The organism is Mesorhizobium sp. WSM4312, assembly GCF_002294875.1.
Classification (GTDB): Bacteria; Pseudomonadota; Alphaproteobacteria; order Rhizobiales; family Rhizobiaceae; genus Mesorhizobium.
The window spans coordinates 1-50,987 of record NZ_NSFU01000033.1 but is presented as its reverse complement, the minus strand read 5'-3'; the positions used below and the strand labels follow the sequence as shown (position 1 = coordinate 50,987).

The following is a 50,987-nucleotide window of genomic DNA, read 5'->3' as shown; positions in this document are numbered from 1 at the left end:
AGATGTGTATAAGAGACAGAGGCATGGGAGCGCAACTCTCGCAAGAAAGCACCTTACGGCGCCTCCCTCAGAGGGGGGCGTGAAGGAACTCGAACTATCCATGAGTCCGATCTCTCTTCACACCTTGACCAGTTGCTCCACCCGGTCCTTCTCGCCGAAAATCCTGAGATACCGCTGAATTTCTTTCTCGTCTCCCGTCGCCTTGGCCGGGTTGTCGGACAGCTTCACCGCCGGCCTGCCATTGGCTTCCGTTACCTTGCAGACCAGCGATATGGCGTCGAGGCTGTTGGTTTCCGTCGGCGCGCAGCCTTCGAAATCATTGGTCAAATTGGTGCCCCAGCCGAACGACATGCGCACCTTGCCCCTGAAATGGCGGTAGGTCTCCTCGATGGTTTCGACCTCGAGCCCGTCGGAGAAGATCAGCAGCTTCTGCTTCGGGTCCTTGCCCTTCTCGCGCCACCAGGACAGGATTTTCTCGCCGCCCTCGACCGGCGGCGCGCTGTCGGGGCGAAAGCCGGTCCAGTCGGCCACCCAGTCCGGCGCGTCGCGCAGGAAGGAGGCCGTGCCGAAAGCGTCGGGCAGTACGATCAAAAGGTTGCCGCCATAGTAGCGCTGCCAGTCCTGCAGCACCTTGTAGGGGGTCTGTTTCAGCTCCTTTTCCGAATTGGCAAGGGCTGCAAACACCATCGGCAGTTCGTGCGCATTGGTGCCGAGCGCTTCGAGGTCGTTGTCCATGGCCAAAAGCACGTTGGAGGTGCCGGTGAAGGCCTCGCCAATGCCTTCCTTCAGCGCCTCGACGCACCAGCGCTGCCACAGGAAGGAATGCCGCCGGCGTGTGCCGAAGTCGGAAATGCGGATGCCGGGAAGCGCCTTCAGCCGCTCGGTCTTGGCCCACATCTTGGCCTTGGCGCGGGCATAGAGCACATCGAGCGCAAACGGGCCGAAGGCCCGCATGGCCGCGCGGGAACGGAGCTCGTTGATGATCGCCAGCGCCGGGATTTCCCACAGCGTGGTGTACATCCACGGGCCGCCGAAGGAGAGCTCGTACTGGCCGTCGCGTTTGGACAGCTCGTAGTCCGGCAGCCTGAAGCCTTCCAGCCAGGCCAGGAACTCCGGTTCGAAGATCTGCTTGCGGCCATAGAAATTGTTGCCGCCGAGCCAGATCATCTCTTTCTTGGAGAAGCGCAAGGTGCGGGCATGGTCGAGCTGTTCGCGCAATTCGCCTTCATCGATCTCGTCGGCCAGCCGCACCGAAGTGGTGCGGTTGATCAGCGAGAAGGTGGTGTCGACCTTGGGGTACATGCCCCAGATCATCTGCAGCATCAAAAGCTTGTAGAAATCCGTGTCGAGCAGGCTGCGCACGATCGGGTCGAGCTTCCAGGTGTGGTTATAGACACGCCGCGCAATATCGGTCTTTGCCATGCTTGCTGCCGCCTTCGCTGCCTGCCATCCACAATCGCGACAGGCCTCATAGCATCGAATTGGCCAGAGCGCTGCCCGCTTTCAGGCTGGCCCGACAAAAAGAACGGCCTGCGCATGGCCTTGAGCAGTCGCTCTCAGCCGGCCGTCTTCGCGCCGATGACCTTGAGTTGCGGACGCTTGCGGCGGCTGATGATACGGCCGGCGACCGGAGCGTCGGCACGGCCGTCATCTCCGGCCTTTTCGGCGAACAGCCAGTCGATGAACACCTGCACGATCGGCGTCGTGCGCATTTCGTTGCGGCAGACGACGTAGAAATCGTCGACCGCCGGCACCGAAAGGCTGAACGGCGCGACCAGCATGCCCCTGGCCAGCAGCGCGCTTGCCGTCACCGAATCGCCGAGCGCCACGCCATGGCCGTGCACCGCCGCCTCGGTCGCCATGCGCGCATCGCCCAGATGATGGCGGCGGCCGCGCTCCAGGTCCAGCGCATCGGCGGCCGCCAGCCAGGTGTGCCATTCGCGGCCGTCATCGCCATGCAGGAAGACATGGTCGGCCAGGTCCCTGACGCTGCGGATCGGCCGGTTGTTGATCAAGGTCGGGCTGACCACGGGAAACAGTTCCAGCCCCGACCATTTGCGCATCCAGCAATCGGCCCAGCTGCCATCGCCATAGTGCACGCAGACATCGATGTGCGGCGCGCGGATATCCCTGGGGTCGTTGGACGGGATCAGCGTCAGCTGTATGTCGGGATATTGCGCGGTGAAGCTGCCGAGCCTCGGCGTCATCCACAAAAGCAGCAATGCCGGCACGCAGGACACCGACAGCGCGCCGCTGCTGGCCGGCCGCGTCAGCCGCTGCGTGGCGGCGGCGATGCCGTCGAAGGCCGTCGATACCGCCGGCAACAGCTCCGCGCCATGCGGCGTCAGCCTGACGCGCTGGCCGACGCGCTCGAACAGCTTGACGCCGAGCGAATGCTCCAGCGCCTTGATCTGGTGGCTGACGGCGCCATGCGTGACATTCAGCTCACTCGCCGCCTTGGTCAGCGAGCCATGGCGCGCGGTTGCCTCGAAGGCGCGCAGCGGGTTCAGGGGTGGCAGGCGCTTGACCATGGATGCCCGACTTCTTTGTGAGATTTTCTCACAGAAAACACCCTAACAATATCAATTGCTTTTTCAATCGGGCTGCCGGACACTTCGGCACGAAATAACACCAAGACGTGAAATCTGCAGACAGCCAGCGGGACAGCGACCCCGGCCGGATGACGGTCAGTTCGTTTGAGATCGCCGACGGCCGCGCTGCATCAGCCCAGGAGGAGCGGATATGGGTTACGATCGCGGCAAGCTCGACGCGTTGCGCCGCAAATATGGCGAGAGCCATGGCGGCGAGATGTTCGACCCGAAATTCCGCAAGGTCGCCGACAAGATCTTCTCCAAGAGCGGCACAAGACTGGCACCCTATTCCGGCATCCCGACCTTCCTCGCCGCGCCCTATCGCGAAATCGCTGCAGAGAACCCGGATTTCGGCGACCTGCAGGTGGCCATCATCGGCGTGCCGATGGATCTGGGCGTCACCAACCGGCCGGGCTCGCGCTTCGGGCCGAGGGCGCTGCGCGCCATCGAGCGCATCGGCCCCTACAATCATGTGCTGGAATGCGCGCCGACGCACGAGCTTCGCGTCGCCGATATCGGCGACACGCCGTTCCGCAGCCGCTACCGGCTGGAGACCAGCCATGAGGATATCGAGCGCCGCACCAACCAGATCGTCGATGCCGGCGTGCTTCCCCTGTCTGTTGGCGGCGACCATTCGATCAGCCACCCGATCCTGAAGGCCGTCGGCAAGAAGGCCCCGGTCGGCCTCATCCACATCGACGCCCATTGCGACACCAGCGGCCTGTTCGACATGACCAAGTTCCACCATGGCGGGCCGTTCCGCAACGCGGTGCTCGACGGCGTGCTGGACCCGACGCGCACCATCCAGATCGGCATTCGCGGCTCGGCCGAATATCTGTGGGAGTTCACCTATGAGTCCGGGATGACCGTGGTGCACGCCGAGGAGGTGACCGGTCTCGGCATCCCAGCCATCATCGAGAAGGCGCGCAAGATCGTCGGCGACGGGCCGACCTATGTCTCCTTCGACATCGACAGCGTCGATCCGGCTTTCGCGCCCGGCACCGGCACGCCGGAAGTCGGCGGGCTGACGACGCGCGAAGTGCTCGAGCTGCTGCGCGGTCTCAAGGGTCTCAACATCGTCGGCGGCGACGTCGTCGAGGTGGCGCCGCAATATGACGCCACCACCAACACCGCGCATGCCGGCGCCCAGGTGCTGTTCGAGATCCTGAGCCTGATGGTGTTCAGCCCGGCCATCACGGGCAAGGGCACCTGACACCTGAAACGAAAGGCGGCCGCCGCGCTGGAGCCGGCAGCCGCCTCAAACAATCAAAGCTTCCAGAAGGGGAATAAAAATGACAATCCACTCGACACTGAAATCATCCATTGCCGCCGTCCTGGTGCTCGGGGCCGGCCTCGGCATCGCCACCCAGGCCGCCAATGCCGATGCTCTCGCTGACATCACCAAGGCCGGCACCATCAATGTCGGCGTCTTCGCCGACTTCCCACCCTTCTCCTCGGCCAGCGCCGATATGAGCCTCAAGGGCTACGACATGGACGTCGCGCAATACATCGCTGACACGCTCAAGGTGAAGCTCAACCCGGTCGCCGTCACCGGCCAGAACCGCATCCCCTATCTCAACGACCATCGCGTCGACATACTGATGAGCGTCGGCTACTCGAAGGAGCGCGAGCAGGTCATCGACTTCGCCGCCGCCTACGCGCCCTATTACATCGCGGTGATCGGCCCGGCGGCGATGTCGGTCAAAGGCAAGGAAGACCTTGCCGACAAGTCGATCGCCGTCAATCGCGGCACGCTTGAGGACACCTCGCTGACCGAGGCCGCGCCGGCCTCGGCCGACATCAAGCGCTTCGACAACTACAATTCGGTCATCCAGGCCTTCATCTCCGGGCAGACCCAGCTGATGGTCGTCGGCAACGATGTCGGCGCCCAGGTGCTGGCCAAGCAGGATGCGCTGAAGCCGGAGCAGAAGTTCCAGCTGCTGACCTCGCCCTCGCATATCGGCCTCAACAAGAACGAGGACGGCTTGAAGAAGGCGGTCAACGACGCCATCGCCAAGATGCTGGCCGACGGCAAGCTGGACGAAAGCTCGAAAGCCTGGCTGAAGACGCCGCTCAATCCCGACAACCTCAAGGATTGAGCCCCCGTGGCCTTTGCCTGGCTCCCGGGTGCTTTAGGCGACATCGCGCACGGCGCGGCCACGACGATCCTGCTGATCGCCGTGACCACACTGGCGGGGACGCTGCTCAGCATCCTGGGCGCCGCCGGACGGCGAAACGGCCCCGCGCTGCTGCGTCACGCCATCGCCTGGTATGTCGAAGTGATGCGCAACACGCCGTTCCTGGTGCAGCTGTTCTTCATCTTCTTCGGCCTGCCCAGCCTCGGCATCAGGCTCGACCCGATCCTGGCCGCCATGCTGGCGATGACGCTCAACATGGCGGCCTATACGATCGAGATCGTCGGCGCCGGGCTTGATGCCGTGCCGGGCGGGCAGACGGAAGCCGCCCTGGCTTTGGGGCTCAGGCCCCGCCAGGTGTTCATCAAGATCGTGCTGCCGCAAGCCCTCAAGATCATTTATCCGGCGCTCACCAGCCAGATTGTCATCATGATGCTGGAATCGGCCGTTGTGTCGCAGATCGCGGTGCGCGAGCTGACCTATGAGGCCGACATGCTGCAGGCGCGCACCTTCCGGTCCTTCGAGACCTATTTCGTCGTGACGCTGGTCTACCTCGCAATGTCGATGGCCTTGCGCCGGCTTCTGGTCACCGGCGGCCGCCGCGCGCTCGGAGCGGGCGTATCATGATCGAGTTCACTTTCTGGGACATCGTGCGCAACCTTCTGTTGGCCACACGCTGGACGGTGCTGCTGTCGCTGGCCGCTTTTGTCGGCGGCGCGCTGGTCGGCATGGCGGTGCTGTTCTTCCGGATCTCCAAGCATAAATGGAGGCGGCGCCTTGCCTCGGGCTACATCGCCCTGTTCCAGGGCACGCCGCTGTTGATGCAGCTGTTCCTGATGTTCTTCGGTCTGCCGATGCTCGGCCTGCGCATCGAGCCCTGGACCGCGGCGGTGCTCGGCCTGACCTTCTTCGCCAGCGCCTATCTCGCCGAGATCTGGCGCTCCGGCGTCGATGCCTTGCCGCGCGGCCAGTGGGACGCCGGCGCCAGCCTCGGCATGCACTATCTGCAGGAGCTCAGGCTGATCATCCTGCCGCAGGCATTCTCGATCACCCGCGCGCCGACGGTCGGCTTCCTGGTGCAGCTGATCAAGTCGACCGCGCTGACCTCGATCATCGGCTTCGAGGAACTGGTGCGGACCTCCAACGCCATCAACAACGCCACCTTCGAGCCGTTCAAGGTCTATGGGCTGGTGGCGCTGATCTTCTTCCTCATATGCTTCCCGCTGACGCAATATGCCCGTTCGCTCGAAAAGCGCGCGGCGGTCCGCTAGGTCCAGGCGGAATAACCGAGATGGAGTGGACAACGGGCTTGTCCGCTTCTCGCGATCAGCAGGGACAAGCCGCTATCCCACTCGCTATTTCAGAGGCAGGAAGAGTTCGACGACCACTTCGTGCAGCGGGCCCTCCGCGAGGCGGGACAGCCAGCGCTGGCAATAGACCGGAAAGTCCCGCACTTCCTCGCCGCTGGCCGGAAGCCATTCACGATAAAGGTAGAGTGCTGCGGGTTCGAGATTGTTGGTGTTGCCGGGGTAGCGCAGCACCGCGCAGCGTCCGCCGGGGATCACGCCGGCCTTCATCTGCCCGTCTTTCTCATCGATCGGCCGATCGGTCCCGACACAAATGTCCATGCTGTAGTCGGCCGCGATCGCGGGCTCCCTTTCGGAACGGAAGACGTTGAAGGTCGGGCTTGTCTCGGGCGACAAGCCCGCTGCCTTGCGCCAGGCGATGAACCGCTGGATGGTGTCCTGGAGTGTCGCCCGGTCGCCGCGATGCTCCATGATCGCCACCGGTGTGGGCGGTACATCGCGGATCGTTACGTCGTCGTGGTCAAAGATGATCTGCATGAGCGTGTTCCTTGCTTTGTCGAAAGGCCCGAAGGCCATGAGCCACGCCCCCCAGTCGGGAGATTTCCGAAACGACGAAGGCGACTGTCCGAACCGTTGCCTAAAGGCGCGGGCGAAGGCATCCGGTGCGTCGTAACCGGCATCCATCGCTATATCGGTGACGCTTTGGGCATCGCTCGCCGCAAGCCTGTGCGAAGCGCGCTTCATGCGGGCGAGTTGGACGTAGCGATGCACGGACAGCCCGAAGGTGGCCATGAATTGCCGGTGGAAATGGAATTTCGAGAACGCCGCGACGCCGCTCAACGCTTCCAGGCCCAGATCGCCGTCCAGATGCTGGTCTATGTGGTCCAGCACTCGCTGCATCCGGGCATGATAGTTTTCAACGGACGCCTTCACCGTCTCTCCCTCCGTGGCAGCACCAGATAGGCGCTACCAGATGTGTCACGCTCGACCGATCTTGCGCTTTGGCCTGGTCGGTTTCCCTGTCTTCACCACGCAACCCTGATTTGCGGTAGGCCGTGCCGCGCTTCAAGGTGAGCGCAACGGCTTCGGGAGGGAGGGGCTCTGGCGATGCAGGCGAAATATCGTGTCGCTCCCGCGGGCCTCTTTGCCTTTTGGATGACACAGCCGGCCGCGGCAACCTCCCAGGAACCCGATCGCGTCAGCATAGCGGCCGACGGCAAGAACGTGCCGGCGACGCTGGACGCAATGCTGTTCAAGCCGCAAGGGCAAGGGCCGTTTCCGGCGGTCGTGGCCATGCATGGCTGCAGCGGCCTGTGGAGCAGCAAGAACGGCACGGAGTTCAGCCCGCGCCATGCCGATTGGGGCCGGCGCCTGGCCGCTCTCGGCAGGCTACGGCGAAGTCGCCGAGCCTGACCGCTGCGCCCTTTTCCTGGAATTGCTCTAGAACGCTACTTTGAGGCCGAGCTTGGCGCCGAGCGTTGAACTGTCGGTGGACCACTTTCCCCGCACTTCGCCGTTCAGTGTCGTGGCTTCCGTCATCTTCAGGTTGAAGCCGGTCGACAGCGCGGCCGAAAAGTCGGCGTCATCGAAGTTTACCTTTCTTGTGTCGATTTCCGTGGTGTTCTTCGCCCCAAACCGTTGCTGCAGTTCCAACCGCGCGTAGGGGCTGAAGACCATGGCGTTTTCCAGCTTGAAATCACCATAGATGCCGGGCGCAAACTGCACGGCACCGAAGGAAATCCTGCTCTGGCCAAATTCGTTGCCGCCGCTGTCCGTATACGAATCCCCCTTGAAGGTGACGCCGAGCAGTCCACCGCGAAGGTCGAACCGTGTGCGGTCCCCGAGCCTGAAGATGTGGCCGACCGACCCCGTGACGGCGTAACCTTGCGTATCGTAGCTGCCGGTCGTGTCGAGCACGCCGTTACTCACATCCGTGTTGCCGATAAACGCCGACGCCGACACCAGCGCGTAGTTGTAGTCCTGGCGGAACAGCGCATAGCCGCCGAACATGCCGCTGCGGTTCCTGCCGCCGCCAATGTCGACAAAGCCCTGGAACGGATCGAGCCCGACATCGGTGGAGGCGTAGCCGGCGAAAAGGCCGAGGTTGAGCCCGTATTTGGTATCGAAGCCGAAATGCTTCGCCGCATTGAAATCCAGGCTGATGGCGGCCGAGAAATCGTCGGCGCCGAAAGTCGGGCCGACGCCGCTGAAGCCGCCGTCTGAAACATCGTAGCCATCATGCTCGGTATGCGCGAATTGGCCCGACGCGAACACGCCGAAGGACGGCGAGATCGCGATTCTCGCAGAGCCGTTGGCCAATGCCAGGTCCGCGTCCAGCGCATCCTTGTTGATGCCGTAGAGCGCGTCCACCGCAACGTCCACGATACTGGCGTTGACGGCGCTGTCGGGCGCCGTGGCGATGCCGAAACCGGCGGGCGTTGCCCGGATCAACAGGGAGCCGTCCGGCGCCTCCAGTACGGAATAGGTGAACAAGGCGCCGGGTGTTCCGGGGATGCCGGTTATGGTGAAGGTGCCCGTCACGGGGGCGCCCGTCGACACGATGATCGGAATGTCGGTCTGGCCGGTGAAATTCGGCGCTCCGATCAGATTGACGTTGACGACGTTTGCCCCGGTTGCCGCGAATGCCGCGGCGACCAGATGATCCGCCTGCCCCGTCTGTTGATTTAGATCCAACGCGATTGTCGAGTTGTTGAGCGTGATGCCGCCCAATGTGAGGACATCACCCGCCGTGCCGTTCATCATGTTGATGGTCGCGTTCGTGGCGGTGACCGCGCCGGTCAAGGTAATGTTGCCGGGGGCATAAAGGGTCGAGCCGGGGCCGAGCAGCAGATTGTTGATCTGCTGCATCGTGCCGGGTGCGAAGGCGAGCGTCGCGTTGCTTAACGCGACATTGTCGAAGCCAACGAAATTCTCGGTCTTGCTGCCGCCGGCGGCAAGGTCGACGTCGCTGATTTGGGCATTGGCGCCGATGCCGCTGAAGGTGACGCCGTTGGCGAGGTTCAAGGGATCGATCGCGCCGATATTGTCGATGACCAGCGTGTCTGCGCCGATGCCACTGACATTGCCGGTCACCGTGCCGCCATGCAGTTCGACGTGCTGCCCATTGATGCCGCCATTGACCGCGCCGCCGGTCAGCCCGACCGTCTCGGCGTCGACGTTGCCGTTGATCGTGCCGCCGGATATTGCGATGCTGTCGCCGTCGCCGCCATCGCCGGTGACATTGCCGTTGACGGTGCCGCCGGAAACTGTGACGGCATCGTTTCCGGCGCCGCCGCCGACATTGCCGTTAACCGTGCCTCCGCTCATCTGGACGATGTCGGCGCCGTCGCCCAGGTCGATTCCCTTCGGCGCCGCAGCCGTGCCGATCGTGCCGCTCTTGAAGATGATCGTATCGTTTCCAGCGAGAACGGAGACGAAGCCGTTGACCCGGGCGCCGTCGATCGTGACTGTGTCGTTGCCGGCTTCAGCGTCGTTATCGTCTCCCAAAACATCGCCACCCACCATTGCGCCGTTCGTAAGGGATATGACGTCGTTTCCGGCGCCGCCGTTCACGTAGGTGGCAATGCTGCCGCCGCTGATATCCAGCGTATCGGTGCCGTCGCCGCCGCTGACGCCGCCGGCGAGCGTGCCGCCGGTCATGGTGAAGTTGTCGTCGCCACCTTCGAGACCGACCGAATCGCTTCCTGTCCCGTCGTCGCCCGGATCCACGCCGATATGGGCAGTGCCGGAGATTGTCACCTTGTCGGCCTGGCTACCGGCAAAGATCGAACCGTCGATCGTGCCGCCGCTGACGTCATAGGTGTTGCCGCCTCCTTCGCCCAAAACCGAACCGGTGACGTGACCCGCGCTCATATTGAAAATATCGGAACCGTCGGCGAGGTCGACATCGGCCGGCTCGGCGGTCGTCCCGACGGTGCCGCCATTGATATTGACGGTATCGTTGCCGGCGTTGCCGAATATATTGCCGTCAATGGCAGCGAGGCCGGTGACCGTGACCGTATCGTTGCCGTCGGCGCCGTCCACGTTGCCGGCAACGGTGCCGCCGTCGACCTCGATGGTGTCGTTTCCGGCGCCGCCGTCCACGCCTGCGACATTGCCGCCGCCGATGCTGACGGTATCGTTGCCATCGCCGCCTGAGATGAGTCCGGTGGTTGGCGCGCTGAATACGGCGGTGCCGCCGGTGATCGCGACGCCAACCGATATCCTGTCCTGGCCCGCGCCACCGTCTACATCGCCGACCGTCGTACCGTCGCCGGTGATGGTTGCGGTGTCGGCCCCGTCCCCAAGCTCGATGTTGAGAATCCTGCCGCTCTCGATTGTGACCGAATCGTCGCCTGCGCCGGTGTCGAGATTGGCCTGGACGTCGGGTGCGAACGGATCCCCCAGGTAATCGCCGTCAGACATCAGGAACCGGTCGTTTCCGCCGAGCAGTTCGATGGTTCCGATCGTGGGTTCAAGAGAGGGTGTTACCGGTGTCGTTATCGGCGGAAGACCGCTGACGACCGGCGTCGAATCCGCGCTGTCGGTTATGATGCCGCCGAAAATATTCACGACGTCATCGCCGTTGCCGTCGTAGTCGTGGACGATGACGGTTGACGAGCTGTTGTCCAGTCCGGTGTACCCGGTGAACCGGGTCGTGAACACGCCGTCGACGTCCTGAGAGTCTCCCGTCGTCCTGCACTCGACGGTGACCGACTTCGTGTCTATCGTGTTTACGGTTGCAACGCCTGAGCCGGTTGTTGTCGTGGTGCTGTCCGGGGTCGCGGTGCAGGCCGCCGCGTCAGATACCTCGAAGACAAATGCCGCCGTCAGCGCCAGCAGCGAAACGCCGGCCAACTGACAAGCTCTGTTTGATATGCGCATTTCACCCCCGCCTGATGAAAATCGACATCAGTAACAATAGGCCGGTCAAAATCGCATCGGCGACCCGGCGTAAGCGGCGTAAGCGGCGTAACTGTACGCGGTGCGCTGATTTACGGCAATGAGTTGGCGCCGCGCCTTCGGCAATTGTCGGGCTATTGTTACCGCGAGGCCACTGCTCAAGACTTGAAGCGACTTTATTGGAGCGTCAACGCTCCGGAATATGATATCTAGAGCAATTCCAGGAAAAGTGCGTAACGGGCTAGGCTCGGCGACTTCGCCCTAGCCTTTACGCCCGAATTGCGTAAAAAAGGCTCTAGAGATCAGAGTAAGCGGCCGAGACGGTCATGTCTCCGGCATGTGCGATCTTGCGGTCATAACAAGCCCATATCTCGCCACCGCATTGCTTGACCCAGCGATGACAGAAGGAAAAATCGGTGGGAAGGTCGACGTCCGGCGTCACGATCTTCGAGAACAGCGTTAGGAAATTCTCGAACCGGGCGGTGTATTTGTTGTTTCTGTAGCGGCCCCGATTTATCGCTTCAGGCAGTTTCTCGATCATCTCTCCTATGCAGTCGCGGGACACCAAAAAAATGCCGGTGCCACATGACTCCACCCGGACAAAGCCGCCCATTTCCTGCCGGGGTTCGATGACGGTTCCAAGGAATTCCAGGCTTTGCGCATAGGCTTTTTCGAAGGGAAGCGCCGAGAGGGCGTGGAGTTTTTGAAGGTCGATCACGCGGCGAGGATATAATGTGCCGACCACAGGCTTGTTCAACTCAAGCATCGCCCCGATGAGTCCGGGCGAGAAGCCCATGTCGCTGTCGATCATCAGGATGTGGCTGCAATCCGGCTTGTTGTAGTAGAAGTTCGTCAGCAGGTAGTTTCGGGAAAACGGAATGTCGGTATATTCAATTTCCGATAGGCTGAACGCGTAGTCGGACAGACTTTTGTGGGTCAGGGTTGCGAACAGGCTGCGGACGAAGATGCTCTTGTAGGCTGCCCCGTAAACCGGCAGCGCAAGGTTGATTTTGCCCGGCATTTTGTCCTCCACCGTTGCTACCCGGATATCGAACCAGGCGCATGTAAATCCCTTTTTCCTATCTTTGAAACGATCCTTGATGTAAAAATCGCGTCCGCAGCGGATTGAGGCGCCTATGGGCGAAGGAGGTGCCGATATGACCTATCAACGCAGCACTTTTGCACTCCTTGCCGTGCTGCTGCTGATGATGCTGTCCTCTGCCCGCGCGGCCGTGGAAGGCAACGCGGCGCCGCCGCATCACAATCGACTGGCGATCGTCATCGGCAACTCCAGCTACCACAACGACAGGCTTCCACATCTTGCCAATGCCTCGAATGACGCAATCGTCTTATCGGAGACGCTGAAGAGGCTCCACTTCGACGTTGTGACAGGCACGGACCTTTCGTACGCCGGTTTCGACGAGCTGTTTGCCGATGCGGCCGCCAAACTGTCGAAGGCGGATGCGGTTCTGATCTTCTACGCCGGTCACGGCGTGCAGATTCAGGGCGAGAACTATCTGGTGCCGACCGATGCCAATGCCGAAAGTATCGACAAGCTTCAGGCGAGTTCAGTCAAACTCAACGATATCATGACCAAATTTGCCAGCCGCGACCGTCAGACCTTTATTTTCCTCGACGCCTGCCGCAACAACCCGGTAGCTGCCGCCGGCGCACAAAGCGCGGGTTTGGCGCAGGTCGACATTGGCGAAAACAGTTTCATCGCGTTCGCCACCCAGCCGGGCAACATAACCGTGGACGGTGGCGGACAGAACAGCCCGTTCACGACCGCGCTTGTGCACAATATCGAGATTCCGGGACTGAGCGTTTCGGACATGATGATTCGCGTCCGCAACGAAACCGAGGCCCTGACCGTCGGAAGGCAGGTGCCCTGGGATCAGTCGAATCTGCGCGAGCAGTTCTATTTCACCGAGGAGCAGACACTTGATCCGGCGCAATTGAGCGCGAGCCTGTCGCAAATTCTCTCGGATCCGGCTGCCAAGCAGAAGCTCGTCCAGGAACTGGCTTCTTACGACCTTCAGACGGCGGTCCTGATCGTTGGCCAGACGCTCCGCTCTGTCGATATCTCCGGCCAGCAGGTCGAGGCCTCGCCTTCCGCGAGCGGGACAAAGGTGGCCAGCCTGTCGCCGCCCAGTAACATTGCCGACGACCGGCAGAATGTCGTGTCGGGGCTGAAAACCCTGATTGTCGGCACGCCGGACGGACAGGGACAAGTGGACAAGGACAACAGCCTTGCGCGCAATGTTCAAACAGAGTTGCGCCGGCTCGGTTGCTATCGGCTCGACGTGGATGGCGACTGGGGCAGCGGCTCGGTACGCGCGTTGACCGATTACTATCGCAATCGCAAGCAGCCAGCGGTGTCGACCGACCCGACATTCGAATTGTTGAGCGACCTCTTCCTGCAATCCGGGCGCGTGTGCAGGCAACCCGTCATCGTCAAGAAAAACAAGGATCCAGCCAGAACGAAACTGGTTTCGGACGAGAGCACGTCTTCAGGAAACCGGTCAAAGGCGCAGTCAGCGAAGAAACCCCGCGCCAGCCGTGCGCCTGCCGCACCACCTCCCGACATTAGCGGGGGAATTGGCATCGGTGGGGTATTTTAGAACGACAGGCAACCGAGCGGCCGCCACAATGTCGGGACATGGCGACCGCCGGCGATTGCTGCTTTCAATGCCCGAACGCCAGCGCCGGTGCGATCCGGTCGCGGCGCAGCCAGCGCGCCAGGAGCAGCGCTGCCACCACCGCCAGCCCCGATGACAGGCCGATCCAGATGCCGACGCCGTGGAAGCCGAAATGGAAGGCGAGCAGCACGCCGAGCGGCAGGCCGACGCCCCAATAGCCGATCGCTGCGTAGATCATCGGCACCTTGGTGTCGTGCAGGCCGCGCAGCATGCCGGCGGCGACCGCCTGCGCGCCGTCGAAGACCTGGAACAGTGCGGCAAACACCAGGAACGACACGGCAAGCGCGATCACCCGGGCATTGGCCGGGTTGGCGAGATCGATGAAGGCGCTGATCAGCAGATGCGGCCACAGCACCATCACCAGCCCCATCAGCGCCATGAACGAGACGCCGATGACGAAGGCGGTCCAGCCGGCGCGCGACACGCCTTCCGGATTGCCGGCGCCATGCGCAAGCCCGACGCGCACCGTCACCGCCTGGTTGAGACCGAGCGGCACCATGAAGGAGATCGAGGCGATCTGGATGGCAATGGCATGCGCGGCAAGCGAATCCGCGTCGATCAGGCCCATCAAAAGGGCTGCCGCGTTGAAGATCGTCACCTCGAAGGCGAGGATGCCGGCGATCGGCAGGCCGAGCCGCAGCAGGCCCTTGAAGCGCGGCCAGTCGGACCGCCAGAAGCGGCCGAACAGGCGGTAGCGCCGGAACTTCTTCTCCAGCATCACCACGAGAGCCATGCCCATGAACATCAGCGTGCTGGACAGCGATGTGGCAAGGCCCGAGCCGGCAATGCCCATCGCCGGGACACCGAGATTGCCGAACATGAACACCCAGTTGAACAGCGCGTTGCAGGCGACGGCGACGAAAACGATGATCAGCGCCCAGCCCGGCCGCTCCAGCGCCGAGATGAACGAGCGCAGCACGATATAGCCGTAGAAAGGTAGCACCGCCCATTCCAGCCAGCGCAGATAGATGCCGGCCTGATGCGCCAGCGCGGGTTCCTGGCCCATCGCCAGCAGGATCGCCTCGCCGTGCCAGAGCACGAGCCAGATCGGGATCGAGATCAGGACCGCCAGCCACAGGCCCTGGCGCACGGTGCGGCGCAGGTCACGCACCGAATAGCGGCGGCGGCCAAGCTCGGTGGCGATCATTGGCGACGTCGCCAGCATCAGGCCGAGGCCGAAGATCAGCGGCATGAAATAGAGGTTGGCGCCGAGCGCGCCGCTGGCCAGCGTGTCCGGCCCGAGCCTGCCCATCATCATGACGTCGGTGGCCGTCATCGCGGTCTGGCCGAGATTGGTCAGCACCATCGGCCAGGCGAGCGCCAGCGTCGCCCTGATTTCCTGACGCCAAAGACTTTCCGGCGCGCGAGCGCCGGCTTCGATCGCAGACATTGTTCCGCTCTTTCAAGGTTGCGGCGCATCGGCATAAGGCCGGAAGCCGCATTGCAAACGGCAAAACCTTCGGTTTCGCGGCGTTTGCGCCGTCTATTGAACGAAATGCGACATGATGGCAAGGGAGGAGGAGCGGGCACCGATTGAGCCAGCGCCATTCCAGGGGGTGCCGCAGCCTCGTTCCCTTGCCGGCCGCTGGCTGTTAGGGATTGCCGTGGAGACCGGCAGCCGGCGAACCCGCCGGGAGGAATGGATGGCGTTCAGGCAGCGAAAGAACACGGCCGCGATTCCGCGCACGGCGCCGGCCTTCGAGCACATCGTTACCGAAGCGAGCGACAGTTTCCTGTGGCGGCTGGATGACTATCCCTGGGAACGCAATGTCTGGAACTTCCATCCGGAATACGAAATCCACCTGCTGCGGAAATCCTCCGGCGTGGTCCTGGTCGGCGATCACATCGGCGAATTCGGGCCGGGCTACCTGACTATTGTCGGCGGCGGCCTGCCGCACGACTGGGTAACGGCGGTGCAGCCGGGCGAGCTGATCGAAGGCCGCGACATCGTCCTGCAATTCGATGCGCAGAGGCTGCGCGGCTCGGCGGGCCTGCTGCCGGAACTGCGCGAACTGGAGCCGTTCCTCGAGCGCTCGCTGCGCGGCATGGTCTTTCACGGCCGCACGGCACTGGAAGGCGCCGAACTGATGGAGCGGATGGGAACCGTGCATGGGCTCGCCCGCCTCTGCCTGTTCCTCGAACTGGTCGACCTTCTGGCCAGGACCGACGAATACGAGCTCTTGTCGTCGCCGGATTTCTCGCCCGTTCTCGACGCCGCCTCGCTCGACATCATCCAGCGCACCCTGACCTATCTGTTCCAGCATTTCGCCGAGGATCTGAAGCTGCCCGACGTTGCCGAACGCGCCGGAATGAGCGAGAGCACATTCTCGCGCTTCTTCCAGAAGAACACCGGCAACTCCTTCAGCGACCACCTCGCCAAGCTCCGGCTCTGGCAGGCCTGCAAGCTCCTGGCCGACACCGATGTCGCGATCACCGACATCTGTTTCCAGGTCGGCTACATGAACATCTCCAACTTCAACCGCGCTTTCCTGCGCAGGCACAAGATGACGCCGTCCTCCTATCGCAAGCTGTCGCGCCAGCGCCTGACGATGCGCGCATAAGCACAGGCTAAATCAGCGGCTTTCACGCGATCGATACTCATGTGACGGACTTCGTTGCAGAGTACCGGATTTTGCGCTGCACAATGCATAAAAGTACAGGTTTGCTGCAACGGGGCTTCTAGCTTGGCCCGGTTGAACTCCGCATTTTGGCGATGGGTGGCTTGTCGCTCGGGCGATGGTGAGGATCGCGGAGCCCGAGGACTTGCGCTTCCTGCGAATGTTCCTGGAGGAGAAAAATCAATGAAACCAATTCGGCTCGCTGCGGGCTTGGGCGCAGCTTTCATGCTTTCCGCTACCGTATCAACCATCGCGCTGGCGCAGGCGCCGGTCTGCTCGGCGCCGGTCAAGGTGCTGGCGCAGCCGCGCGACGGCCTGACGCTTCTGGAGGATTCCAAGGCCGAGTTCGAGAAGCTTGCCGGCGCCGGCTTCCAGATCGACTATCTCAACGAGAACGACCGCCGGGCGAAATCACGCGCCGATGCGTCCACCGTCGGCAATTACAACGTCTACTATGTCGACGAAGCCAATGTCGCGCTGTTTGCCTCGTCGAAATGGATCGTGCCGCTGACCGATTATTACCCGGCTGACTATGACTATGCCGACTTCGACCCCGGCCGTCAGAAGGTCGCCACCTATGACGGCAAGGTCTGGTTCGCGCCGCTGACCGGCGGCGGCGACCTGATGGTCTACCGCAAGGACGTGCTCGAGGCCGCCGGCATCCAGCCGCCCAAGACGCTGGACGAACTGATCGCCGACGTGCCGAAGCTCACCAACCCGGACAAGGGCATGTATGGCATCGCGTTGCGCGGCGCACGCGGCTCGGGCGCCAATGTCTGGCGCTGGATGCCGTTCTTCAAGGCCTATGGCGGCCAGTGGTTCGATGGCGACAAGCCGGTCTTCAATTCGGACGCCGCCGTCAAGGCGACCGAGACTTACCTCAAGCTGTTCAAGGATTCGGCACCCGGCACGCAGACCGGCAGCTGGGATGAATCGACCGGCGCCTTCCTGTCGGGCCAGGTCGCCATCCTCGTCGAATCGACGCCGCTGTCGGGCATGGCGGTCGATCCGAAGACCTCGCAGGTGGTCGGCAAGATCGGCTTCCTGCCGCCGCCCTCGCCGCTGCCCGGCGGCGGCTACGGCCATGGCCTCGCCATCGCGGCGAAGGCCAATGCCGACGATGCCTCGAAGAAATGCGCCGGCCTGTTCATCGCCTGGGCGACATCGAAGGAAAACGAGAAGCGCCGGCTCGACGCCCACCAATTCGGCGAGCTGAACCGCACCAGCATCCTGGCCAGCAAGGAGTTCGCCGACATCTACGGCGCCGATCTCGGCCAGGCCCTGGCCGAAACCGGCAAGGCCACGGCGGTCAACTTCTGGCAGGATCCGCGCTGGCCCGATCTCGGCGACCGCTGGGGCATCATTCTCGAGGAACTGGTGACGGGCACCCGCACCGACATCAAGGGCGGCCTCAACGAGCTCGATGCCTATGCCACCGAGCTGGCCAAGAAGAAGTAGGGCATCCTCCCGCCCGTGGCGCGCGGTCCGCGGCATTGTCCGCAATGCCAGGACCTGCGCGCCGCGGGGACTTTGCCCAACGAGGAAATCATGCCGACACGACCGAGACGCAAGCGAGGATAGATGCCCATGGCCCGACGCACGTCGCTCCCTGTCACTTTCGTCGTTCCGACCATCGCCATCCTTCTGGTGCTGTCGATGGTGCCGACGCTCTACGCCATCGTCATCGCCTTGCAGAACCGTGAGCTGAGCACGCCCGATTATTCCTGGGTCTGGCTGTCGAACTTCGTCGACCTGTTCCTCGACCGCCGCTTCCTCAACGCGGTCTGGGTGTCGGTGAAATGGGAGATCGTCACCGTCGTCGCCACCATGGTGGTGGCGATCGGGCTCGGCGTGCTGATGTTCGAGGTCGCCAGCCCACGCCTGCGCAATTTCTACTGCCTGCTCTTCATCATCCCGGTTCTGTTGCCGCGCGTCTCGGCGGCCTTCGTCTGGAAGTTCGCCTATCACCCGCTCTACGGCATCGCCACCTATCCCTACAGGCTCGTCACCGGCGGGCTGATCTTCGACCCGTTGTCCAAGCCGGCGACGGCTTTGTTCGCCGTTGCGTCGGTCGATGTCTGGCAATGGGGGCTGTTCTTCGCCGTCATCGTGCTGAAACTGCTCGAAACCCTGCCGCCGCAGCCGATCGAGGCGGCGCGGCTCGACCATGCCAGACGCTGGCAGATCCACGCCTATGTCACCTTGCCGATGCTGAAGGCGCCATTGATCAGCCTGATGTTCGTCAAGATGATCGAATCGCTGCGCTCCTTCGACCTGATCTATGTCATGACCCGCGGCGGTCCGGGCGTTGCGACCGAGACGCTCGACATGTACGCTTTCTCGCAAGGCTTCATCGAATCCGGCAAGGTTTCATACGCCTCGGCCATGGCCGTGCTGATGATGATCGCCACCGTCATCACCTTCACCATGCTGTGGAAGCGGGTGCAGGCATGAGGCCCGGCAGACTGATCGGCAAGGCCATTTTGGCGCTGGCTGGGTTCCTGGCCGTGTTCCCGCTGCTGTGGACGGCGCTCAATGCGCTCAAGAACAATGTCGACATCATCACCCGCGTGCCGCGCCTGGTGTTCACGCCGACGCTTGCCAACATCGGCTATATCATCGGCCGAGACAGCGTGCTGACCGGGCTCTACCACTCGGTCGTCGCCTGCGGGTCGGCCGTGCTGATCGGCGTCGTGCTCGGTCTGCCGGCGGCTTACGCGGTGGCGCGCTATCCCAACCGCTGGGCTGGCGACATTCAGTTCTTCGTCCTGTCGCTGCGCTTCCTGCCGCCGGTGGCGGTGGCCATCCCGCTGATGGTGATCTGGCTGCAGGTTGGCCTCTACGACACTTTGCCGGCGTTGATCATCACCTATTCGCTGCTCACCATCTCGGTGATTATGTGGCTCGCCATCCCGGCCTTCCAGAGCGTGCCGAAGGAGATCGAGGAAGCCGCCTTCGTCGACGGCTACGGCGCCTATTCGGTGTTCTGGCGCATCGCGCTGCCGGTGGCCGCCCGCTCCTTGGCAGGGGCGGTCGCTTTCAGCTTCGTGCTGGTCTGGAACGAATTCCTGATCGCGCTGATGCTGTCGAGCTCCAACGCCAAGACCTTGCCGATCGTCGCGTCCGAACTCTCCCAGCAAGGCATGAACGTGCCATGGGGCATTCTCAACGCCTCGGTCATGCTCCTGTCGCTGCCGCCGCTGCTGTTCCTCGGCGTGCTCAGCGGCTTCCTGAATTCCGTTTTCCGGCAAAAAAAGACTTAATGTGAGGATTTCCCGATGCGGGCACTGGTGCTTGAGAAAAAAGGCGAACTGTCGCTGCGCGAGATCGCGCTGCCGCTCGATGTCGGACCTGACGACGTCAAGATAGCCATACACACGGTCGGCGTCTGCGGCAGCGACGTGCATTATTACACGCATGGCGCCATCGGCAGCTATGTCGTGCGCGCGCCGATGGTGCTCGGTCACGAAGCCGCGGGGACGGTCGTCGAGACCGGCGCCAATGTCGAGACGTTCAAGGTCGGCGACCGCGTCTGCATGGAGCCGGGCGTGCCGAACCTGTCGTCGCGCGCGACGAAGCTCGGCATCTACAATGTCGACCCCGACGTCAGTTTCTGGGCGACGCCGCCGGTGCATGGCGTGCTGGCGCCCTATGCGGTGCACCCCGCCGCCTTCACCTACAAACTGCCGGACAATGTCTCCTTCGCCGAGGGCGCCATGGTCGAGCCCTTCGCCATCGGCATGCAGGCGGCAAGCCGAGCCCGCATCGTCCCCGGCGATGTCGCCGTCGTCGTCGGCTGCGGCCCGATCGGCATCATGATCGCACTTGCCGCCCTGGCCGGCGGTTGTTCGAAGGTGCTGATCTCCGATTTTTCCGCGCCCAAGCTGAAGATCGCCGCGCAGTACGCCGGCATCGTGCCGGTCAATATCGGCGAGCAGTCGCTGGCCGAGGCGGTCGCGGCGGCGACGGACAAGTGGGGTGCCGATATCGTTTTCGAGGCCAGCGGCAGCCCGAAGGCCTTCGCCGATCTGTTCGATGTCGTGCGGCCGGGCGGCGCGGTGGTGCTGGTCGGCCTGCCGGTGGAACCGGTGGCCCTCAACGTGCCGGCGGCGATCTCGAAGGAGGTGCGCATCGAGACGGTGTTCCGCTACGCCAACATCTTCGACCGCGCCTTGCAGCTGATCGCCTCCGGCAAGGTCGACCTCAAGCCGCTGATCACCGGCACCTATGATTTCGCCGACAGCATCGAGGCATTCGAGCGCGCTGCCCAGGGCAATCCGGACGACGTCAAGCTGCAGATCCTGCTCACCGGCGAGAAGGGCTGATCATGTCCGCGATCGTTTGCTCCCATGTCGACAAGGCCTATGGCGCCACCACGGTCATCCGCGATCTCAACCTCAGCATTGAAGAGCACGAATTCGTCGTGTTCCTCGGCCCGTCCGGCTGCGGCAAGTCGACCTTGCTGCGCATGCTGGCGGGGCTGGAGGACATCAGCGGCGGCGAGGTCTCGATCGGTGGCAAGGTGGTCAACGATCTCGATCCGGGCGACCGCGGCATCGCCATGGTGTTCCAGAACTACGCGCTCTATCCGCACATGACGATCTTCGACAACATCGCCTTCGGGCTGCGGCGCCAGAAGGTGCCGGCGGCCGAGATCCGCAAGCGGGTTGACGCGGTGTCGAGGACGCTCGGGCTTGACCCTTACCTCGGCCGCAAGCCGGCCGAGCTTTCCGGCGGCCAGCAGCAGCGCGTCGCCATTGCCCGTGCGATGATCAAGACGCCAAAGGTGTTCCTGTTCGACGAGCCGCTTTCCAATCTCGACGCCAAATTGCGCAACCACATGCGCGTCGAGATCGCGCGCCTGCACCAGTCGCTGAAGACCACCACCGTCTACGTCACCCACGACCAGCTGGAGGCGATGACGCTCGCCGACCGCATCGTGCTGCTGAAAGAGGGTGTCATCGAGCAGATCGGCCCGCCGGCGGAAATCTATCTGCGCCCCGCCAACATGTTCGTGGCCGGCTTCATCGGCACGCCGAACATGAATTTCGTCGAGGTGACGGTCGGCCGCACAGGCAATGGCTGGACGTTGACCGGCGCCGGAACGGTTCTTTCTATCGAGGGCCGGGGTTTCCATCTGCGGCATGGCGACCGCGCCGTGCTCGGCATCCGGCCGCCGGACCTGAAGACGGCCGGCGCCGCCGGCATATTGCAAGGCACGGCCGATCTCATCGAATTCCACGGCAATGATGCGCTGGTGACATTCGGCTCCGGCGGCAAGGAGATCAGCGCGCTGGTCCCGGCACGTGAATGCCCGGCACTGAATGCCCCTGTCCGCTACACATTCGAGGAAGAGGCCATCCATTTGTTCGACGCCACGTCAGGCGCGTCGCTGCGCAAGCAGTAGGCCAAAGGCCTACCGGATGGCGTCGAGCGCCTGGCGCTGGCGGTGCATCTCCAGGAAGATACGGTAGTCGCGATCGAAGCGGGCGCCGGCGGCCGGGTTGGCGGCACGCCTCTTGCCGCCTTGCTGCATGGCAAGACAGGCGGCATTGAGGTCGGGGAAGAGCCCGGCGGCGGTGGCGGCGACCATGCCGGTGCCGAGCAGCACCGCCTCGTCGGCCAGCGGCTCGACCACCGTGCAGCCGGTGGCGTCGGCGTAGAGCTCCATCAGCAGCGGGTTCTTGGTGTGGCCGCCGGTGACATGCAGCGTGTCGATCAGATAGCCGTTCTCGTTCAGCGCCTCCAGCACATGGCGCACGCCGAGCGCGATGCCGACGGCGGTGCGCCAGTAGAGCTTGCACAGGCTGTCGAAGGACGAATCCAGCGTCAGCCCGCTGACGACGCCAACGGCATGCGGGTCGGCGAGCGGCGAGCGGTTGCCGTGAAAATCCGGCAGCACATGCAGGCGTGCGGCGAGGTTCTCGCCCTCGGCGGCGCGCAGTTCGGCGACCCGTTTGGCGATCTTGGCATGCATGGCGGCGTCCGGCTCGCCGCCGGCGCCGTGCCAGCGGATGATGTGGTCGAGCAGCGCGCCCGTGGCCGACTGGCCGCCTTCCGACAGCCACAGCTTCGGCAGCGCCGCGCCGTAATAGGGCCCCCAGACGCCGGCGAAAGGTTGCGGGTCGGGCGACATCGCCATGACGCAGCTCGACGTGCCGGCGATCAGTGCCAGATGCCGGCTGATATCCTGCTCGTCGCCGGCAAAGCCGCCGAGCACGCCAAGCGCGCCGGCATAGGCGTCGATGACCCCGGCGCCGACCCGGCAGCTTTGCGTCAGGCCGAGCTCCGCCGCCGCTTGCGCCGTCAGCGGACCAATGTCGGCGCCGACTGGACTGGCCCGCTCCGGCAGATTGCCGTGCTCAAAAAGGTCGTCGAGGCCGACGATCTCGAAGAAATCGCGCTGCCACGCGGTGCCTTCATGCGCCAGGTAGGTCCACTTCGCCGTCAGCGTGCATTGCGAACGAGCGAGCGAGCCGGTCGCCTGCCAGGTCAGGAAATCGGCCAGGTCGAATAGATAGCCGGCTTCATTCCACGTATCTGGCAGATTGCGCTTCAGCCACATCAGCTTTGGCGTCGCCATCTCCGGCGACATGACGCCGCCAATATAGTTGAGCACCTCGTGGCTGCTCGCCGTGCATTCATCGGCTTCGGCGATGGCGCGGTGGTCGAGCCAAACGATGGTGTCCCAGCGCTTCTCGCCGGTGGTCGAAACGCTGAGCTGATCGCCTTGCCGGTCGCGCACGACCAGCGAGCAGGTGGCGTCGAAGGAGATGCCGACGATATCTTGCGCGGCGACGCCGGCCTTTTCGCGGGCGGCACGCACGGCGGCGCAGACCGCCGACCAGATATCGCGCGAATCATGCTCGGCATGATCGGGCTTCGGCTGGTTCATGGCGATCGGCCGATCGGCGCGGCCAAGCAAGGTACCACTGGCATCGAGAATGCCCGCGCGAGCGCTCCCGGTGCCGACATCGACCGCGCAAACAAACTGTTTCGTCAAGATGCTCTAACTCTCGCTCCCAGGCCTGCAATCAGATCGGGCAATTGCAGCATGTCAGCGAATATAAAGTCCGGTTCACTCGACGCAAGCCGCGCTTTCAAAGCGGGGTTGCCGGCATGCGCACCGCCGGTGAAGGCAAGGACGCGCATGCCGGCCGCGCGCGCCGCCGCGACGCCGGCCGGACTGTCCTCGATGACGAGGCATTTGCGCGGATGTGCCTGCATGCTGGCGGCGGCGTGCAGGAAAAGGTCGGGCGCCGGCTTTCCTTTGGCGACCATGGCGGCGCTGAACAGATGCGGCTCCATCAATCCGAGCAGACCGGTAACGTCGAGCGCATAGCGGATGCGCTCAAGCGTGCCCGAAGAGGCGACGCAGAACGGCAGGCCGAGCTTCGGCAACATCTCCCTGACGCCGGGGATCGGCTTGAGCTCCTCGCGGAATTTTCGCATCAGGTCGACACGCATGGCGGTCAGATGTTGATCGCTGATCTCCAGGCCGAAGTCGCGGGCAAGGATCTCGCGCACGCTTTTCATGCTCTTGCCGAGGAAGTGCTCGTAGGCAGCGTCCTCGCTGACAGTGCCGCCGGCACGTTCGATCATGCCGAGCAGCGCCGAGACGGAGAGCGCCTCGCTGTCGACCAGAACGCCATCGCAGTCGAAGATGACCAGTTCAGGCGTCATGATGGCTGATGGCTCTCAGAGCTCGCCGGCGATGTAGCGGGTCAGCGTGGCGCGCGCGCCATTCGCCCACAGCACGTTGAGCGCATGGCCGAAGGCCTCGACGAATGCCTTGGCGCGGCCGACATCGCCATAGATGTCCTCCATGGCGAGCCAGGCGGCGGGCGCCTCCTTTGCCGCCTTTGCCGTCGCCTGCAGCCGGTCCCAGCTCGGGTCGTTGGGTTCGATGACGGCGCCGCTGTCTGACGTGCCGAAGCAGTAGCGGCACCACAGCGCCGATTCCAGCGCCAGGCCGGCGACGCCTCTTCCGGCCTTCAAGCGGTCGGCAATGGTCGGGATGATGAATTTCGGCTGACGGTTGGAGCCGTCGAGGCAGAGCCGGCGGATGGTGTCGCCGATCTTGGGGTTGGAGAAGCGCTTCTCGATGAGTTGGTAGTAGTCCTCCAGCACTGTGTCCGGCACCGGCGGCACGGTCGGGATGATCTCGTCATGCTCGAGCTTGTCGAGAAAGCCGCGCACCAGCGGCTCCTGCATCGCCTCATGGACGAAATGGATATCCATCAACCCGGCCGGATAGGCGATCGTGGCATGGCCGCCATTGAGGATGCGGATCTTCATCAATTCGTAGGGGGCGACGTCTTTGACGAACTGCACGCCGACCTTTTCCAGCGGCGGACGGCCATCGGTGAAGCGGTCTTCCAGCACCCATTGCCGGAACGGCTCGCAGAACACCGGCCAGGCGTCCTCGACGCCGAAATCCTTGGCCAGTATGCCGCGCTCCCGGTCGGTGGTGGCCGGCGTGATGCGGTCCACCATGCCGTTTGGAAAGGCGACGTTGCTGCTCACCCAACTGGCCAGATCCTCGTCGATCAGCCGCGCCAGGCCGATGACGCCGTCCGAGGTGACATGGCCATTATGGGGGATGTTGTCGCAGGACATCACCGTAAACGGCACGGTGCCCTCGTCGCGCCGGCGCAGCAGTCCGGCCAGGATGATGCCGAACACGGTTTTCGGCGTCGCGCCCGGCTGCGCGTCGGCGACGATGTCCGGATGGGCCGGGTTGAAGACGCCCGACGCCGGGTCGATGAAATAGCCGCCTTCGGTGATGGTCAGCGAAACGATCTTGATCGCCGGGTCGGCCAGCCGTTCGATGATGCGGGCCGCATCGCCGGGCATCAGGAAGTCGATCATGGCGCCGGTAACGCGGGCGCTCATATGGCCCTCATCCTGCTCGACCACCGTGGTCAGCCAGTCCTGCTCTTCGAGCTTGCCGCGCCCGATCTTCTCGCCCTCGAACACGCCGGCGCCGACCAGCGCCCAGTCATGGCCGACACCTGAATTGAACAGATCGTCGAGATAGACCGCCTGGTGCGAGCGATGGAAATTGCCGACGCCGAAATGCACGATGCCAGCCTTGAGCTTCGAGTGGTCGTATTTCGGAACGGCAACATTGCCGGGCAGGCTGGAGAGGTTTGAAGACGAGAGTTTCACGGTCATCTGTTTTACCCTTTGGCCGGCTTCGGCCTCGTTACTCCGCCCCTCCCGTCCTCTCTGGAGAGGGTAAGGGACGGCAAATGCCTTATGAGGCCGATGGGGGCCTCGGATATCGGCCTCTGCTCCTCGCGGAGGGACGAGAAGCAGAGGCCGCCCCCCTCAACTCATCCACTGGCCGCCATCGACATTGTAGGTCTGGGCGACGATGTATTCGGCCTCGTCGCTGGCCAAGAAGACGGCCATGCCGGCGAGGTCCTCCGGCCTGCCCATCCGGCCGTAAGGCACCCCTTCGCCAACAAGCCGCTTCTTCTCGCCCTTCGGCCGGTTCTCGTATTTGGCAAACAGGGCATCGACCTGATCCCACATGTCGCTGTCCACGACCCCGGGCGCGATGCCATTGACGTTGATGCGGTGCCTGATCAGGTCGAGCCCGGCCGACTGGGTCAGCGAAATGACGGCGGCCTTGGTGGCGCAGTAGACGCCGACCAGCGGCTCGCCGCGCCGTCCGGCCTGGCTCGCCATGTTGATGATCCTGCCGCCCTTGCCCCGCGCGATCATCGAGCGGGCGGCCGCCTGCAGCATGAACAGCGTGCCTGCCACATTGACGGAGAACAGTTTTTCATAGCTCGCCCGCGAAATCTCGACGATCGGCGCCAGATCGAACAAAGCGGCGTTGTTGATCAATATGTCGAGGCCGCCGGTCCTCGTCTCGACCGCCTTCACGGCGGCGTCGATGGAGGCCTGGTCCGTGACATCGAGTTTGACCGCATAGGCCTTGTCGCCGATCTCTGCCGCTGTCATTTGGGCGGCCTCGAGATTGATATCGGCAATGGCAACGACAGCGCCTTCGCGCGCATAGGCTTCGGCGAAGGCCTTGCCGATACCACGCGCCGATCCCGTGATCAGCGCCGATTTGCCTTTCAGCCTCACGTCGCCATCGCCTTGCCGTCGGGGCCGAAGCGATGCAGCTTGGCCTTGTCGGGCGTGAGGTAGATGGTGTCGCCATGATGCACGGCCAGTTCGCCGTCGGCACGCACCGTCAGCGGACCGACGCCGTCGGTCTGGACATGCAGGAAGGTGTCGGAGCCCAGATGCTCGGCAACGCCGACGGTGGCCTTCCATTCGCCCGCCGTGGTCGAAATCTGCATGTGCTCGGGGCGGATGCCGATGGTCTTGGCGCTATATTTGGCGGCCGGAGCGCCCTCGACCAGGTTCATCTTCGGCGAGCCGATGAAGCCGGCGACGAACAAATTGCGCGGCGTCTTGTAGAGCTCCATCGGCGAGCCGACCTGCTCGATATTGCCGGCATTCAGCACGACGATCTTGTCGGCCATGGTCATCGCCTCGACCTGGTCGTGGGTGACGTAGATCATGGTCGTCTTGAGCTGATGGTGCAGTTCGCTGATCTCCAGCCGCATCGTGCCGCGCAGGGCGGCATCGAGGTTGGACAGCGGCTCGTCGAACAGGAAGGCCGAAGGTTGGCGCACGATGGCGCGGCCTATGGCGACGCGCTGGCGCTGGCCGCCGGAGAGCTGGCCGGGCCGGCGTTCGAGATAATTGGTGAGGTTCAGGACCCGCGCCGCGTCCTTCACCTTCCGGTCGATGGTAGCCTGGTCCTCGCCCGCCATCTTCAGCGGGAAGGCGATGTTCTTGGCCACTGTCATATGCGGGTAGAGCGCGTAGGACTGGAACACCATGGCGAGCTTGCGCTTGGCCGGCGCCTCGCCGGTGACGTCGCGGCCGTCGATGTTGATGGTGCCGCCGCTGGTGTCCTCCAGCCCGGCGATCAGCCGCAGCAGCGTGGACTTGCCGCAACCGGACGGGCCGACGAAGACGACGAACTCGCCATTCTCGATCACCAGGTCAATGCCCGGAATAATGACCGTCGACCCGAACGATTTGGAGACGTTCTTGAGCGTGATGTTTCCCATGGTTTCCTCCCCGAGGGGTTATTGTCCGACGTTCTTGAGCGTCACGTTACGCCACGGCTTACTTCACGGCGCCAAAGGTCAGGCCGCGCACCAACTGCTTCTGGCTGAACCAGCCCATGATCAGGATCGGCGCGATCGCCAGCGTCGAGGCCGCCGAAAGCTTGGCCCAGAACAGGCCTTGCGGGCTGGAGAACGAACTGATGAAGGCAGTCAGCGGCGCTGCCTCCGTGGTGGTCAGGCGGATCGTCCAGAACGCCTCGTTCCAGGCCAGGATGATGTTCAAGAGCATGGTCGAGGCAATGCCGGGCACCGCCATCGGGGTCAGCACATAGATGATCTCGTTCCACAGCGAGGCGCCGTCCATGCGCGCCGCTTCCAGGATCTCGCCGGGGATCTCGCGGAAATAGGTGTAGAGCATCCACACCACGATCGGCAGGTTGATCAGCATCAGCATGACCATCAGGCCGATGCGGCTGTCGAGCAGGCCGGTGTCCCGGAAGATCAGGTAGATCGGGAACAGCACCGCGACCGCCGGCATCATCTTGGTGGACAGCATCCACATCAAAATGTCCTTGGTCCGCTTGGTCGGCGAGAACGCCATCGACCATGCCGCCGGAATGGCGACCAGCAGGGCCAGGACGGTCGATCCGACCGAGAGCAGCACCGAATTGAAGAAGAACTTGAAATAGCCGCTCTGCGCCTGAACCTCGGTATAGCTCTCGAAAGTTCCCGACGGGATCAGCGCGAAGCCCTGGATCGCCTCCTGTTCCGACTTGAACGAGGTGATGATCGTGTAGAGGATCGGGAAGAAGATCAGCAGGGCGACGATCCAGGCGGCTACCGTCGCGATCGTCTTGTGCTGGGTGGTGACTGCACGGGCCATCTTGTCCTCCCTTACTTGTCGAGGTTCTTGCCGACCGCGCGCATGGCGAAGAAGGCGACGATGTTGGCGAGAATGACGGCGATCACACCGCCTGCGGATGCCTGGCCGATTTTGAACTCCAGCAGCGCCTTCTGGTAGACGAGGAAGGGCAGGTTGGTGGAGGCGTAGCCGGGGCCGCCATTGGTGGTGACGAGGATCTCGGCATAGACCGAGAGCAGGAAGATCGTCTGGATCAGGATGACGACGGTGATGGCGCGCGACATGTGCGGCAGCGTCAGATAGATGAAGCGGCTGATGAAGCCGGCGCCGTCCATCTCGGCGGCTTCCTTCTGTTCGCCGTCGAGCGACTGCAGCGCGGTCAACAGGATCAGCGTCGCGAAAGGCAGCCACTGCCAGGCGACGATGATGATGATCGCCGTCATGGGATGCTGCCCGAACCAGTCGATCGGTTGCGCCCCGAAGAAGCGCGCTATGTCGGCGAACACCCCATATTGCGGGTGCATGATCATGTTCTTCCAGACCAGCGCGGCCACCGGCGGCATGACGAAGAACGGCGAGATGACGAGGATGCGCACGATGCCCTGTCCCCACATAGGCTGGTCGATCAACAGCGCCAAGAGGATGCCGCCGATCACCGTGATCAGCAGCACGCTGATCACCAGGATCAAGGTGTTGAGGATCGACTGCAGGAAGGCCGGGTTGGAATAAAACAGCGCGTAATTGGAGAAGCCGACGAACCCGTCGCGGATCGGGTTGAGCGGATTGTACTGCTGGAAGGAGAACCAGATGGTGATGACCAGCGGCACGATCATCCAGACGAACAGCAGCACGACGGATGGTGCCATCATGAAACGGGCAAGCGAACGGGTCTGCTGAGTAGCCATGACGGTCACCCTTCAATGGTCAGACTGGAATTTTCAGAGGCGTTGAAGGCGGCCGCCCGAGCTGGGAACTCGGGCGGCCGTTGCCGGTCGAGGAGGCAACCGGCATTCGGCACCGGGAGGAGCCTTACTTGATATACCCGCCTTCGGTCATCGCCGCGGTGGCGGCGTCCTGAGCCTGCTTCAGCGCATCGTCGACGCTCGACTGGCCGGCAAGCGCCGCCGAGAAGAGCTGGCCGACCGTGGTGCCAAGACCCTGGAATTCAGGGATGGCGACGAACTGGACGCCGACATAGGGCACCGGCTTGACGGTCGGATGCGTCGGGTCGGCGGCGTTGATGGAGTCCAGCGTCATCTTGGCGAACGGAGCCGCCTTCTGGTACTCGGCATTGGCATAGAGCGAGGAGCGCGTGCCCGGAGGAACGTTGGCCCAGCCTTCCTTCGAAGCGACGAGCTCGGCATAGTGCTTGCTGGTCGCCCACGACACGAACTTCTCGGCGGCGTCAGCCTTCTTGGTGCCGGCCGGAATGGCGAGCGACCATGCCCACAGCCAGTTGCCGCGCTTGCCGAGGCCATTGTCGGGCGCCAGGGCATAGCCGACCTTGTCCGCGACCTGGGATGCCTTGGGATCGGAGACGAAGGAGGCCGCGACGGTGGCGTCGATCCACATGCCGCACTTGCCCTGCTGGAACAGTGCCAGGTTTTCGTTGAAGCCGTTGGAGGACGCGCCCTCGGGACCGTCGGCCTTCATCAGGTCGACATAGAACTGCAAGGTCTTCTTCCACTCGGGCTGGTCGAATTGCGGCTTCCAGTTCTCGTCGAACCAGCGGGCGCCGAAGGAGTTCGACATGGCGGTCAGGAAGGCCATGTTCTCGCCCCAGCCGGCCTTGCCGCGCAGGCACACGCCGTTCACGCCATTGGCGCGGTCGGTCATCTTGTCGGCGGCCTGCTTGATGAAGTCCCAGGTCGGCGCGTCGGGCATCTTCAGTCCGGCTTTCTCCATCAGGTCCTTGCGGTACATGACGAAGGAGCTTTCGCCGTAGAAGGGCGCGGCGTAGAGCTTGCCATCGACCGAAAGACCGCCGGCGATGGCCGGGATGATGTCCTTGACATCATAGTCGTCGCCGAGCTTGTCGAGCGGCAGCAGCCAGCTCTGCTTGGCCCAGATCGGAACCTCGTAGGTGCCGATGGTCATCACGTCATACTGGCCGCCCTTGGTGGCGATGTCGGTGGTGACGCGCTCGCGCAGCACGTTCTCTTCGAGAGTGACCCAGTTGAGCTGGATGTCGGGGTTGGCCTTGGTGAAGTCGTCGGTCAGCTTCTGCATGCGGACCATATCGCCATTGTTGACCGTGGCGATGGTGATGGATTCGGCATGTGCGGCAAAAGCGAGAGCGCTGGCCGACAACAAGCCCAGGGTGAGCGTGCGCAGTTTCATCAAATTCCTCCCATGAACCAAGATGAGCATTTGCCTTGGCTGTGAGCAATTACTCACTTGCCGTGAATTATGTCAAGCCGGATTCGATGCTGCAGCGCAGCACCGGACCTGCCGATGGAGGGACGACGAGCGCCGCACCCGCGCCTGACATCAGGCGGCGGGACAGGGAGGCCCGGAGGATTGGATCGGGAGAAAAGCGCCTCTCAGCAGGCGATCTCGGCCAGCAGCCAGTCGCGGAAGGCGCGGATCTTCGGCACGTTGCGGCGTGCTTCGGGATAGACCAGCCAGTAGGCGTGGCCGTCATCGCCAACCAGGTCGAAGGGCTGGATCAGGCGGCCGTCGGCAAGTTCCGCCTTGAACAGCGCCCGGGTCAGGATCGCCACGCCATGGCCCGCGATGGCCGCATTGGCCTCATAGGCCTGCGCGCCCATGCTGCTGCCGGGTCGCTTGGCAAGATCATGCGCATGCACGCCGGCCGTCTCGAACCATTGCGTCCACCAGACATCGCCCGGATCGAGGATCGGCAGCCGCAACAGGTCGGCCGGCTCCTTGACGCCGCCGATGCTCGCCGCGAGCTTCGGGCTCAGCATCGGCGTGAAATCGGCGTCGAGCAGCTTGTGGGCTTCTAGCCCCGGCCATTTGCCGCTGCCCGAGCGGATGGCGAGATCGACATCCTCACGGGCGAAATCCGTCAGCCGGCTCGATGTTTCGAGCCGCACGGCAAGTGCTGGATGAGCCATCTGGAACGAGCCCAGATGATGCGCCAGCCAGTTCGAGGCAAAGGTCAGCACGGTGGTGACACACAGCAGCCCGTCCGCGCCGCCGCGCGCGGCGGCATAGGCCTGGCTGAGGATGGCAAAGGCCTCACTGACCGCCGGCGCCAGCCTTTGGCCGGCTTCGGTCAGCTCGATCTGCCGCGGACGGCGCAGGAACAGCGGCGCCCCGACGCGCTCTTCCAGCACCTTGATCTGATAGCTGACGGCGGCCTGTGTCATGGCGAGTTCCACGGCGGCCTTGGTGAAGGAAAGCTGCCGCGCCACCGCTTCGAACACCCGGATCGCCTGAAGCGGCGGCAGTTGCGAAACCTGCGGTGAGCTCAGATCCGGCATAAAGGCTCCTTATGGGTCCTTATCGACGTTCGATTGGCAAAGCCGGCTCGCAAGACCGACATTTACTGTCAACCCGTCATTCGGGTCCAGGATAGCGAAGGTTGACGATCATGACCATGGCGCAGCAAAAATGCACTCCCGCTCCCGATCACCGCTGGATTTCGTGGCTTGCGGACGGATTCGGCTGGTTCGCGATCAGAAAAAAGGCGCATCTCGATATCAGGGACCTGTCGCCGCATCTGCAGCGCGACCTAGGTTTCCTCGATGGCAACGACCCTTTCGGCCGGCACAGATAGACTTACTGGCTTTATCGCCAGAGGGTCCGCGGCCGCATCCGGGAGGCGGCAGCGCTTCCCGGTCAGATGCTGGCCAGCAAAGCCGTCGCCGTCCGTTCGTCGGTGATGAGTCCGTTGACCAGCCGGCGATTCACGGCCGCCAGGATGCCCGGCAGCTTGCGCTCGCCCATGGCCAGCGCGATGACCAGCGATTTCTCGCGCGACGGCAGCGACGCCGACGACACCCGGTCGTTGGTGATGCCTTCGATCATGCGGCCTTCCCTGTCGAACACCCAGCCGACGATCTCGGCGATGCCGCCAGCCTTCTGCAAGGCCTTCAACTCGCTTTCGGAAATGAAGCCGTCCTCGTAGAGAGGCGCCTTCGGCCCGAGGTCACCGATGCCGATGAAGGTGACATCGGCTTCCGCCGCAAGCGCCAGCGTCGGCTGGATCATCGGCTGGTTGAGCAGCATCTCGCGCTCCTGCGGCGAGGAGGCGATGACCGGCAGCGGCATCGGGAAGGAGCGCGCCTTGACCCGGTCGGCCATGGTGAAGATGACGTTGTAGAAGGCGGCAGAACCGTCAGGCGAAATGTTGCCGGTCAACGACACCACCTTGTGTTGCGGGCATTCCATCGGCGGCAATTGCTCGATCGCCGCCTTCAGCGTGCGCCCTGTGCCGATGCCCATGACGATCGGCGTCGGCGAGCGCAGCCGCCGCTCGATCTCGGCCGCCGCCGCCTCGGCGATGCCGATGGTGGTGGAGGATGAATTGGGATCACTCGGCACCACTTCGACCAGGTCGAGCGCGAAGCGCGATTTCAGCCGGGCGGCAAGGTCCAGGCAATTGGCGATCGGATGATCGACGCGGACCTTGATCAGGCCCTCCGACACCGCCAGCGACACCAGCCGCTGCGCCGTCTGCCGCGAGATGCCGAGCGTGGCGGCGATCTGGTCCTGTGTGTTGCCGGCGACATAGTAAAGCCAGCCGGCGCGCGCCGCGTCGTCCAGCCTGTTGCTGCCGCCATCCTGCCGGGTATTCACGTCCTGCCTCCGCAAACCGCTGCTCACAGGAGCGGTCCGCTCCCAGTTTCGCAGGGAACGGCTTCTTGCGCAATTGTCAATCTGAAGGGCAATTGTTTGGTGCGCACGGCCGGGATTTTCTCGCTTACACCATCGCGACGCGCAAAGCAGGGTGGCTTCGCTTCCGGCGGCAGTCGCCTTCTGTGATCGCGACGGTTTATCTCCCGGCGCAAACCCTTTAAGGGGATCGCAAAAGGAGCGCTGCATGACACCGAAGGCGGTTTTCTGGGACATGGACGGCACGCTGGTCGACAGCGAGCCGCTGCACGAGGCAGCCCTTGTGGCGGCAATGCGCAATGCTGGCCTCAAGCCGCCCGCCGACCTTCATGAGCGGGTGCTCGGCGTTGCCGCCTGGCCGGTCTACGAAATGATGCGCGACGAGTTCGGCCTCGATCTTCCCTTCGACGACTGGATCATGCACAAATACGAGCACTATCTGCCGCTGGTGGAGGGGCTGAAACCGCGACCTGGCGCCATAGAAGTCTTCAATGAATTGCGCGCGCTTGGCGTGCAGCAAGCGGTGGTCTCGAATTCGGACCGGATGATCGTCGACGCCAATCTGCGCATGGTCGGTCTGTTTTATCCAGGCATGAAAACGATCAGCCGCAACGATGTGCGTGATGGCAAGCCGCACGCCGAACCCTTCCTGCGCGCCGCGTACCTGGCCGATGTCGATCCCGCGCACGCCGTGGCGGTCGACGACAGCTGGCCGGGCGCCATGGCGGGACTGGCGGCGGGCATGAAGACGATCTTCTGGCCGGAAAAGCCGATGGGAGGACCGCCCGGCGCCATCGTCATCAACAGCGCCGAGGAATTGCGGGCTCAGCTCGGGCTCTAGTTCCGGTAGACCGGCTCTTCCTCGTCGAGGATCGCCTTCAACTCGGCGAGATGGCGCTCGGCCTGGCCCGGATAATCATCCATTTCGCTCGCCGTCTTCTCGGCAATTGCGTCGGACAGCGTGCGCAGCGGCCGGCCGGTCCACAGCGCCTTGATATAGGTCTCGGCAGCGCGCTCGAAATAGAACATCCGGTTGAAGGCATCGGCGACGGTGTCGCCGATCACCAGCACGCCGTGATTGCCCATCACCATGACCTTGACCTTGGGGTCCGTGAGAAGCTGCGAGCAACGCTCGCCCTCCTCCCCGAAGGCCAGCCCGCCATAATGCGCGTCGACGACATGGCGGTTGAAGAACATCGCCGAATTCTGGTCGATCGGCGGCAATGTCGAATCGGCCAGCGACGCCAGCACCGTGGCATGGATCGAATGCACATGCATGACGCAGCGCGCGTGCGGCACGTTGCGATGAATGGCGCCGTGCAGGCCCCAGGCGGTCGGGTCGGGCGCGTTGGGGCCCGACAGCGTGTTCGGATCGTTGGCGTCGATCAACAACAGGTCGCTCGCCTTGATGCGCGAGAAATGCACCTGGTTGGGGTTCATCAGGAACTGCGTGCCGTTTTCATTGACCGCCAGCGAGAAATGGTTGGCCACCGCCTCGTGCATGTTGAGCCGCGCCGTCCAGCGAAAGGCACAAGCGAGATCGACGCGCTCTTCGTAGAAGGGCAGGTTGGTCAGCGTTTCCTTCTGCAGGCGGGCGATGCTCATCGAAATCCTCCGGTTTTGGCGAGAATGCCGCGACCGACGGCTGCCCGCAACGGGTTTCGGTTGGTGCAGGGGGAACTGATGCCTGTCAGGCCGCCGTGTCGGTGGCGGCGCCAACCCTCAGCCCGCCATGCTCGACGATGAAATCGATGACCTCCCGCAGCCCCTTGCCGCGCGAAAGATCGGTGAAACCGAACGGCCGCTTGCCGCGCATGCGGGCGGCGTCGCCCTCCATCACGTCGAGGTTGACGTTCACATAGGGCGCCAGGTCGCTCTTGTTGATGATCAGGAAATCGGAACGGGTGATCGCCGGTCCGCCTTTCCTTGGGATTTCCTCACCCTGGCAGACCGAGATGACATAGAGCGTCAAATCCGCGAGATCCGGCGAGAAGGTGGCGGCAAGATTGTCGCCGCCCGATTCGATGAAGATGATGTCGAGATCGGGGAATTTCCGGTTGAGCTCGGCGATCGCCTGCAGATTGATCGAGGCGTCCTCGCGAATGGCGGTGTGCGGGCAACCGCCGGTCTCGACGCCGACGATGCGGTCTTCCGGCAGCGCCTGCAGCCGGGCCAGCATCATGGCGTCTTCCCTGGTGTAGATGTCGTTGGTGACGACGGCGATGGAGAACTCGTCGCGCAGCGCCTTGCAGAGTTTTTCGGTGAGCGTCGTCTTGCCGGAGCCGACAGGGCCGCCAATACCGATGCGAAGGGGACCGTTGGCTTGGGTCATGTCGGGAACTCCATGATGACAAGGATTGCGAAGCCGAGCCCGATCAACAGGCACAGCGGCGAATAGTAACGCACATCGAGCCGCGCGAAAGGCTGTTCGGGCGCCAGGCGCCGCCACCACGGCGTGAAGCCGGCAATGCCGCGTCCCAGGAACACTAGCCCGATGAGCAGTGAGGTGGCGGCAAGGCCCTCCCTCGGGAAAGGCGAGGCAAAGAAGCCGATGAGCGCCAGCGGCCAGAGCGTCGCCAGGCCGAGACAGGCGGCAACGGCGAAACTGGCAAAGGGCGTCGGCATGTCGTCGACGCCGCGAAAGCCGACGACCGCGCGGGCGCAGGAGGCCGCATCCCTGCCCGGCCAGATGCCGCCAATGCCCCAATAGACGTGCAGTGCCGTGATCAGCAGCAGGACGAATGAAAGCGCGAAGGCGAGGACGATCATGAACGGAACAGCCGCGAATACTGGGTTTCGTGCCGCATCGCCATGATGTCGGAGACGAAGGCGCAGCCGCCGAGATCGTCCAATGTCGAACCGGACGCGCGGTCGGCGGTCGAGAGCGCCAACGGCTCGAAGCCGGCCAGCAGCGTGGTGGCTTCGCTCTGGCCGATGACACCGAGCCTGATCGCCGCCTGGACCAGATTGGAGAAGAAGGCCTGCAGGAAGGCGGACAGCGCGTCCTGCAGTGCAATGCCATTGCCGCCGGCAATGGCGCCGACGGCGATGCAGTAGGCGCATTCGGCTGGCATGCGCTCCAGCACCGGATTGGGCCAGGCCACGGCCGCTTTGAGGAAGGCCGCGCCTTGCAGCATGGTCTCGGCATGGCGTTCCCGCGAGCCGGCGAGCGCCTCGGCCAATGCGGCCACTTCGTCGAGATCGCCGGCGTTACGGGCGCGACGCCAGCTCTCGGAAAACAGCACGGCATCGTTCCAGCCCGAGCCCATCTCGACCAGCGTTTCCAGCCAGTCGCCCAGGCTCGCGGCATCGATCACCAGCCCGTCGTGCACCGCCCGTTCGAGACCGTGGCTGTAGGCAAAGCCGCCAACCGGAAAGGCCGGCGACAGCCACGCCATCAGCCGCAGCAGGACGATGCTCGAAGGCTGGTCAGTCATGGTCGTGGTGATGATGGTCGTCGTGGGAATGGCTATGCGCGTGCGAATGGGCCTCCGCATGGCTGTGCGCATGCGCGTGCCCGTGATCATGCCCGCCGGAATAAGCGCCGCGCACCGGCTTGAACGGTTCGGAGACCTCGCGCACCGTGGCGCCGAGCCCTTCCAGCATTGCCTTGATGACATGGTCGCGCAGGATGACGATGCGATCCGCCTCGATGCCTGCCGCGAGGTGACGGTTGCCGATATGCCAGGCCAACTCGGTCAGATGCACGCCGTCGCGGGCGCGGATGTCGTAGACCTCTTCCGGCGCTGCGATGATCTCGACATGGCGGCCATCCTCCAGCACCAGCCGGTCGCCATCGTTCAGGGCGACGGGTTCGGGCAGGTCGACCAGCACCTTGCTGCCGTCGGACAGTTCGATGGCGCGGCGGCGCAGATGCCGCTCGTCATGCGCAAGCACAGCCTTGGCAAACGCCGGCGCCGCGCCCGCCTCGCCCGCGGCCAGCACCGAGACGGCGCGCGGGAATTTGGTGAAGTCGGTGTTGAGGTTGAGCTTCATTTCATGGAGCCTCCGTTGGCCTGCGCCCGTGTGCGGGCTGGGCGCGAAAGCACCCGGTCGAAATAGGCGTTGACGCGGTCGGACTCGATCGGGAATTTTCCGGCGCGCGCCCAGTTGCCCATGTCGCCGAGCAGCACGTCGACAGCGGAAAACCGGTCGCCCAGCGCAAACGGCTTGTCGCCGAGCCGGCGGTCCAGTGCCTTGGCTTCCGAGGCGAAATCGTACGCCGCCGCCGGGCCGACATCGACGCGTACCTCCTTCGGCAGCAGGAAGCGGTGGCGCAATTTGTTCCACAGCGGCGCCTCGAACTCGCTCTGGGCAAAATGCATCCAGGAATCCATCTCGGCACGGCCGGCGACTCCGGGGCTGGCGCCCATGCCCTTGTCCGCATGCTTGTCGGCCAGATAGACGCAGATCGCCGCCGAATCCGTCACCGTCAGCGCGCCGTCGATGAGGACCGGCACCTTGCCCGACGGGTTGAGCGCATAGGCTTCCGGCGAGCGCAGTCTGACTTCGACGAATTCATAGGGCTGCCCGAGCTCCTCGAGCATCCAGAGAACGCGGCTGACCCGGGATCCGCGTGATCCGACGGCCTTGTACATGCTGGGATCCTGTCTTTTCCTGGACTCTAGACCATCCGCTACAGTCATACGATCGTGTCGAAGAGCCGCAGGATGAACGATATCTGGTAGATCAGCGCTGCCGCGACGAAGGCGATGTGGAAGCGGCGGTCGCGCACCAGGATCGCCGCGATGCACAATGCCACGAAGACCGGCGTGCGGAACAGATATTCGTTGCCGAAGCGGGCAAAATGCTCAGGCCCTTTCAGCAGCGTATCGACCACATCGAGCAGATAGGTCGCCGCCAGCAGGCCGAAGAACCAGCCCCGGCGCGAATAGAAGAAATCCTCGTAGCTGGTGTAGTCCAGCATCGAATCGGGAAACAGCAGCGCACACAGCAGGAACAGCGTGATCGCGTAGAAGATGATGAACAGGTATTTGCCGAAGGTCCAGGTCTCGATGGCGTAGAGCCCGAACTCCCACCACCAGAAATGCACCAGCATCAGAAGCACCGAGGCGACCCAGGCCAGATGCACGGGATAGAGCCGGTATTGGCCGGGATGCTGGACGATGCGCGCCACCCCCGACAGCAGGCGGGCGACACCAAGCCCGATCACCATGCCCATGACGATGCGGATATGCGGGAAGATGTCGTGGGGAGAGGCGATTTCGGTGGCCATGCCTGATCACGATGGGTTTCTGCTAGACCGCATATTGCGGCCTATGCCTACCAGCCGCAACGGAATTTGGCCGGCCGACCTCAGAACAGAAAATACCGCTGCGCCATCGGCAGCACCGTCGCCGGCTCGCAGGTCAGCAACTCGCCATCGGCGCGCACTTCGTAGGTTTCCGGATCGACTTCGACATGCGGCGTGGCGTCGTTGAGCACCATGGAATGCTTGCCGATGCCGCCACGGGTGTTTTCCACGGCAACGAACTTTTTTTCGACGCCAAGCCGGCCATGCAGCCCCGACTCGAGTGCCGCCTTGGAAACGAAGGTCACCGACGAGTTGGTCCTTGCCTTGCCATAGGCGCCGAACATCGGCCGGTAGTGCATCGGCTGCGGCGTCGGGATCGAGGCGTTGGGGTCGCCCATCGGGGCGGCGGCGATCATGCCGCCGATCAGCACCATCTCCGGCTTCACACCGAAGAAGGCCGGGTTCCACAGCACCAGGTCGGCACGCTTGCCGACGGCGATCGAGCCGATGTCTTTCGACAGCCCATGCGCGATGGCCGGATTGATGGTGTATTTGGCGATGTAGCGGCGGACGCGGAAATTGTCGTTGTCGCCGGTCTCCTGCGGCAGCGAGCCGCGCTGGCGCTTCATCTTGTCGGCGGTCTGCCAGGTGCGGATCGCCACCTCGCCGACGCGGCCCATGGCCTGGCTGTCCGACGAGATGATCGAGAAGGCGCCAATGTCGTGCAGGATATCCTCGGCGGCGATCGTCTCCTTGCGGATGCGGCTTTCGGCAAAGGCGATATCCTCGGGAATCGACGGCGACAGATGATGGCAGACCATCAGCATGTCGAGATGCTCGGCCAGCGTGTTGACCGTGTAGGGCCTTGTCGGATTGGTCGAGGACGGGATCACATTGGGCAAGCCGCAGACCTTGATGATGTCGGGCGCATGGCCGCCGCCCGCGCCCTCGGTGTGGAAGGCGTGGATGGTGCGGCCCTTGATCGCCGCCACCGTGTTTTCGACGAAGCCGGATTCGTTCAGCGTGTCGGTGTGGATCATCACCTGCACGTCGTAATCGTCAGCCACCGACAGGCAGCAATCGATCGCTGCCGGCGTCGTGCCCCAGTCCTCATGCAGCTTCAGCGAGCAGGCGCCGCCCAGCACCATTTCCTCCAGCGCCGCCGGCAGCGAGGCGTTGCCCTTGCCCGACAGGCCGATATTCATCGGGAAGGCGTCGAAGGACTGGATCATGCGGGCCATGTGCCATGGCCCCGGCGTGCAGGTGGTGGCGAGCGTGCCATGCGCCGGCCCGGTGCCACCGCCGAGCATGGTGGTGATGCCGCTCATCAGCGCTTCCTCGATCTGCTGCGGGCAGATGAAGTGGATATGCGCGTCGAAGCCGCCGGCGGTCAGGATCTTGCCCTCGCCGGCGATGATTTCGGTGCCGGGGCCGATGATGATGGTGACGCCATCTTGCGTGTCTGGATTGCCGGCCTTGCCGATCGCCGCAATGCGGCCGTCCCTGAGGCCGATATCGGCCTTGAAGATGCCGGCGCTGGCGTCGATCACCAAGGCGTTGGTGATGACGGTGTCGACCGCGCCCTGGGCGCGGGATACCTGGCTCTGCCCCATGCCGTCGCGGATCACCTTGCCGCCGCCGAATTTTACTTCCTCACCGTGAATGGTGAGGTCCTTTTCGACCTCGATGAAGAGTTCGGTGTCGGCCAGCCTGACCTTGTCGCCGACAGTCGGCCCATACATCTGGGCGTAGGCGGCACGCGAGATTCTGGCCATCAGCGATTGCTCCCGAAATGCGGTGTGGTTGAGGCTGGGCTGCACATTGTCGCCATCCAATGGTCACGCAATGACCCGCTGAGTGACACCTTCTGATCCCATTTGGCGGTTGAGGTTGGCAGGTCACCCCAAAACGACCGTTTGCCAAATCGATGGAAGGAAAATCCATGCGCAAAACGATAATTCTTGCAGCCGCCGCCAGCCTGATGCTGGCCGGTGCCGCCAGTGCCCAGCAGCAGCCCGCTCCGGCCACGCCTGCCCCCAAGGCGACGACTCCCGCCCCCGGCGGTCAGCAGGCCGCGCCGGCGATCCAGAGCGTCAACATTGTCGACATCACCGAGCTGCCGAAGGACACCCAGACGCAGGTCAATCAGGTGATCGCCCAGCGCGGTGACGCCGGCCTGCAGAAATTGCGCAGCTCGATCGACGCCACCCCCAAGGTGAAGTCCGCCCTCCAGGCCAAGGGAATTACCTCGGCGCAGGTGGTCGCTGCCAGCATGGAACCAAACGGCGCACTGACCCTGATCACCAAGAAGGCCAGCTGACGACACGGCGCGGCGGGCCGGTACCCGGTCCGCCGGCCGTATTGCGAGGGGAACCATGGCAAGGCTGGAGTCGTTTCGCTTCCTGATTGTTGAAACAGATTGCGAAAGCGAACGATGACCTCCACCACCTCGCCCGATGCCCGATGGCCGCATGCCATTGCGGCGGCCGCGTTTCTGGCAGCGAGCCTTCCCCAGGCCGCGCTGAATGCGCAGGGCCGTGAAAGCCCGGAGACCGTCGACCGGATCGTCGGCTCGCAGGTCAACGAGGAACAGGCCAAGACAACGGCAGAAATCGGAAAAGTCAGTTCGGCGATCGACCGCACGCGCGAAAACATCGGCACGGTGCGCAAGACCTCCAAGCTCGACAAGGTCGATATCGTGTTCCTGACCGACGCGGCGCGCAGCGAAGGCGGCCCGCCGCCGGTCATCGAGAACAAGGTGCGGCAGCACAAGGATGATGTCGCCGAATTGCGCAAGGAGATCGAGGCGAACGCCCTGCTCTTCAATGCAATCGATTCGCGGCGCTTGGCTGCGCAGGACGTTCTTGCCGTCGCGTTCGACGATCCGGGAAAGATCGTCATCTATGCGGCCGCCAAGCCGTCGGACTGAGCCGAAAGCACGATTTGCTTTCAGGCTTGCCCAAACGCCGTTCGCGGTCTTCGAAGGCCAAGCGCGAGACGCCACAGAACTCACAGCTTGCCCATCACCTTCTGCTGGAATCCAAAGACCTCGCGCTTGCCGCCGAGCGGTACCAGCGTGACGTCGCGTTCCTGTCCCGGCTCGAAGCGCATGGCGGTTCCGGCGGCGATGTCGAGGCGCATGCCGCGCGCCCGTTCACGGTCGAATTTCAGCCCCTCATTGGTTTCGAAGAAATGGTAGTGGCTGCCGACCTGGATCGGCCGGTCGCCGCTGTTGGCGACTTTCAGGGTGACGGTCGGCAGGCCCTTGTTGAGCTCGATGTCGCCTGGGACGGGGATGATTTCGCCGGGGATCATCTGATGTCACACGAGGCCGAAGGCAAGACCAAGACCGATCGTAGCCCAAGCCGCTCCCGCGGCACGAGCCAGACCACGGAACCTCATGCCAAGGCTCATTCCGGCGGCGATGCCAACGGCATGGAGCAGCACCGTGGCGACGGCAAAGCCGGCCGTATATTCGAGCCCGCCGGCATTTTCCGGGACTTCGGTGCCGTGGGCGTGGCCGTGGAACAGCGCGAACAGGCCGATAATGGCGACGCCGGCCGAGACGGGCAGATCGACCGCCAGCGCCACCAGCAGGCCGAGCGCCACGACGGAGGCCAGTATGCCCGGCTCGACGAAGGGCACCGGCACATGCGCCATGCCGAGCGCCGCGCCGGCAAGCATCACGCCGACAAAGGCCGCCGGCCACGCCCAGATGGCCCTGCCACCCTTGATGGCCGCCCACAGGCCGACGGCGATCATCACGGTCACATGATCGAGGCCGGACAAGGGATGCATGAAGCCGGCCGTGAAGGAGGAGGGGGGGCCGATGCCGACATGGGCATAGGCCGGCATGGCGGCGGCCATGAGCAGGATCGCCGCGAGGCACAGGCGTTTGGCACGGATCATTCTACTTGCCTTTCGTTTGCGATTCAGCAGTCACGCTGCCTTGCGCGGGCCGCAGCCCTCGGCCTTGAGGACGCGCTTGGTCGACGCAGGGTATTTTTCCAGCTTCGCTGCCGGGCGGATCGGCCGGGCCGAAAAATTGCCGCCGCAATTGGGGCAGACGCCGCCCAGCACGTTTTCCACGCAATCGGCGCAGAAGGTGCATTCGAAGGTGCAGATCAGCGCATCAGTCGCCTCCGGCGGCAGGTCCTTGTCGCAGCACTCGCAGTTTGGGCGCAAATCGAGCATCTCGGTCTCCTCACCTGATGGGTTCGTGCACGGTCACCAGCTTGGTGCCGTCGGGGAAGGTCGCTTCCACCTGCACGTCATGGATCATCTCAGCGATCCCTTCCATCACCTGCGTGCGGGTGACGACATGGGCGCCGGCCTCCATCAGTTCGGCCACCGGGCGGCCGTCGCGTGCGCCTTCGACGACGAAATCGGTGATCAGCGCTATCGCTTCCGGATGGTTCAGCTTGACGCCGCGCTCCAGCCGCTTGCGTGCCACGATCGCCGCCATGGCGATCAGCAGCTTGTCTTTTTCCCTCGGCGTCAGGTTCATGCGTTTTCCAGAATCACAGTGACCATAATTTGGGCAGTCCCGCCCTTCCATTGAGCAATCCGACGAGCGGAACCAGCCGCTGGCGCAGTTGGTAGCCGTCCCCGGCGTAAAGCCTCGCAAGAAGCTTGCCAGATGCCTGCACCCCCCAGGCGCTGGCGCCGCCCTGGTCGCCGATGATCTCACGGACCGGGTCGAGAAAGGCCTCGGCTCGCGGCGACACCAGCAGCAGCGTCGCCACGGCGATCGCGCCGCCGGTGGCCGCCGGACGTGCCAGGGCACCAGTGATATCGGGTCCGATGCGGAAATCCTCGGCATGGATGAGCAAACCATCCTGGCGAACGCGCCAACGGTCACGGAAAGTGCCTTGCGCGGCGCGTTCGCCCATGGCCAGGCGGCCGAAGACGGTGGCTTCCAGCACCAGCGCCTCGGCCCCCCCGGCGAGTTCGACGTCCAATGTGCGGGCAAAGGCCGCCCGGTCGAAGACGATGGTCTCCTGCGGCAGCCAGGCGATGCGGGCGTTCTCGCCGACCGTCAGCTTGACCCGCACCTCTGCTTGGTCGGATGCGGCGCGGTAGACCTTTTCGCAAGCCTGGGTCGTTATCGACGCCGAGGCATTGGCGCCGACATCCACATCCCAGCCGATGCGGTCGCCGCCGGTCAGTCCGCCGGCGGTGTTGATCAGCACCGCCTCCAGCGGGTCGGCCGAAACGGCCGGCAGCCTTATCTTGGCGGAACCGTCCTGATAGAGGCGCCGCAGGCGCGTGCGGCCGCCGGCGCTGGCGCAACCCAGCTGCGCCAGGCCCGCGGCGCGCTGGGCCAAAGAGGCCGAAAACTTCGTATATTCGATCGTATCCACGCCGTCAGGTTAAGCACTGCGGCGGTTTTGTCGATATATAGCTTGTTGCTTGATGGCGTTTCCGTTTCTATAGAGGGAGCCACCTCGATACGGTCAGGCGATGCTTGGCGGGGGTAGAAGGCGACGATCGCGGCCTGATATCGAGGACAGAAGGCGCTGTTCAGTTGGCGTCGAGAAACGACAAAGTGGGGAAGAAACCGAATGGCTGACCAGCTGGCAACGGACATCATCGAAAAGATCAAGGCCCATGCCGAGCCGGGCGGTGAAGAAATCACCACCAGCACCGAATTGACGTCGCTCGGCATCCATTCGCTGGAGCTGACGGAGATCATCTTCGACCTCGAGGAGCAGTATGGCATCGAGATCGAGATGAACACGGTCGATGCCTGGAGCAATCTGAAGAATGTTGGCGACATGGTCGAGGCCGTTCGCGCGCTGATCGCGAAAAAAGCCTGACCGAATGCTGAAACGCGTCGTCATTACCGGCATTGGCGGGCTGTGCGGCCTAGGCGTCGATGCGCAGTCGATCTGGGCTGAAATGCGGGCCGGCCGTTCGGCCATCGGCCCGATCGACAATCCCTTCCTGCATGACCTGAAGGTCAAGACCGGCTGCGAGATCAAGGCGCTGCCCGATCACGGCATCGAGCGCAAGCAGCTGGTGTCGATGGACCGTTTCAGCCTGCTGGCGGTTATCGCTGCGAAGGAGGCCATGCACCAGTCCGGCCTGGCCCCGCATGCAGACAACACCTATCGCATGGGAACCATTGTCGGCGTCGGCGTATGCGGCTTCGAGACCGTCGAGGAGAACTATCGCGCCATTCTGATCGAGGGCAAGAATCGCGCCGGCATCTTCACCGTGCCCAGGGTCATGCCGGGCGCGGCCTCCGGCCAGGTCAGCATGCACCTTGGCCTGCGCGGACCGGTCTTCGGCGTCACGTCGGCCTGCTCGTCGGCCAACCACGCCATCGCCTCGGCGGCCGACCAGATCAGGCTCGGCCGCGCCGACGTCATGGTCGCCGGCGGCACCGAAGCGCCGCTGGTCTGGGGCGTGCTCAAGGGTTGGGAGGCATTGCGCGTGCTGTCGCCCGACACCTGCCGGCCGTTCTCGGCCGACCGCCAGGGCCTGGTGCTGGGCGAAGGCGCCGGCATGGCGGTTCTGGAAAGCTACGATCACGCCATGGCGCGTGGCGCCACCATCCTCGCCGAAATCGCCGGCGCCGGCCTTTCGGCCGATGCCTCCGACATCGTCGCCCCGACCATCGAGGGACCGGAAGCGGCGATGCGCTTCTGTCTCGCCGATGCCGGGCTCAATCCCGAAGACATCGATTATCTCAACGCGCACGGCACCGGCACCAAGGCCAACGACCAGATCGAGACCAACGCGATCAAGCGCGTCTTCGGCGAGCACGCGCGCTCGCTGTCGGTCTCCTCGACCAAGTCGATGCACGCCCATTGCCTGGGCGCTTCTGGCGGGTTGGAAATGATCGCCTGCGTCATGGCGATCCGCGAAGGCGTGGTGCCGCCGACCGCGAATTACCGCGAACCCGATCCCGATTGCGATCTCGACGTGACGCCCAACATCGCGCGCGAGCGCAAGGTGCGCGCCGCGATCAGCAACGGTTTTGCTTTCGGCGGCACCAACGCGGTGCTGGCATTCAAGGCCATCTGATCCCGGCGGTAACTACCGCCCCCCCGGGGCGGTGACCACTTGCCTCCGCGCGATCTTACGCGCGCTCGGCGATCCGCCGCGGTGGATTCGGTTTTCTGTCCGTGCATGGCGAAACTGTCGCCGGCATATTGATCCTGCCCGGCCGTGCGCCTAATTCTTGGCCACCCGCCAACACCGCGCCTCGCGGCGCAAATCCCCCCGCTCAGGAGTTTTTCGATGGCCGACCTGTCCGCCTTTCCGATCACCAGCCGTTGGCCGGCCAAACATCCCGACCAGATCCAGCTCTATTCCGCAACGACGCCGAACGGCGTGAAAATATCGATCGCGCTGGAAGAGCTCGGCCTGCCCTATGAGCCGCATCTGGTCAACATCAGCAAGGACGAAAGCTGGACGCCGGAATTCCTGTCGCTCAACCCCAATGGCAAGATCCCGGCGATCATCGATCCCAACGGCCCGGACGGCAAGCCGATCGGCCTTTTCGAATCCGGCGCCATCCTGCTCTATCTCGCGGACAAGACCGGCCTGCTCGTCCCGGCGGACGCAGCGCGGCGCTACGAGACGATCCAGTGGGTCTTCTTCCAGATGGCTTCCGTCGGGCCGATGTTCGGCCAGGTCGGCTTCTTCCACAAATTCGCCGGCCGCGAGATCGCCGACAAGCGCCCGCTGGAACGCTACCGCGACGAATCGCGGCGGCTGCTCGGCGTGCTCGATGGCAGGCTGAAAGGCAGCAAATGGATCATGGGCAACGACTACACCATCGCCGACATCTCGCTGCTCGGCTGGGTGCGCAATTTGATCGGCTTCTATGAAGCACGCGACCTCGTCGGTTTCGATGATTTCGCCAATGTGGCGGCATGGCTGGAGCGCGGCCTGGCGCGGCCGGCGGTCCAGAAGGGCCTGACCATTCCGGCAAAGGGCTAGGACGGCCTGTCGCCGTAAGGCGAGGCCCTTTGCCAAAGATGCTCGGCCGGACGAAGCAGCCTGCTTATTTCGCCTTGGCCTTCGAGCCGCCCTTGCCGATAACGGAGGCCGCCAGCGAGACGGCGCCGCGCGCGGTTGCGACGACGGCGCCTGCGGCGACATTCGCTGCCGTTCGAACGGCACCGGCTTTGGTCGGCGCCGATTTGCGCGGGCTGGCGGTCTTGGCGGCCGGTACGACCTTTCGGGGCGCGGCCTTGCCGAAAGCAGCCTTGCCGTCTTTCGAGCGTTCAGCGATCGCCGGACCAGCACCGGCCTTCGCTTGAGTTGCCTTCGCGGGCCTCGTCTTGGCTGGTTTTTTTGCCTTGGTTGCCATTGGAAAATCCCTTACGCCGGACAAACGGGTTCTGAGGCATAACGGCGCGAAACTCTTAAGGTTCCCGCCCCAAAATACGGAAAATTAAGCGTGTTAACCAATGATCAGGTCGGCGGCCCGGCGCCGGGCCAGCACGCGTTCGATGTTGGGCAGATCGTTGGAGGCGATCCAGGCGCGCGCCTCTTCGTCCGAACGGCCATGGCCGTGCCAGCGCTCCATCAGGCGGCGCTCGAGCTCATTGCGCGGCACGTCGACGAAGATCGAGAAATCGAACAGCGGCGCCAGCCGTGACCACGGCTCCTCGTCGAGCAGCAGGTAATTGCCTTCGACCAGGATGAACTTGGTCTCGGTGCCGACGATCGCCGCGGCGGCGCGCGACAATTCCATGCTGCGGTCGAAGACCGGAATGGCGATGTCGGGTTCACCGGCCCGGATGCGCTTCAGCAGGGTCTCGAAGCCGGCGAAGTCGAAGGTCTCCGGTGCGCCCTTGCGCGCCCGCAGGCCGCGCGCGTTGAGCACGATGTCGTCATAGTGGAAGCCGTCCATCGGTACGACCTCCACCGCCCCTTCCGGCAAAAGGTCATGCAGGCCGGCCGACAGCGTGGACTTGCCGGAGCCTGGCGGTCCGGCGATGGCGACGATGAAGCGCTTTGCCTTGCCGGCGCGCTTGAAGATGGTGGCGGCGAGGTGGGCGATTTCGGACATGGGAGCCTCACTTTGCCTGGATGATCGGCGAAACATTACGCTGCATTTTGGCGGCAGTCGGCGGAAATTTCAAACCCCGCGCTCGCGCAAACCTCGCCTCAGGCGGCCGCGGGCTGGCCGATGCGCAGGAACGCGCTGTCGAATGCCACTTCCCTGGTCGATCCGCCCGCCGCGAGCCGCATCCGGCCGTCGGCCGTGGTGATCTCTCGCGGCGGGGTGCCGCCGGACGGGGACAGGGCGCCGATGACATGGCGGAACGAAAAGCCGCGGCCTTGGCCGAGCACAAAGGCGGTCGCCACGCCTTCGCGCTTCAGCCAATTGTCGCCGATCGAGGCGGCATGGCCTATCGCCGAGCGGCCGTCCTCTATGCCGAGCACCCCGAGATGCCGGCCGCTCCACGGCGCGTAGTCGCGCCCGCCATTGCTCAGCCACAGCATGGTAACGGGCAGCTCCGCGGGGTTCTTCAGCACCAGCACCAGATCGTCCTCGGCCTGGCGTGCCAGCGCCGTCCAGCCCGGACCGCCATGGTCGGCCTCGACCAGGGTGACGAAATCCTCACGCCGGTCCTCCATGCGGTATTGCGTCAGGTCGGCCGTGCCGCCGCCGGCGGCGGGAAACTGGGCGAGGTCGGCCGAGCGCGCCGGATAGGCCAGCATGAAGCGGCCGCGCGCGGGATCGGGCTCCAAAGGATCGGCCAGCGTCGCGGCAAAGCGCTTCGGCGAAAAGGCCAGCCTGCCGCCGCCTTTCATCGCCGTCATCGGGTGATGGGCGACGGAAATCGCGCCGGAACCGCCGGAAAACACATGTTCCTGGTAGAGGAAGGGATGGCCGTCGATGAGCGTAAAAATCTTGTCGACGCTGGCTCCCATCACCTTGTGCCGCAGCCGGAAGACCGCGCGCCAGCCGCTCTCCGTGGCACTGCTCTCGGTGACATCCCAGTCACTGTTGGCTGTCCAGCCATGCAGCGGCGCTTCCTCGACATCGCTGCGCGAAAACGGCGCGCAGAGGAAGTCGCCCGACAGCCGGACCGTGCCTTGCGGCAGGTCCTTCGGCAGCGCCTCGCCTGCGTCCACCCAGGGCGCGCGGTGCAGCGGCTTCAGCTGGCGCCCGCCGCTCTCGACGGTCATGTCGGCGATGTGGCCGACGGTGAGGTCGAGCGAAACCGAAATACCCCTGGCCTTGATCGTGATCGTATCCATAGCGCTCTCACCCGAATCTGAAGGCGCAAACAGAAGCCTTTCGGAGCGGCTTGCGCAAGCATGGTATCGGGCATTTCTCATCAGCTCGCCTCACCCTCCCCCTTGTGAGGAGGGTCGGCGAGCGGTCGAAGCGACGCGGAGATCGTTCGACGGGGTGGGGTGGGGCCGGCTTCCCCCACCCCGATCCGCTATGCGGATCGACGTGCCGGGGCGAGCCACGAGTCTCGCCCGTCCTTCGGCCCCCCACAAGGGGAGGGTAAGCAGAGCTACTGCCGCTTGTATTCCCGCACCGGCGATTTCGTCCCGTCGGTGTAGGTGACCTGCACCGACATCGATTTCACGCTGTCGGCGACCTTGAAATAGCCCTTGGCGTCGTACGGGATGGCGTAGGGGTCCTTCTTGTCGCAAGGCGGTATCTCGAACGAATTGTCGAGCGCGGCACCGTTCAGGCTGTAATGCACCTCCTTGATGGCGCAGCGGTAGGACAGCATCTGGGTGAAATAGACCAGCCCGTGATTGCCGCCGGAGTCGAAGGCGATCCACGACGTCCAGAACTGGTCGAGGATCTGCTTGTCGCCTTGCTGCAGGGCGCCATCCGGATCGAAGCGTATGTCGAACGGGCCGGTCTCGCGGCCCCTGATGTCGAGATATTTTATGCCGATCGTGGTCGCCGCCGTGCTGTCGGGCAATTCGAAGCTCGGATTGGCCATCGGCTTGCCGGTGCTCTGGTCCTTCATCGCCAGGAAGCCGGTGTCGGTGAACGGGCCGCTGTCGCCGAGACGCCAGGAAATCGCGGTCGCCGGTTCGGGCAGCGAAATGGTCATCGACCAGCCCTGGTTGGAGCGCATCGGCGTCAGCGAAGGCGCGAAGCGCGCGGGGTCGAGCACGTTGCCAAGTGCTGCCAGCCGGCTGCGGCTGCGCTCCAGCCAGTCGGCGAGCTGCGTCTGGTCGACGAAATATTTGAGCAGCCCGCCATCCTTCTCGTAGGACACGAACTTGGTCAGCGCCTGGGCCTCGCTACGCTTGTCGGTCAGCGTCTGGCTGCCGAGGCGGTCTTCCGAAAACTCCTGCGCCTTGAGGAAATAGGCCGGCGCATAGTCGGGATTGGCCGTGACGAAGGCGTTGAGCTTGTCCAGCCGCTGCGCGTCCTCGAACTGCAAAATATGCACCAGCTTGATCGACAGCGCCTTGCCCTTGTCGGCCAGCTGCCCGAACACTTCGCGGGCGCCCGCCTTGCCGTCCTGCACCCGAAGCAGCGTCGCAAAGCGCGTATAGGGGTCGATGGCGTCGACATCGAAGCCGGCAAAGGCGAGGTAGGAGCGCCGGGCGTTGAGCATGTCCCCCGACAATTCATAGACGCGGGCATTGTGGTAGAACTCGTCCGGCCGCTTCGGCTCGGCGATCGCCCCGCCCTGCGCCGCCAACTGGGCAAATCCCTTGGCTATGGTGTCGATCGAGGCGGCGATCTGCTCGGTGGTCGCCTGCAGCTTTTCGGCCTGGACCTGCTGCTGTTGCTGGCCGGCGACGAGCGTGTCGGTGGTCTGCTTGACCGCCTCGACGGTCTTCTGCGTCTGCGCGCCCTGCTGCGTCTGCTGCTGCTGGGTGGACGCGATCTGGTCGGTCTTCCGGGCAACCGTGTCGGTCGATTTCTTGACCTCTTCGACGGTCTTTTGCGTCTGCGTCACCGTCTGCTCGATCCTGGCCACCTTTTCGGAGACGATGCCCATCGACTGCTGCAATTGCGCGATCGCCGGCACCAGGCCGGCGATGACCCCGTTCTGCGAATTGGTCTCCTGCTGCACCGCATAGACGCCGCCGGCAACCGCCGCCGCGCTGGTGGCGAACAACAGCGCCGGCAGCGCCTTGGCCGCCAGCACCAGCTTGAGCACGATGGCAATGGCGATGATGGCCGCCGCGATGGCCGCGACCAGCGCGATATAGGCGGCGAACGGCGCCAGCGGATTGAGCACGTCGCCAACGGCGCCGCTGATGAAAGCGACGCTGCCGGCCCATTTGCCGGTGCGGCTGAGCGATGCCTTGATAAGCGAGGGCGCTGCGCCCCCGGCCCCGATGTTCGTCATGCCACCCCCCAAGCCAGCCAATGCCACGCCCCGTCCCACAGGAAACGCGGCTCTGGCAAGGAAAGACACAGAAACAGGCGTTTTCGGGGCGGATAAAGGGCTCAAGTTCCTCGCCCCACGGGAGTGGGGAAGAGGTGGCTCGGCGAAACCGAGACGGAGAGGGGGCTGCGCCGACCTCGCCGGTTAGCGATCTGTTGCAAGGCCATGCCCTACGAATTCCCCCTCTCCGGCCGCTTCGCGGCCACCTCTCCCCCGCCAGAGGCGAGGGCGAGGAAGAGGGTCGGGCTCGACAATCCTGGGACTAACAGCCATTAACCAAATGGACGCATCCAGCGCGTTACGTTAGCTTCGCCTTATCTCAGCAACAGCATCGCCAGAACAGTCCCGCCCTTGTCCAACC

General features: G+C 63.9%; 52 protein-coding genes. 19 read left to right on the top strand and 33 right to left on the bottom strand.

Going from position 1 to position 50,987, the window contains the following annotated elements; translation table 11 throughout:
- Positions 1-117: 117 nt before the first annotated feature.
- Positions 118-1,422, bottom strand: coding sequence for a nicotinate phosphoribosyltransferase (pncB, locus tag CK228_RS33010; RefSeq protein WP_095790548.1), 1,305 nt, complete (start codon positions 1,420-1,422; stop codon positions 118-120).
- Between the two features lie 134 nt (positions 1,423-1,556).
- Positions 1,557-2,531, bottom strand: a complete 975-nt coding sequence (gcvA, locus tag CK228_RS33005; protein ID WP_095790547.1) for a transcriptional regulator GcvA — start codon at positions 2,529-2,531, stop codon at positions 1,557-1,559.
- Positions 2,532-2,742: 211 nt separating this feature from the next.
- Here gcvA (CK228_RS33005) and speB point away from each other — a divergent pair, with 211 nt between their 5' ends.
- The 4 genes from speB (at position 2,743) to CK228_RS32985 (ending at position 5,997) form a co-directional block, all read left to right on the top strand.
- On the top strand, positions 2,743-3,804 hold the full coding sequence (speB, locus tag CK228_RS33000) for an agmatinase (RefSeq protein WP_095773222.1): 1,062 nt from the start codon (positions 2,743-2,745) through the stop codon (positions 3,802-3,804).
- A 79-nt stretch (positions 3,805-3,883) separates the two neighbouring features.
- Positions 3,884-4,690 carry a transporter substrate-binding domain-containing protein gene (locus tag CK228_RS32995; RefSeq protein ID WP_095773221.1) on the top strand — a complete coding sequence of 269 codons (807 nt, stop codon included), beginning with the start codon at positions 3,884-3,886 and terminating at the stop codon, positions 4,688-4,690.
- A 6-nt stretch (positions 4,691-4,696) separates the two neighbouring features.
- Complete coding sequence (locus CK228_RS32990; protein ID WP_095773220.1) at positions 4,697-5,353, top strand: amino acid ABC transporter permease; 657 nt, start codon at positions 4,697-4,699, stop codon at positions 5,351-5,353.
- Positions 5,350-5,997, top strand: coding sequence for an amino acid ABC transporter permease (locus CK228_RS32985; RefSeq protein WP_095790546.1), 648 nt, complete (start codon positions 5,350-5,352; stop codon positions 5,995-5,997). Before CK228_RS32990 ends, CK228_RS32985 begins: the two co-directional genes overlap by 4 nt.
- 84 nt (positions 5,998-6,081) lie before the next feature.
- Here the strand turns inward: CK228_RS32985 and CK228_RS32980 are convergent, their stop codons facing one another.
- Positions 6,082-6,966 carry an AraC family transcriptional regulator gene (locus tag CK228_RS32980; RefSeq protein ID WP_095773218.1) on the bottom strand — a complete coding sequence of 295 codons (885 nt, stop codon included), beginning with the start codon at positions 6,964-6,966 and terminating at the stop codon, positions 6,082-6,084.
- 174 nt (positions 6,967-7,140) lie between these two features.
- On the opposite strand from CK228_RS32980, the gene CK228_RS32975 reads away from it, so the two are divergent.
- On the top strand, positions 7,141-7,446 hold the full coding sequence (locus CK228_RS32975) for a hypothetical protein (protein WP_245438169.1): 306 nt from the start codon (positions 7,141-7,143) through the stop codon (positions 7,444-7,446).
- A 27-nt stretch (positions 7,447-7,473) separates the two neighbouring features.
- Here CK228_RS32975 and CK228_RS32970 read toward each other — a convergent pair whose 3' ends face one another.
- Complete coding sequence (locus CK228_RS32970; RefSeq protein ID WP_179296120.1) at positions 7,474-10,890, bottom strand: autotransporter; 3,417 nt, start codon at positions 10,888-10,890, stop codon at positions 7,474-7,476.
- 340 nt (positions 10,891-11,230) lie between these two features.
- Positions 11,231-11,956, bottom strand: a complete 726-nt coding sequence (locus CK228_RS32965) for a hypothetical protein (protein WP_095790544.1) — start codon at positions 11,954-11,956, stop codon at positions 11,231-11,233.
- 136 nt (positions 11,957-12,092) lie between these two features.
- Between CK228_RS32965 and CK228_RS32960 the strand changes: the two genes are divergently transcribed.
- Complete coding sequence (locus CK228_RS32960) at positions 12,093-13,556, top strand: caspase family protein (RefSeq protein ID WP_095790552.1); 1,464 nt, start codon at positions 12,093-12,095, stop codon at positions 13,554-13,556.
- A 64-nt stretch (positions 13,557-13,620) separates the two neighbouring features.
- On the opposite strand, the gene CK228_RS32955 is transcribed toward CK228_RS32960, so the two are convergent.
- Positions 13,621-15,024, bottom strand: a complete 1,404-nt coding sequence (locus CK228_RS32955; RefSeq protein WP_095790543.1) for an MATE family efflux transporter — start codon at positions 15,022-15,024, stop codon at positions 13,621-13,623.
- Between the two features lie 253 nt (positions 15,025-15,277).
- Here CK228_RS32955 and CK228_RS32950 point away from each other — a divergent pair, with 253 nt between their 5' ends.
- The 6 genes from CK228_RS32950 (at position 15,278) to ugpC (ending at position 21,659) form a co-directional block, all read left to right on the top strand.
- A complete protein-coding gene (locus CK228_RS32950) occupies positions 15,278-16,195 on the top strand; it encodes an AraC family transcriptional regulator (RefSeq protein ID WP_095790542.1) in 918 nt (305 codons plus the stop codon).
- A gap of 282 nt (positions 16,196-16,477) precedes the next feature.
- A complete protein-coding gene (locus tag CK228_RS32945; RefSeq protein ID WP_245318139.1) occupies positions 16,478-17,710 on the top strand; it encodes an extracellular solute-binding protein in 1,233 nt (410 codons plus the stop codon).
- A gap of 129 nt (positions 17,711-17,839) precedes the next feature.
- On the top strand, positions 17,840-18,706 hold the full coding sequence (locus tag CK228_RS32940; protein ID WP_095790551.1) for a sugar ABC transporter permease: 867 nt from the start codon (positions 17,840-17,842) through the stop codon (positions 18,704-18,706).
- A complete protein-coding gene (locus CK228_RS32935; RefSeq protein ID WP_095790541.1) occupies positions 18,703-19,515 on the top strand; it encodes a carbohydrate ABC transporter permease in 813 nt (270 codons plus the stop codon). The genes CK228_RS32940 and CK228_RS32935 overlap by 4 nt, the downstream gene beginning before the upstream one ends.
- A 15-nt stretch (positions 19,516-19,530) precedes the next feature.
- Positions 19,531-20,577 carry an NAD(P)-dependent alcohol dehydrogenase gene (locus CK228_RS32930; protein WP_095790540.1) on the top strand — a complete coding sequence of 349 codons (1,047 nt, stop codon included), beginning with the start codon at positions 19,531-19,533 and terminating at the stop codon, positions 20,575-20,577.
- A 2-nt stretch (positions 20,578-20,579) separates the two neighbouring features.
- Positions 20,580-21,659, top strand: a complete 1,080-nt coding sequence (gene ugpC, locus CK228_RS32925; RefSeq protein WP_095773431.1) for a sn-glycerol-3-phosphate ABC transporter ATP-binding protein UgpC — start codon at positions 20,580-20,582, stop codon at positions 21,657-21,659.
- 9 nt (positions 21,660-21,668) lie between these two features.
- On the opposite strand, the gene CK228_RS32920 is transcribed toward ugpC, so the two are convergent.
- The 9 genes from CK228_RS32920 to gcvA (CK228_RS32880) form a co-directional block, all read right to left on the bottom strand.
- The gene (locus CK228_RS32920) at positions 21,669-23,255 is read right to left on the bottom strand and encodes an FGGY-family carbohydrate kinase (protein ID WP_095790539.1); all 1,587 of its coding nucleotides are present in this window, start codon (positions 23,253-23,255) and stop codon (positions 21,669-21,671) included.
- Complete coding sequence (locus tag CK228_RS32915; protein WP_095790538.1) at positions 23,252-23,935, bottom strand: HAD-IA family hydrolase; 684 nt, start codon at positions 23,933-23,935, stop codon at positions 23,252-23,254. Before CK228_RS32915 ends, CK228_RS32920 begins: the two co-directional genes overlap by 4 nt.
- Positions 23,936-23,950: 15 nt before the next feature.
- Positions 23,951-25,429 carry a mannitol dehydrogenase family protein gene (locus CK228_RS32910; RefSeq protein ID WP_095790537.1) on the bottom strand — a complete coding sequence of 493 codons (1,479 nt, stop codon included), beginning with the start codon at positions 25,427-25,429 and terminating at the stop codon, positions 23,951-23,953.
- A 156-nt stretch (positions 25,430-25,585) separates the two neighbouring features.
- On the bottom strand, positions 25,586-26,356 hold the full coding sequence (locus tag CK228_RS32905) for an L-iditol 2-dehydrogenase (protein ID WP_095790536.1): 771 nt from the start codon (positions 26,354-26,356) through the stop codon (positions 25,586-25,588).
- Positions 26,353-27,357: an ABC transporter ATP-binding protein gene (locus CK228_RS32900; RefSeq protein ID WP_095773207.1), complete on the bottom strand. Its 1,005-nt coding sequence runs from the start codon at positions 27,355-27,357 to the stop codon at positions 26,353-26,355. Before CK228_RS32900 ends, CK228_RS32905 begins: the two co-directional genes overlap by 4 nt.
- 58 nt (positions 27,358-27,415) lie before the next feature.
- Positions 27,416-28,240, bottom strand: a complete 825-nt coding sequence (locus tag CK228_RS32895; RefSeq protein WP_019862521.1) for a carbohydrate ABC transporter permease — start codon at positions 28,238-28,240, stop codon at positions 27,416-27,418.
- 11 nt (positions 28,241-28,251) lie between these two features.
- Positions 28,252-29,124 (bottom strand): sugar ABC transporter permease, encoded by an 873-nt coding sequence (locus CK228_RS32890; RefSeq protein ID WP_027047618.1) that lies wholly within the window; start codon positions 29,122-29,124, stop codon positions 28,252-28,254.
- Between the two features lie 124 nt (positions 29,125-29,248).
- On the bottom strand, positions 29,249-30,559 hold the full coding sequence (locus CK228_RS32885) for a sugar ABC transporter substrate-binding protein (protein WP_095773206.1): 1,311 nt from the start codon (positions 30,557-30,559) through the stop codon (positions 29,249-29,251).
- Between the two features lie 203 nt (positions 30,560-30,762).
- Entirely contained in the window at positions 30,763-31,668 is a 906-nt protein-coding gene (gene gcvA / locus CK228_RS32880; RefSeq protein ID WP_095773205.1) for a transcriptional regulator GcvA, read from the bottom strand.
- Between the two features lie 110 nt (positions 31,669-31,778).
- Here gcvA (CK228_RS32880) and CK228_RS32875 point away from each other — a divergent pair, with 110 nt between their 5' ends.
- Positions 31,779-31,964, top strand: a complete 186-nt coding sequence (locus tag CK228_RS32875; RefSeq protein ID WP_095773430.1) for a hypothetical protein — start codon at positions 31,779-31,781, stop codon at positions 31,962-31,964.
- A gap of 62 nt (positions 31,965-32,026) precedes the next feature.
- Here CK228_RS32875 and CK228_RS32870 read toward each other — a convergent pair whose 3' ends face one another.
- On the bottom strand, positions 32,027-32,986 hold the full coding sequence (locus CK228_RS32870) for a sugar-binding transcriptional regulator (RefSeq protein ID WP_010912814.1): 960 nt from the start codon (positions 32,984-32,986) through the stop codon (positions 32,027-32,029).
- Positions 32,987-33,230: 244 nt separating this feature from the next.
- On the opposite strand from CK228_RS32870, the gene CK228_RS32865 reads away from it, so the two are divergent.
- The gene (locus CK228_RS32865; protein ID WP_095790535.1) at positions 33,231-33,863 is read left to right on the top strand and encodes an HAD family phosphatase; all 633 of its coding nucleotides are present in this window, start codon (positions 33,231-33,233) and stop codon (positions 33,861-33,863) included.
- Here the strand turns inward: CK228_RS32865 and CK228_RS32860 are convergent.
- The 8 genes from CK228_RS32860 to ureC all read right to left on the bottom strand — a co-directional run bounded on the left by CK228_RS32860 (position 33,860) and on the right by ureC (position 40,054).
- A complete protein-coding gene (locus CK228_RS32860; RefSeq protein ID WP_095790534.1) occupies positions 33,860-34,627 on the bottom strand; it encodes a class II aldolase and adducin N-terminal domain-containing protein in 768 nt (255 codons plus the stop codon). The two genes, CK228_RS32865 and CK228_RS32860, sit on opposite strands and share 4 nt — an antisense overlap.
- A gap of 85 nt (positions 34,628-34,712) precedes the next feature.
- On the bottom strand, positions 34,713-35,354 hold the full coding sequence (gene ureG, locus CK228_RS32855) for an urease accessory protein UreG (protein WP_095790533.1): 642 nt from the start codon (positions 35,352-35,354) through the stop codon (positions 34,713-34,715).
- Entirely contained in the window at positions 35,351-35,791 is a 441-nt protein-coding gene (locus CK228_RS32850; RefSeq protein WP_095790532.1) for a DUF3995 domain-containing protein, read from the bottom strand. Before CK228_RS32850 ends, ureG begins: the two co-directional genes overlap by 4 nt.
- Entirely contained in the window at positions 35,788-36,459 is a 672-nt protein-coding gene (locus tag CK228_RS32845; RefSeq protein ID WP_095790531.1) for an urease accessory protein UreF, read from the bottom strand. The genes CK228_RS32850 and CK228_RS32845 overlap by 4 nt, the downstream gene beginning before the upstream one ends.
- Positions 36,452-37,018, bottom strand: a complete 567-nt coding sequence (ureE, locus tag CK228_RS32840) for an urease accessory protein UreE (RefSeq protein WP_095790530.1) — start codon at positions 37,016-37,018, stop codon at positions 36,452-36,454. The genes CK228_RS32845 and ureE overlap by 8 nt, the downstream gene beginning before the upstream one ends.
- The gene (locus CK228_RS32835) at positions 37,015-37,620 is read right to left on the bottom strand and encodes a glutathione S-transferase family protein (RefSeq protein WP_095790529.1); all 606 of its coding nucleotides are present in this window, start codon (positions 37,618-37,620) and stop codon (positions 37,015-37,017) included. Before CK228_RS32835 ends, ureE begins: the two co-directional genes overlap by 4 nt.
- 44 nt (positions 37,621-37,664) lie before the next feature.
- Entirely contained in the window at positions 37,665-38,258 is a 594-nt protein-coding gene (locus CK228_RS32830; RefSeq protein ID WP_095773198.1) for a hypothetical protein, read from the bottom strand.
- An 80-nt stretch (positions 38,259-38,338) separates the two neighbouring features.
- Positions 38,339-40,054, bottom strand: a complete 1,716-nt coding sequence (ureC, locus tag CK228_RS32825; protein WP_179296121.1) for an urease subunit alpha — start codon at positions 40,052-40,054, stop codon at positions 38,339-38,341.
- Positions 40,055-40,218: 164 nt separating this feature from the next.
- Here ureC and CK228_RS32820 point away from each other — a divergent pair, with 164 nt between their 5' ends.
- On the top strand, positions 40,219-40,596 hold the full coding sequence (locus CK228_RS32820) for a hypothetical protein (RefSeq protein ID WP_095790549.1): 378 nt from the start codon (positions 40,219-40,221) through the stop codon (positions 40,594-40,596).
- 114 nt (positions 40,597-40,710) lie between these two features.
- The gene (locus tag CK228_RS32815) at positions 40,711-41,205 is read left to right on the top strand and encodes a hypothetical protein (protein ID WP_095773197.1); all 495 of its coding nucleotides are present in this window, start codon (positions 40,711-40,713) and stop codon (positions 41,203-41,205) included.
- 80 nt (positions 41,206-41,285) lie between these two features.
- On the opposite strand, the gene CK228_RS32810 is transcribed toward CK228_RS32815, so the two are convergent.
- Genes CK228_RS32810 through CK228_RS32790 form a run of 5 tightly spaced genes read right to left on the bottom strand, consistent with a single transcriptional unit; the run spans position 41,286 to position 43,639 of the window.
- Positions 41,286-41,591 (bottom strand): urease subunit beta, encoded by a 306-nt coding sequence (locus CK228_RS32810; protein WP_095773196.1) that lies wholly within the window; start codon positions 41,589-41,591, stop codon positions 41,286-41,288.
- A 6-nt stretch (positions 41,592-41,597) separates the two neighbouring features.
- Positions 41,598-42,185, bottom strand: a complete 588-nt coding sequence (locus CK228_RS32805) for a HupE/UreJ family protein (RefSeq protein WP_095790528.1) — start codon at positions 42,183-42,185, stop codon at positions 41,598-41,600.
- A gap of 30 nt (positions 42,186-42,215) precedes the next feature.
- Positions 42,216-42,470 carry a DUF1272 domain-containing protein gene (locus tag CK228_RS32800; protein ID WP_095790527.1) on the bottom strand — a complete coding sequence of 85 codons (255 nt, stop codon included), beginning with the start codon at positions 42,468-42,470 and terminating at the stop codon, positions 42,216-42,218.
- 10 nt (positions 42,471-42,480) lie between these two features.
- Positions 42,481-42,783, bottom strand: a complete 303-nt coding sequence (locus tag CK228_RS32795) for an urease subunit gamma (RefSeq protein WP_019862540.1) — start codon at positions 42,781-42,783, stop codon at positions 42,481-42,483.
- Positions 42,784-42,796: 13 nt separating this feature from the next.
- Positions 42,797-43,639 carry an urease accessory protein UreD gene (locus CK228_RS32790; RefSeq protein WP_095790526.1) on the bottom strand — a complete coding sequence of 281 codons (843 nt, stop codon included), beginning with the start codon at positions 43,637-43,639 and terminating at the stop codon, positions 42,797-42,799.
- 201 nt (positions 43,640-43,840) lie between these two features.
- Here CK228_RS32790 and CK228_RS32785 point away from each other — a divergent pair, with 201 nt between their 5' ends.
- The 3 genes from CK228_RS32785 to CK228_RS32775 all read left to right on the top strand — a co-directional run bounded on the left by CK228_RS32785 (position 43,841) and on the right by CK228_RS32775 (position 46,229).
- On the top strand, positions 43,841-44,095 hold the full coding sequence (locus tag CK228_RS32785) for an acyl carrier protein (RefSeq protein ID WP_010912831.1): 255 nt from the start codon (positions 43,841-43,843) through the stop codon (positions 44,093-44,095).
- Positions 44,096-44,099: 4 nt separating this feature from the next.
- A complete protein-coding gene (locus CK228_RS32780) occupies positions 44,100-45,308 on the top strand; it encodes a beta-ketoacyl-[acyl-carrier-protein] synthase family protein (protein ID WP_095790525.1) in 1,209 nt (402 codons plus the stop codon).
- A 216-nt stretch (positions 45,309-45,524) separates the two neighbouring features.
- A complete protein-coding gene (locus CK228_RS32775) occupies positions 45,525-46,229 on the top strand; it encodes a glutathione S-transferase N-terminal domain-containing protein (protein ID WP_095790524.1) in 705 nt (234 codons plus the stop codon).
- Positions 46,230-46,293: 64 nt separating this feature from the next.
- Here the strand turns inward: CK228_RS32775 and CK228_RS32770 are convergent, their stop codons facing one another.
- From CK228_RS32770 to CK228_RS32755, 4 genes are all read right to left on the bottom strand, one after another.
- Positions 46,294-46,602 carry a hypothetical protein gene (locus CK228_RS32770; RefSeq protein WP_095773190.1) on the bottom strand — a complete coding sequence of 103 codons (309 nt, stop codon included), beginning with the start codon at positions 46,600-46,602 and terminating at the stop codon, positions 46,294-46,296.
- Between the two features lie 93 nt (positions 46,603-46,695).
- Positions 46,696-47,307: a nucleoside triphosphate hydrolase gene (locus CK228_RS32765; protein WP_095790523.1), complete on the bottom strand. Its 612-nt coding sequence runs from the start codon at positions 47,305-47,307 to the stop codon at positions 46,696-46,698.
- A gap of 98 nt (positions 47,308-47,405) precedes the next feature.
- The gene (locus CK228_RS32760) at positions 47,406-48,506 is read right to left on the bottom strand and encodes a hypothetical protein (protein WP_095790522.1); all 1,101 of its coding nucleotides are present in this window, start codon (positions 48,504-48,506) and stop codon (positions 47,406-47,408) included.
- A gap of 266 nt (positions 48,507-48,772) precedes the next feature.
- Positions 48,773-50,587 carry a chemotaxis protein gene (locus CK228_RS32755; RefSeq protein WP_095790521.1) on the bottom strand — a complete coding sequence of 605 codons (1,815 nt, stop codon included), beginning with the start codon at positions 50,585-50,587 and terminating at the stop codon, positions 48,773-48,775.
- Positions 50,588-50,987: the final 400 nt, after the last annotated feature.

Bases quoted from the DNA above. Each gene is read 5' to 3' on its own strand.
- pncB (WP_095790548.1), bottom strand. From the start codon at position 1,422: ATGGCAAAGACCGATATTGCGCGGCGTGTCTATAACCACACCTGGAAG.
- gcvA (WP_095790547.1), bottom strand. From the start codon at position 2,531: ATGGTCAAGCGCCTGCCACCCCTGAACCCGCTGCGCGCCTTCGAGGCA.
- speB (WP_095773222.1), top strand. From the start codon at position 2,743: ATGGGTTACGATCGCGGCAAGCTCGACGCGTTGCGCCGCAAATATGGC.
- CK228_RS32995 (WP_095773221.1), top strand. From the start codon at position 3,884: ATGACAATCCACTCGACACTGAAATCATCCATTGCCGCCGTCCTGGTG.
- CK228_RS32985 (WP_095790546.1), top strand. From the start codon at position 5,350: ATGATCGAGTTCACTTTCTGGGACATCGTGCGCAACCTTCTGTTGGCC.
- CK228_RS32975 (WP_245438169.1), top strand. From the start codon at position 7,141: ATGCAGGCGAAATATCGTGTCGCTCCCGCGGGCCTCTTTGCCTTTTGG.
- CK228_RS32965 (WP_095790544.1), bottom strand. From the start codon at position 11,956: ATGCCGGGCAAAATCAACCTTGCGCTGCCGGTTTACGGGGCAGCCTAC.
- CK228_RS32960 (WP_095790552.1), top strand. From the start codon at position 12,093: ATGACCTATCAACGCAGCACTTTTGCACTCCTTGCCGTGCTGCTGCTG.
- CK228_RS32955 (WP_095790543.1), bottom strand. From the start codon at position 15,024: ATGTCTGCGATCGAAGCCGGCGCTCGCGCGCCGGAAAGTCTTTGGCGT.
- CK228_RS32950 (WP_095790542.1), top strand. From the start codon at position 15,278: ATGGCGTTCAGGCAGCGAAAGAACACGGCCGCGATTCCGCGCACGGCG.
- CK228_RS32945 (WP_245318139.1), top strand. From the start codon at position 16,478: ATGCTTTCCGCTACCGTATCAACCATCGCGCTGGCGCAGGCGCCGGTC.
- CK228_RS32940 (WP_095790551.1), top strand. From the start codon at position 17,840: ATGGCCCGACGCACGTCGCTCCCTGTCACTTTCGTCGTTCCGACCATC.
- CK228_RS32935 (WP_095790541.1), top strand. From the start codon at position 18,703: ATGAGGCCCGGCAGACTGATCGGCAAGGCCATTTTGGCGCTGGCTGGG.
- CK228_RS32930 (WP_095790540.1), top strand. From the start codon at position 19,531: ATGCGGGCACTGGTGCTTGAGAAAAAAGGCGAACTGTCGCTGCGCGAG.
- ugpC (WP_095773431.1), top strand. From the start codon at position 20,580: ATGTCCGCGATCGTTTGCTCCCATGTCGACAAGGCCTATGGCGCCACC.
- CK228_RS32915 (WP_095790538.1), bottom strand. From the start codon at position 23,935: ATGACGCCTGAACTGGTCATCTTCGACTGCGATGGCGTTCTGGTCGAC.
- CK228_RS32910 (WP_095790537.1), bottom strand. From the start codon at position 25,429: ATGACCGTGAAACTCTCGTCTTCAAACCTCTCCAGCCTGCCCGGCAAT.
- CK228_RS32900 (WP_095773207.1), bottom strand. From the start codon at position 27,357: ATGGGAAACATCACGCTCAAGAACGTCTCCAAATCGTTCGGGTCGACG.
- CK228_RS32895 (WP_019862521.1), bottom strand. From the start codon at position 28,240: ATGGCCCGTGCAGTCACCACCCAGCACAAGACGATCGCGACGGTAGCC.
- CK228_RS32890 (WP_027047618.1), bottom strand. From the start codon at position 29,124: ATGGCTACTCAGCAGACCCGTTCGCTTGCCCGTTTCATGATGGCACCA.
- CK228_RS32885 (WP_095773206.1), bottom strand. From the start codon at position 30,559: ATGAAACTGCGCACGCTCACCCTGGGCTTGTTGTCGGCCAGCGCTCTC.
- gcvA (WP_095773205.1), bottom strand. From the start codon at position 31,668: ATGCCGGATCTGAGCTCACCGCAGGTTTCGCAACTGCCGCCGCTTCAG.
- CK228_RS32875 (WP_095773430.1), top strand. From the start codon at position 31,779: ATGACCATGGCGCAGCAAAAATGCACTCCCGCTCCCGATCACCGCTGG.
- CK228_RS32865 (WP_095790535.1), top strand. From the start codon at position 33,231: ATGACACCGAAGGCGGTTTTCTGGGACATGGACGGCACGCTGGTCGAC.
- CK228_RS32860 (WP_095790534.1), bottom strand. From the start codon at position 34,627: ATGAGCATCGCCCGCCTGCAGAAGGAAACGCTGACCAACCTGCCCTTC.
- ureG (WP_095790533.1), bottom strand. From the start codon at position 35,354: ATGACCCAAGCCAACGGTCCCCTTCGCATCGGTATTGGCGGCCCTGTC.
- CK228_RS32850 (WP_095790532.1), bottom strand. From the start codon at position 35,791: ATGATCGTCCTCGCCTTCGCGCTTTCATTCGTCCTGCTGCTGATCACG.
- CK228_RS32845 (WP_095790531.1), bottom strand. From the start codon at position 36,459: ATGACTGACCAGCCTTCGAGCATCGTCCTGCTGCGGCTGATGGCGTGG.
- ureE (WP_095790530.1), bottom strand. From the start codon at position 37,018: ATGAAGCTCAACCTCAACACCGACTTCACCAAATTCCCGCGCGCCGTC.
- CK228_RS32835 (WP_095790529.1), bottom strand. From the start codon at position 37,620: ATGTACAAGGCCGTCGGATCACGCGGATCCCGGGTCAGCCGCGTTCTC.
- CK228_RS32830 (WP_095773198.1), bottom strand. From the start codon at position 38,258: ATGGCCACCGAAATCGCCTCTCCCCACGACATCTTCCCGCATATCCGC.
- CK228_RS32820 (WP_095790549.1), top strand. From the start codon at position 40,219: ATGCGCAAAACGATAATTCTTGCAGCCGCCGCCAGCCTGATGCTGGCC.
- CK228_RS32815 (WP_095773197.1), top strand. From the start codon at position 40,711: ATGACCTCCACCACCTCGCCCGATGCCCGATGGCCGCATGCCATTGCG.
- CK228_RS32810 (WP_095773196.1), bottom strand. From the start codon at position 41,591: ATGATCCCCGGCGAAATCATCCCCGTCCCAGGCGACATCGAGCTCAAC.
- CK228_RS32805 (WP_095790528.1), bottom strand. From the start codon at position 42,185: ATGATCCGTGCCAAACGCCTGTGCCTCGCGGCGATCCTGCTCATGGCC.
- CK228_RS32800 (WP_095790527.1), bottom strand. From the start codon at position 42,470: ATGCTCGATTTGCGCCCAAACTGCGAGTGCTGCGACAAGGACCTGCCG.
- CK228_RS32795 (WP_019862540.1), bottom strand. From the start codon at position 42,783: ATGAACCTGACGCCGAGGGAAAAAGACAAGCTGCTGATCGCCATGGCG.
- CK228_RS32785 (WP_010912831.1), top strand. From the start codon at position 43,841: ATGGCTGACCAGCTGGCAACGGACATCATCGAAAAGATCAAGGCCCAT.
- CK228_RS32780 (WP_095790525.1), top strand. From the start codon at position 44,100: ATGCTGAAACGCGTCGTCATTACCGGCATTGGCGGGCTGTGCGGCCTA.
- CK228_RS32775 (WP_095790524.1), top strand. From the start codon at position 45,525: ATGGCCGACCTGTCCGCCTTTCCGATCACCAGCCGTTGGCCGGCCAAA.
- CK228_RS32770 (WP_095773190.1), bottom strand. From the start codon at position 46,602: ATGGCAACCAAGGCAAAAAAACCAGCCAAGACGAGGCCCGCGAAGGCA.
- CK228_RS32765 (WP_095790523.1), bottom strand. From the start codon at position 47,307: ATGTCCGAAATCGCCCACCTCGCCGCCACCATCTTCAAGCGCGCCGGC.
- CK228_RS32760 (WP_095790522.1), bottom strand. From the start codon at position 48,506: ATGGATACGATCACGATCAAGGCCAGGGGTATTTCGGTTTCGCTCGAC.
- CK228_RS32755 (WP_095790521.1), bottom strand. From the start codon at position 50,587: ATGACGAACATCGGGGCCGGGGGCGCAGCGCCCTCGCTTATCAAGGCA.